The sequence below is a fragment of the Alicycliphilus sp. T452 genome (assembly GCF_054512775.1).
Map to the genome: position 1 here is coordinate 222,977 of NZ_JBTNEH010000003.1, position 54,687 is coordinate 277,663.

The window sequence follows — 54,687 nt, forward strand, 5'->3', positions numbered from 1 at the left end:
GCGCCCGCCTTGCTGGGCCGCGCGGTGCTGGCGTGGTTCGCGCTGTCGCTGGGCGTGGCGGTGGCCTCGCCGCTGGTGAATCCGCAGGGGCTGGAGCTGGTGTGCTCCGGCACGGGCGTGATGCAGGTGATCGCCAAGCAGGACGGCGGCGCGCCGGCCATGGGCGCGGCCCATCTCGACTGTCCCATGTGCATGCCGCTGGCGGCGCCACCGCCGCCCGCGCCGGCGGGCGCGCAGCCGCCGCCGGCCCCCCTGTCCCATGTGCTGCGGCCCATCGCCGCCGCGCGCCTGGCGGCCGCCACGGCCGCGCCGCTGCCCGCCCGCGGGCCGCCCCGCCTCTGAACCTGCCTTCCTGATGCCTTGCGGCTTGCCGGCCCGTGCGGTGGGCGCGCCGCATCGGCCCGTGCAAGTTCCTGGCGCCTGAGGGGCGCCGCAGAGGTCATCCATGAACAAGTCTTTCGTGCCGCTCGTGCTGGGCGGCGCCCTGGCCTGCGCGCAGGCCGGCACCGGCGCGGCCGGCGAGGCGCCGGAGCGCGCCAGGTCGCTCGGCGTCGTCACCGTGAGCGGGGGGCAGCCGAGCTCGCTGCCCACGCAGATCCCCACCACCATCGAGGGCGTGACGCGCGAGGAGATCGACGCGCGCATCAACGCCACCGACAGCGAGGACGCGCTCAAGTACCTGCCCAGCCTGCTGGTGCGCAAGCGCTACATCGGCGACTACAACCACGCCATCCTGTCCACGCGCGCCTCGGGCACGGGCAACAGCGCGCGCTCGGCCGTGTACGCCGACGGCATCCTGCTGTCCAACTACCTGGGCAACGGCATCGCCAACGGCACCAACTACGCGCCGCGCTGGGGCCTGGTGACGCCCGAGGAGATCGAGCGCGTGGACGTGATGTACGGCCCGTTCTCCGCGGCCTACCCGGGCAACTCGGCCGGCGCGGTGGTGGACTACGTGACGCGCATGCCCACCAAACTGGAAGCGCACGTGGGCGCGGGCTATTCGTCGCAGCCCAACGAGCTGTACGGCACCCACCGCACGTTCAGCAGCTGGCAGACCAGCGCATCGCTCGGCAGCAGGAGCGGCGACTGGTCGTGGTGGCTCAACGTGCACCGCACCGACAGCCAGGGCCAGCCGCAGACCTTCGCCACGGTGCCCGTGGCATCGGGCACGCCGGGCGCGGCGGGCACGCCCGTGTCGGGCGCCGTGCCGGGGCTGAGCACCACGAACACGCCGTGGTACATCCTCGGCACCGGCACGCAGTACCACACGGTGCAGGACCACGCCAAGCTCAAGCTCGCCTACGACCTCACGCCCACGCTGCGCGCGAGCTACACCCTGGGCTGGTGGAACAACCGCTCCGAGGGGCGCCCCGCGAGCTTCCTGGCCGGGCCGGACGGCCAGCCGGTCTACAGCGGCGCGGTGAACATCGGCGGGCGCGGCTACACCCTCGCGCCCACGGCGTTCCCGCTCACCAACGACGCGCAGACGCACACCATGCACGGCGTGTCGGTCAAGAGCCACACCGGCGACGTCTTCGACTGGGAGCTCGCGGCCAGCCTCTACGACTACGGCAGGGACCGCCAGCGCGCCCCCACCGTGGCCCTCCCGCAGGCCGCCGCGGGCGGGCCCGGCACGCTGCAGCGCCAGGACGGCACGGGCTGGAACACCCTGGCCGCCAAGGGCACCTGGCGCCCGCAGGGCGCGCAGGGGGCGCACATCGTGGACTTCGGCGCGGGGCGCGACGCGTACAGGCTCGGCATCGACAAGCTGAACGTGGCGGGCAGCTGGATGGACGGCGCCGCCAACCCCGCGTCGCCCGTGAGCCGCGTGGGCGGCCGCGCCGAAACGGCCTACCTGTGGGCGCAGGACGCGTGGCGCTTCGCGCCGCGCTGGACGGCCGTGCTGGGCCTGCGCTGGGAGGACTGGACGGCGCACGACGGCTTCACGGCCACGGCCAGCAGCCGCCAGGCCTACGACCGCCGCAGCGCGTCGCACTTCTCGCCCAAGGCGGCGCTGGCCTACCAGTGGCGCAGCGACACCGTGCTCAAGGCCTCGGTGGGGCGCGCGGTGCGCTTTCCCACGGTGGGCGAGCTGTATGGCGCCACGTCGGGCGGGGCGCTGTCGTTCATCAACGACCCGGGCCTGAAGCCCGAGAAGTCGTGGACCGGCGAGCTCTCCGCCGAGAAGGACCTGGGCAGCGGCCTGGCGCGCGCCACGCTGTTCCATGAAACCACCTCGGACGCGCTCTACAGCCAGCTGGTGCCGGGCACCACCACCTCGCGCGTGCAGAACGTGGACAAGATCCGCACGCTGGGCCTGGAGCTGGCCTACAGCGGCCAGCCGGAATGGATGCGCGGGCTGGACCTGGGCGCCAGCCTCACCTATGCCGACTCCCGGATCGTGGCCAACGCCGCCAATCCGGCGAGCGTGGACAAGTGGCAGCCGCGCGTGCCGCGCTGGCGCTCCACCGCCTACGCCACCTGGCAGCCCGGCGACCGCTGGGCCTTCACGGTGGCCGCGCGCTACAGCGGGCGCCAGTACTCCACGCTGGACAACAGCGACGTGAACGCCTTCGCCTACTTCGGCGCGAGCCGGTACTTCACCGTGGACCTGCGCGCACGCTACAGGCTCACGCGGCAGCTCTCGGCGGCGCTGGGCATCGACAACGCCAACAACTACCAGTACTGGAACTTCCACCCCTATCCGCAGCGCACCTACACGGCCTCGCTGCGCTGGGATCTGTGATGTCTTGCAAGGACCCTGCCATGAAACACCTCTCGCAACGCCTGGCCGCCACGGCCGCTTTCTGCGCCGCCACGGCGGCCTCCGGCCACGTCGTGCTGCCCCCGGGCGGCGCCACGGCGGGCAGCACCTATGACGCCGCCTTCTCCATCGGCCACGCCTGCCAGGGCGCGCAGGCCACCACGGCGCTGGCGGTGCAGCTGCCCGCGGGCTTTCGCTTCGCCGAAGCCCTGCCGCGCCCCGGCTGGACGCTGGCGGCCCCGCCTGCCGGTGCCCAGGGCGGCGAAGTGCGCTGGACGGCCGACTCCGCCGCCACCGCCCTGCGCGGCCACGACAAGGGCGAATTCATCGTGCGCGGCACGCTGCCCGCCACCCCGGGCGCGCTGTACTTCCCCGCGCGGCAGGTGTGCGACGTGGGCCAGGCCGACTGGACGCAGGTGCCCCAGCCGGGCGACGCCGCCAAGCTGCCCCGGCCCGCGGCCCGGCTGGACGTGCTGCCCGCCGGCGTGGCGCCCGTGGACGTGAAGAACGCCTGGGTGCGCGCCACCGTGGCGGGCCAGGGCGGCACCGGCGCGTTCATGACGCTGCAGGCCCCGTCGGGCGCGCGGCTCGTGGGCGTTTCCTCCCCCGTGGCCGGCGTGGCCGAAGTCCACGAAATGAAGATGGACGGCGGCACCATGCGCATGCGCGCCATCGCGGCGCTGGACCTGCCGCCGCGCCAGAGCGTGGCGCTGGCGCCCGGCGGCTACCACGTCATGCTGATGGACCTGAAGGAGCCCCTGGCCGCGGGCAGCGCCATCGCCCTGACCCTGCGCTTCGAGGACGCGGCCGGCACGCGCACGGAGCGCACGCTGCAGGCCGAGGTGCGGCAGGCGGCGCCGGGCGGGGCTGGCCCGGCCCACCGGCACGAGTGAGGCGCTGGGGATATGCCCGGAGGGCGGCTACCATCCGCAGCATGCCCCACCTCTCCCGCTTCTGGTCCGACCTGTCCACGCGCGACTTTTCCGAGGCCATGGCCTCGGGCCTGGCCGCGCAGACGGTGGCCGTGCTGCCCGTGGCCGCCATCGAGCAGCATGGGCCGCACCTGCCGCTGTCGGTGGATGCCACGCTGCTGCGGGGCGTGATCGACGCCGCGCTGCCGCTGCTGCCCGCCGAGCTGCCGGTGCTGTTCCTGCCACCCATGGCCGTGGGCCTGTCCACCGAGCATCTGTCCTACCCGGGCACGCTCACGCTCTCGCCCGCCACGCTGCTCGCGCTGTGGACCGAGGTGGGCGAGTGCGTGGCGCGCGCGGGCGTGAAGAAGCTGCTGCTGCTCAACGGCCATGGCGGCAACGTGGCGCCCATGGACATCGTGGCGCGCGAGCTGCGCCAGCGCTGCGGCCTGCTGGTCTACGGCAGCAGCTGGTTCAGCCTGCCGCTGCCCGACGAGGTGAGCGGCCTGTTCAGCGCCGAGGAGCACCGCTTCGGCATCCACGGCGGCGCGATCGAGACCTCGATGATGCTGCACCTGGCGCCCGACACCGTGCACATGGAGCATGCGCGCGACTGGCGCTCCACCTCGCAGGAGCGCGCCGCGCGGCATGCCATCCTGGGCAACGGCAAAAGCGCCAAGATGGGCTGGGCGATGGAGGACTACCAGAGCGCCGGCGCCGTGGGCAATGCCGCCGCGGCCAGCGCGGACAAGGGCCGCGCCGTGGTGCAGGCCGCGGGCCAGGCGCTGGCCCGGCTGTTGGCCGAGCTGCACGCGCTGCCGCTTTCCACGCTGGCGCCCAGGCCTGTTTAAACCGTCACGGGCGGCGCGGCCACGGGCTCCACGTGGATTTGCGCGCCACATGGATCGAGGCGCCAGCGCGTGCGGTGGAACTGCTGCACGCTGCACCGACACCAGGGCGCCGCGCCTGCGCACAGGCCGTTTTGCGCCACTTTGGCCGCCCTGGCCGAGGCGCAACTTAAACCCGGTGGTACAACCGCCTTCATTGGGGGAAAAAGCCGCATGCTTCAAATCAGGCCGCCTTTGCTGGCATCCACCACAAAGTACGCGCTGCAGTTGCGCCGGGGCTTCCGGTGGCTGCGCTTCGATGCACCGCTGGAGGCGGAATACCGTGCCTATTGCAGCAGCCACGAATATGTGCGCGTGCTGTGGTTCAGCGCCATTTGCCTGGTGTTGTGGGGCGGCTATGCGCTGCTCGACCTGTGGCGCATCGATGCCGCGCTGCTCGATGTGCGGCAGCAGCCGCTGCTCATGGCCTTGCGCGTGGTGCGCCTGGCCGTGGCGGCGGTGATCGTGCTGGCGCTGGCCTGCGCGCTATGGCGCGTGCCGATCCGCGTGCTGCACGCGGCGCTGGTGCTGCTGGGCGTGTGCGTGAGCTGCGGCACGGCCTTTGCCGTCTATGCCTACAAGGTGCTGGGCCTGCCGCACGAGGCGGCCATCCTGGTGATGGTCATACTGTGCGTGTTCACGCCCTCCGCCATGAGCCTGTGGGTGCATCTGCTGGTGGCGCTGCTGTATCTGGCCTGCGTGGAGGCGCTGGCCTGGGCCGCGCCGCTGCCCCAGGTGCGTGACGAAATGCTGCGCCTGGGCGTGGTGCTGGCGCTGTCGGCGCTGGTGTTCGGCTTTGCCGCCTACTGGCGCGAGCACCAGCGGCGCGAGCAATTCCTGTACCGCGGCGACGCGCACTGGCTGGCCATGCGCGATGCGCTGACGGGCCTGTACAACCGGCGCATGTTCAACCACCACCTGGAGCAGATCATGGCCCAGGCGCGGCGCGAGGGCCTGCCGCTGGCGCTGCTGCTGGTGGATGTGGACCATTTCAAGGCCTACAACGACACCCATGGCCACCTGCAGGGCGACGCCGTGCTGCAGCAGGTGGCGCAGGTGGTCCTGGCCTGCATTGGCCGGCCGCTGGACATGGCGGTGCGCGTGGGCGGCGAAGAGTTTGCCGTGCTGCTGTATGGCAGCAGCGCCGACCATGCCAAGGCGCTGGGGCAGAGCCTGGTGGCCGGCGTGCGCCAGCGCGCCCTGGCGCATGGCGCCTCGCCGGTGGCCGAGGTGGTCACGGTGAGCGTGGGTGGTGCCATGCTGCAGCCCGACGACCGGCCGCAGTCGCTGTACGCGCGCGCCGACCGCGCGCTCTACCAGGCCAAGAACAGCGGGCGCGACCGCTGCCGCTGGGAGGCGGCGCTTCAGGCGTGAGTGACCCAGCCCGCGTGCTCGGGCGCATCCAGGTGCGGCAGGGTGTTGAAGGTCTGCAGCATCAGGCGCTTGGGGGCCACGCTGAATTCTGTGACGGCGCTGTTGCGGATGCGCATGTTCAGCGCGATCGTCACCTCGGGCGGGGTGGACAGCACCTGGCCCACGGCCGTGGCGATCGGCCCGCCGCTGGAGACCAGCAGCACGTTGTGCCCCTGGTGCTGGCGGCGCACCCGCTCCAGCGCGGTGCGCACGCCGCCGGAAAACGCGTCCCAATCGGGCATGCCCGCGGGGCTGATGGTGCCGGCCATCCACTGCGCCAGCGCGTCGCACAGCAGGCGGAAGTGCTGCCTGAAGAGCTCGGGCGTGTCCGGGCGCGGCAGGGGCGCGGAATGTATGGCGCCTATCAGGGCCTGGCTGTCGTATTCGTCCAGGTGGGGCAGCAGGAGCGGCTCGGGCATTTCGCCCAGGCCCTGCCGTATGCCGGCCAGCGTCTGCGCGTGGCGGCGCAGCGTGCCGCACAGCACGGCGTCGAAGCGCAGGCCGCGTTCGCGCCAATAGGCGCCCAGGCGCTCGGACTGCAGCTGGCCGCGTTCGCTCAGCTGGTCGTAGTCATCCGCGCCAAACGAGGCCTGGCCGTGGCGCACGAGGTACAGGGTTCCCATGGGTGGAGATTGTGGCCAGATCGCGGTTTTGCGCTTGTCACGAGGGCGACCTAAGCTATCAAATTGAAAGCATTATGCCGCCATGCCGCCACCCGGGCGTGCCCGGGCGGACGGAGGCAGCAGGCGGCGCTCCTGGAGCCGGCCGAACCACTTGCGGAACATGTCCTCGGTGTCCATGCAGGCGTGGAAGCCCGCCTGCCGGATCTTCACCGAGCTCATGATGACCGGCGCCAGCGGCCCTTCGCGGCTGTGGTTCATCTGGAAGTCGGCATAGGCCGCGCCCTGGCCGATGAAGGCGGCCAGATCGCGCGGCGCGGCGAGCTGGTATGTGTCCACGATGCGTTCCCACGCCCGCTGCTGCATGGGCAGCAGCGCGGCCAGCGACTGCGGCTCGGGCGCGCCCGCGGGCATGCCCAGCGCGTCGGCGATGGCGGGCCAGACGTTCTGCCAGACGAACACGTCGCCGTTGTCCAGGTTGAAGGTCTCGCCCCGTGCGTTGGGCGATTCGGCGGCCCAGGCGCAGGCCTGGGCGATCAGGTCGGCGTCGATGGCCTGGTTCACGCGCGCCGGGCCGCCGGGGTAGGCCAGGGGCAGGCCGCGCTCGTGGCGCAGCCAGGCGTAGACGCCGATGGCGGGGATGGGGTTCATGTGGCTGCCCAGCGCGTCGCCGAAGACGATGCGCGGGCGCAGGATGGTGAAGTGCCACGCATCGCCGTTCTGGCCGCTCTGCGCCTGCCGCTCGCGTAGGAAGTCCTCCTGCAGCCAGTAGAAGTTCTCGTGCGCGTCGCGCGGCCAGCGCTCGCGCGCGGGCACGGCGATCTGCGGGTGGATGTGCACGCCGTAGGCCTTGCCGCCCTGCATGATGGTCACGTGGCGCAGCGTGCCGCCGGGGCGGTCCAGCGGCTCGACCACGTTGCGCAGCATCGCGAGGTTGATGCGCATCTGCTCCTGGTCGCGCCAGCCGCCCACCAGGCCGCCGGGCTGCTCGTAGACGGCGGCGTAGACCACGTGGGTGATGTCGTCGCGCGCGCCCAGCGCGGCGGCGCAGGCGGCGCCGTCCTGCAGGTCGAGCTGCAGGGCCTGCGCGCCGGGCGGAGGCGCGATGGCGCGGCGCGCCACGCCGATGGCGTTCCAGCCGGGCAGGCTGGCGAAGTGGCGCAGGCAGGCCTGGCCGACCACGCCCGTGGCGCCGACGATGAGGGCGGTGTTCGTCATTTCTTCACCAGCGGGCACTTGGACTGGGGCAGCGGCAGGAAGGCCTTGTCGCCCGGCACGGTGGCGACGAGCTTGTAGTAGTCCCATGGATACCTGGACTCGGCCTGGGATTTGACCTCGAACAGGTACATGTCGTGCACCATGCGCCCGTCCTCGCGGATGCGGCCGTTCCTGGCGAAGAAGTCGTTGATGGGCGTGGCCTTCATCTGGGCCATGACCTTGGCGGTGTCGTCGGTCTTGGCGGCCTGCACGGCCTTGAGGTAGTGCATGGTGGACGAGTAGGCGCCCGCCTGGCTCATGTTGGGCATCTTCTTCATCTTCTCGAAGTAGCGCTTGGACCAGGCGCGCGTGGCGTCGTTCATGTCCCAGTAGAACGCCTCGGTGAGCATCAGGCCCGCGGCGGTGCGCAGGCCGATGGCGTGCACGTCGTTGATGTACATGAGCAGGCCGGCCAGGGTCTGCTTGTTCCTGCCCTGGGTCAGGCCGAACTCGCGCGCGGCCTTGATGGTGTTGACCGTGTCGCCGCCCGCGTTGGCCAGGCCCACCACCTGGGCCTTGCTGTTTTGCGCGCTGATCAGGAAGGAGGCGAAGTCGGTCGCCCCGATCGGGTGCCGGGCCGCGCCCAGCACCTTGCCGCCGTGCGCCGCCACCACGGCGCCGGCCTGCTCCTGCAGGCTGTGGCCGAAGGCGTAGTCGGCGGTGACGAAGAACCAGTCCTTGCCGCCGCGCTCGGTGATGGCGCTGGCCGTCACGTTGGCCAGGGCGTAGGTGTCGTAGACGTAGTGCACGGTGCTGGGCATGCACAGGTCGCCCGTCAGGCGGTCCAGGCCCGGGCCGTTGAAGATGATCACCTTCTGCTTCTGCTTGGCGATCTCCAGCACCGCCAGCGCGGGGGCGGAGACGGCCACGTCCATGATCGCGTCCACCCGGCCGGTGTCGAACCATTCGCGCGCCTTGCTCGACGCGATGTCGGCCTTGTTCTGGTGGTCGGCCACGATCAGCTCGATCTTCCTGCCGAGCACCTGGCCGCCGAAGTCGTCGATGGCCATCTGGATCGCGGCGGCACTGCCGGGGCCGGTGATGTCGGCGAACGGGCCGTTCAGGTCGGTGAGGATGCCCAGGCGCACGACGTCGTCGGAAATCCGCGCGTCCTGCGCGCCGGCGGCCGTGGCCAGCAGGGCGAGGCCGGCGCACAGCGCGCGGCAGGCGCGGCGGATGGGGGAAGGCTGGTGCATGGTTGTCTCCTGATAGTGATGGTCAAAGCGTGGCGATGGGGGTGACGGGCGAGCCCACGGCGCCGGGCAGGCGCAGCGGCGGGGCGGTGAGCAAAAAGCGCGTGCGGCCGCTGGCGTGCAGCCGGTCGGCCAGCTCTTCGAGGTACCAGAGCTCCCCGAGCGGCAGCCCCAGCTTGAACAGGCAGTGCTCGTGCAGCGGCAGCACGGGGTAGGGCGAGCCGTCGGCGGGCACGCGCCGGGGCGGGTGGCGCTCCACGGCGTAGTTGTCGGCGATGAGGGCGGCGATGCCGCTGTCGGTGATCCATTGCAGCAGCTTCTCGTCGCCGCCGTCCAGCGCCGCGCAGCTGTGGTGCAGGCGGTGCGCGTCGGGCTGGCGCTGCATGGACAGCACCAGCCCGGCGAAGCCCGTGCGCAGCAGCAGCATGTCGCCGGGCTCCACGGTGGCGCCGCTGCGCTCCATGGCGCGCATGAGTTCGTCGTAGCCGATGTCGCGGAAGTCCATGCCATAGGCGCGTGCCAGGTCCATGAGCACGCCGCGCCCCTGCATGCCCTTGACGGCGAGGTGCTCCACGCCCAGCGCGCGGGCCACGCTCTCGTCGGGCGGGCGGCCCGCGCAGCACACGGGCTGGTAGCGCGCGGGCGCGCCGTCCTCGCCGCGCGCGGGCAGGCCGTGGTCCTGCGGGCCGAGGATGTGCTCGTGGCCGCGGTAGCCGTTGTAGTACACGGTGCGCAGGCGGCCGTCGCCCTCGGGGTCGAACAGCGCGCCCACGTGGGCCAGCGAGTCCCACTGCGTGGAGTACTGCAGCGACAGCAGCACCTGGTCGTCGCTGATCACGTCGGTGGCGCCGGCGTACACGTGGCCCAGCGGGAAGTTCACGTAGGGCACGTCGCCGCGCCGCGTGGGCCGCAGCACGGGCGGGTGGCGGCGCGGGTTCAGGCCGTTGCCGCCGGGGTAGTCCAGCGGCAGCGAGAGGCACAGGCTCACGCCCTCGCGCACCTCCTGCGCGCCCTTGCGCACCTGCTCGGGGCCGATCAGGTTGGCGCGGCCCAGCTGGTCGTCGGGCCCGAAGTCGCCCCAGTTCGAGCCTTCGGGGCGTTGTCTCCATCGCATGTGCATGTCTCCCGGGCCGCTCGTGCATGCGGCCTCGGGGGCAATGGTGTTGGGCGCGCGCGTGGCGCGTCAAACGCGGTGGCGAAAATTTCGAGGGCTGAAATCACGCGTCGGGAAAACCCTGGCGCGGCGGGCGCCCGGCACGCCCCGCCCTGCGTGGGCCGTGCGGCGCGGTGTTTCGCTGGCCGAAACCGGCTCAGCGCCCGGCGAGCACGCGCGCGAAGACCGCCGCGTCCACGTTGCCGCCCGTGAGCGCCAGGCCCACGCACTGGCCGCGCAATGCATCGCGCTCCTGCAGCGCGGCGGCGAGGGCCGCGGCGCCGGCGCCCTCGGCCACGTTGTGGGTGTCGGTGAACAGGGCGCGCATGGCGGCGGCCACCTCGTCGTCCGTGACCTGCACCAGGCGGTCCAGCGCGGGCAGGAGCACCGCCAGCGCCTCGGGGTCGGCCACGCGCACCGCCATGCCGTCGGCCAGCTGCGTGGCGACGGGCGATTCGACCACCCGGCCCGCGGCGAACGATTCGGCATAGGTGCGCGCGCCGCTGCTCACCACGCCCACCAGGCGCACGCGGTGGCCCAGGGCCTGTTTGGCCGCCACGGCGGCGCAGGCGCCCGAGCCCAGGCCTATGGGCACGTAGGCCACGTCCATGTGCGGCACGGCGCGCAGGAACTCCCACCAGTAGGTGGCCACGCCGCGCACCAGGCCCGGGTGGTAGCTGGGCACCATGTGGGCGCCGCGCCCGCCGGCCAGCTGCAGGGCGTGCTCGCGCGCGGCCTGGAAGTCGTCGCCATGCTCCACCAGGTTCACGCCCAGGGCGCGCATGGCGGCGTTCTTCTCCACCGAGTTGCCGTGCGGCACGACGATGGTGCAGGCCACGCCGTGCTGGCGCGCGGCCCAGCCGATGCTCTGGCCGTGGTTGCCGCGCGTGGCGCTGATGACCTCGCGCGGCAGCTGCCCGCTGCGCGCCAGCTGCTCGAAGTAGGTCAGGCCGCCGCGGATCTTGAACGCGCCCACGGGGTTGTGGTTCTCGTGCTTGAGCCAGCATTCCGTGCCCAGGCGCTCGGCGAGCAGGCCCCAGCGGTACTGGGGCGTGGGCTGGAACTGCTGGTAGACGATGCTGGCGGCGGCCTCGATGTCGGCCAGCGTGGGCAGGGAGGTGAGGGGCATGGGGGTGTCGATGTGGTGAGGGTGGAGAAGTGTCAGTCTGGCAGGTCCCAGTGGATGCGCTGCGGACCGCCGCGGGCCACCTGCGCGCGCAGGGCCGGGTCATCCATGTCGAACCAGCGTTTTGCGCCCATGGGGCGTGCGCTGGCAGCTCCTGGGTCGATAGCGATGATCTCCAGGTAGCTGCGCGGGTGCGCGGCGCTGAAGATGTCGAGCAGCCGGTTGTGCGTGCCCATGAGCGGGTGCTCGCCGCCCTGGGCCGGCTCCACGCCCAGCGTGCGGCGGCTCCCGTCGGCGCCTTCGCGCAGGCCGGCGGCCAGCACCACGAGGTGGTCGATGCCGGGACGGCAGGATGCATCGGTCACAGCCAGACCTCCCCGCGCACGCAGGTGGCCACATGGCCGCCGATCCAGACGGTGGCGCCCTCCTGCTCCACCTGCACCAGGCCTTCCATGCCCAGGGCCGCGCCCTGGCTGGCGCGGTAGGGCGCCTGGATGCGGCCTTCATGCAGCAGCCACTGCGCCAGGCTGGCGTTGAAGCTGCCGGTGATGGGGTCTTCGCGCATGGTGGCGCCGGTGCGGAAGAACACGCGCACCTCCAGGCCGGGCTGCGCCGGGGGCGGGCAAAGCGCGGCAAGGCCCACTTCCACCCCCAGGGCATGCAGCGCGGACAGGTCCGGCTGCACGGCGGGCAGGCGGTCCGGACCGGCGAGCAGCAGGGCCCAGAAGTTGGGGCCGTTGTCCAGCTGCTGGCAGGCCCGCACGTCGCCGCGCTCCAGGCCCAGGGCGCGCAGCACGGGTGCCAGTTGTGCCTCGGTGATGGGGCTGCGCAGGCTGGGGGGCGCGGCGAAGGCCAGCGCGCCCGCAGCGCCCACGCGCAGCGGCACCAGGCCCTTGGTGCATTCCTGCACCACGCGGCCCTGCCGCGGCTGGCCGCCCGCGGCCAGCCAGGCGTGGCAGCTGCCCAGCGTGGGGTGGCCGGCGAAGGGCAGTTCGCCGCCGGGCGTGAAGATGCGCACGCGGTAGTCCGCGCCGGGCTGCGTGGGCGGCAGCAGGAAGGTGGTTTCCGACAGGTTGGTCCAGCGCGCGAAGCGCTGCATCTCGGCGTCGGTGAGTTCTGCGCCGTCCAGCACCACGGCGAGCGGGTTGCCGAGGTAGGGCGTGGGCGAGAACACATCGACCTGCATGAAGGGGCGTTGGCGCATCTGGGACTCCTGCAAGAACCCGGGGGCGGGCGCGCATGCGGCGGCCGCCCCTGGGGCGGGGCGTGGGGTGGCGGGGCGGCCGTCAGGCGGCCGCTGCGCGGATGGCGGCGGCCAGAGCGGCGATGCCGGTGTCGATCTGCGCGGCGCTGGCCGTCACGAACGACAGGCGCAGCGTGCGCGTGTCGCCATGGTCGGCATAGAAGGCGGCGCCGGGCACGAAGGCCACGTTGCGCTCCACGGCCTTGGGCAGCAGTTCGATGGCGTTCACGCCTTCGGGCAGGCGCAGCCACAGGAACATGCCGCCGGCGGGGCTGTTCCAGGTCACGCCCAGGCCGGCCATCTCGCGTGCCAGCGCCGCCAGCATGGCGTCGCGCTGCTGCTTGTACAGCGCGCGTATCGTGGGCACGTGGCGCTCCAGGAAGCCGTCCTTGAGCACCTCGGCGACGATGCGCTGGTTGAAGCTGGGCGTGTGCAGGTCGGCCGCCTGCTTGGCCTGCAGCAGCTTGGGGTAGATGGCCTTGGGCGCGACCACGTAGCCCAGGCGCAGGCCCGGCGCCAGCACCTTGGAGAAGCTGCCCAGGTAGATGCAGCCCTCGGGGTTGCGCGCCGTCAGCGGCGGCGGGGGCGGCTGGTCGAACCACAGGTCGCCATAGGGGTTGTCTTCCACCAGCGGAATGCCCAGCTCGGCGGCCTTGGCCGACAGGGCGGCGCGGCGCGCCTCGCTCATGGTGCGGCCGGTGGGGTTCTGGAAGTTGGGCAGCAGGTACATGAAGCGCGCCAGGTCGGCGCCGCTGCCGGCCTGGGCGGCGAAGTCTTCCAGCAGCGGGCCATCGTCGTCGCTGGCCACGCTGACGATGTTCGGCTCCATGGGCGTGAAGGCCTGCAGCGCGCCCAGGTAGGTGGGGGTTTCCACCAGCACGCGGCTGCCCGTGTCCACCAGCACCTTGGCCACCAGGTCCAGGCCCTGTTGCGAGCCGGTGGTGATCAGCACCTGGGCCGGGTCCACGTCCCAGGGCAGCCAGCGGGCGACGGCCTCGCGCAGCGCGGGGTAGCCCTCGCTGGCGGCGTATTGCAGGGCCGATTGGCCGTCATGCGCGAGCACGGTGGCGCAGGCCTGCGCGAACTCCTGCACCGGGAAGGTCTTGGGCGACGGCAGGCCGCCCGCCAGGCTGATGATGCCGGGCTTCTCGGTCACCTTCAGGATCTCGCGGATCACCGAGGGGTTCATCTTTGCGGCACGTGCGGCCAGGGTCCAGTTCGTCATCGATTCATCTCCAAAAGGCGCGCGGGTATTGCGCCATCCATCACTTGAAAAATGCCGTTGTGCGGCGCGGTGCTGCCCTGCGGGTGGAGCAGCGCGCGCAGCATAACCGCAACCGTCAATTCCCCATCGGCATGCGCCTGCCGGCGGCCACGGTGGCCACCACCGCCGCGGCGAAGCCCAGCGTCACCAGGTCCAGCGGCTCGCCCAGCAGCGGGATCGCCGCCAGGATCGAGAAAAACGGCTGCAGCAGCTGCACCTGGCTCACGCGCAGCGCGCCGCCCAGGGCCAGCCCCCGGTACCAGGCGAAGAAGCCGGCCCACATCGAGAACACGCCCACGTACAGGAAGCCTCCCCAGGCCGAGGGCGCCACGGGCTGCGCGGGCCACAGCCACAGCGTGGCCGGCAGGGTGGCGGGCAGCGCCAGCAGGCACACCCAGCAGATCACGCGCTCGGCCCCCAGCGCCGGGGTGATGCGCGCGCCGTGGATGTAGCCGACCGAGGCCGCCACCACCGCGCCCACGAGTAGCGCGTCGGCGGCCTCCACACTGAAACCATGGCCCTGCTGCCAGCCGCGCAGCAGCGAGAACGCCACCACCAGCGCGCTGCCCAGCACCGCGCAGACCCAGAAACCCAGGCGTGCGCGCTGGTGCAGCACCAGCGCGGCCACGCCCGCCGTCACCAGCGGCAGCAGCGCCGTGACCACGGCGGCGTGGCTGGCCGTGACGCTGCGCAGCGCGTAGGCCAGCAGCAGCGGGTAGCCCAGGACGTTGCCCAGCACGGCCCAGCCCAGGTGCCTGAACTGGTGCGGCTGCGGACGCGGCGAGCGCGTGGCGAGCAGGAAGGCCGCCGACAGCAGGCCCGCCAGCGCGGCGCGGCCCAGCGTGACGAACCAGGGCGAGAGCTGGGGCTGCTCGGCCGTGCCGGTGGCCAGCCGCGTGGCGGGCAGGGTGACGGCGAAGATCGCCACGCCCAGCACGCCGAGCCACAGGCCCAGGGTCTCGGCCCGGTGCGCGGCGTGTGTGCCCCGGGCGGCGGCGGGGGCGGTCATGCAGCCACCATCCAGGCGGCCGTGAGCGCCAGCACCAGCGCCATGGCGCGGTTGAACCACAGCAGGCGCCGCCCCTGGGCGAGCCAGTGGCGCAGCAGCGCGCCCATGGCGGCGTAGGTGAAGTTGCTGGCGAAGGCGAAGGCCGTCATCACCGGCAGCACCACGGCCAGGCGCTGCAGGTGGTCCTCGCGTCCCACGACCCAGCCGGCCACGATGGTCAGCGCCAGCAGCCAGGCCTTGATGTTCACGAACTGCAGCAGCGCGCCCTGCCAGAAGCCCACCGACAGGCGCGCCGCGTCGGCCTCGGACAGCCGGCCCGACTGCGCCAGCCGGAGCGCCAGCCACAGCAGGTAGCCGATGCCCACGGCCTTGATGGCCCAGCGCAGCGCCGGCGCTGCCACCACGATGGCGCCCAGCCCCAGCGCGCACAGCAGCAGGAGCGCGCACCAGCCCACGGGCACCGACGCCACGAAGCGCATGGCCGCGGGCAGGCCGCGGTTGGCGGCCAGGGCCGTGGACAGCGTGGTGTTGGGGCCGGGCGTGAAGCTCATGGCGGTGGCCAGTACCAGCAGGGCGGTGAATTCAACCGGGGGCATGGGGCGCAGGGTCGCGGAGGGCAAAGGCTGCACTGTAGGGCGATGTTCCATTACAGTGCCGGTACAGATGGCCTTACACATGCACGAACTGTACAGGCCTGTCCACTGACACAGCCATGCTCACCCGCACCCCCGACCGCACCCTGACCGAACAACTCGCCGAGCGTTTCGCCGAGCGCATACGTGCGCGGCTGCTGCCCGCCGGCGCGCGCCTGCCCTCGGTGCGCGAATGCGCGCGCCAGCAGGGCGTGAGCCCCTACACCGTGGTGGCGGCCTACGACAAGCTGCTGGCCCTGGGGCTGGTGGAGGCGCGGCGCCAGCGCGGCTTCTATGTGCGCGACATCGTGCAAAAAACGCCTCCAGCGCAGGATGGAAAAGCGCCAGCAGCTATTTCTTCAGGAGCAAAGGCGGCCTCGCCGCTGGGCACCATCGGCGTGCGCCTGTCGGGCTCGCGCATCAACGCCACGGCGCTGATCCGCGGCATGTTCCACCAGGCGTCGAGCAAGCCCCAGCCCGGCTCGGGCGTGCTGCCCGTGGGCTGGCTGGAAGAGGCGCGCTTCCTGCCCGCCGCCGTGCGCAAGATCACCGCCGGCCCGGCGCTGCAGGGCGGCTCGCTGAGCTACGGCGAGCCCATGGGCGACGCCGGCCTGCGCCAGGCGCTGGCACGGCGCATGGCGGACATCGACATCTCCGCGCGGCCCGAGCAGATCATGACCACCGTGGGCGCCACGCACGCGCTGGACATCGTGAGCCGCACGCTGCTCAAGGCGGGCGATCCGGTGATGGTGGAGGAGCCGGGCTGGAGCGTGGAGTTCGCGCGGCTGGACGCGCTGGGCATGCGCGTGCTGCCCGTGCCGCGCGGCCCCGAGGGGCCCGACCTGGCCGTGATGGCGCGCTACTGCGAGCTGCACGCGCCCAAGCTGTTCGTGAGCGTGAGCGTGCTGCACAACCCCACGGGCTACAGCCTGTCGCCGGCCAGCGCGCACCAGGTGCTGCAGCTGGCCGAGCGGCACGGCTTCTACATCGTCGAGGACGACACCTACGGGCACATCGCGCCCGATCACGCCACGCGCCTGTCCGTGCTCGACGGGCTGCGCCGCACCATCTACGCGAGCGGCTTCGCCAAGATCCTGGCGCCCAACTGGCGCATTGGCTACCTGGCCGCGCCGCCCGCGCTGGTCGAGCGCATGCTGGACACCAAGCTGCTGTCCACGCTGACCACGCCCTCCATCCTGGAGAAGGCGCTGGCGCTGTGCATCGACCAGGGCCAGCTGCGCCGCCACGCCGAGCGCATCCGCCAGCGCCTGGCACAGGCGCGCGCGCGCAGCGTGCAGCTCGCGCTGGAGGCGGGCTGCAGCTTCGCGGCCGAGCCCGCGGGCATGTTCGGCTGGGTGGAGACCGGCGTGGACACCGACATGCTGGCCCAGCGCATGCTCGACGAGGGCTACCTGATCGCCCCCGGCGCGCTGTTCCACGCCACGCGCCAGCCCTGCACGCTCATGCGCATCAACTTCGCCAACACGCAGGAGCCGGCGTTCTGGCGCACCTGGAAAGAAGTGGTCAAATCAGGCTGAAACGCCCGTCCATCAAGCGTTTACAGCTATTTTTCGTATAGCTTTCACTGCGCGAGCTGCGCCGCCGCCTCGGCCGCGATGCGGCGCACGCAGTCGGCGGCGGGCTCCACGCCGGCGATGCGGTCCACGCCGCGGCCGGCATAGAGGGCCATGGCCTCGAAGTCGCCGGTCATGGAGCGCAGCGGCGAGTCGGTGCTGAACAGGTGGATGGGGCGGCCCTCCTCCTCGCCGATCACCGCGGGGCCGGTGGCGGGCGCGGGGCCGAACGGATCGCCGCGCTCGCCGCAGGTGACGCTGTTCCTGAGCACGCGCACGGCGGCATGGGGTGGCCAGTTGACGTGGAAGTCCTCGGTCAGCAGCGTGTCGCTGGCGCGCGCGGCCACCAGGCGGCGCTTGTGGTAGTCGTGGGCGAAGGATTCGTGCGTGGCGATCAGGGCCGTGCCCAGCACGGCGGCCTGCGCCCCGGCCGCCAGCACGCGCGCCACGTCGCGCCCGTCGGCCAGGCCCCCGGCGGCGGCCACGGGGACGCGGGCCGCGGCCAGCACGCCGGCCAGCAGCCCGGCCAGCGGCTGGCGCCCGCGCACGTGGCCGCCGGCCTCCACGCCCTGGGCGATGAGGGCCTGCGCGCCGGCCTCCTGCGCATCCAGCGCGTCCTGCACCGATCCCACCTGGTGCACCACGGTGATGCCGGCGCCGCGCAGCCGCGCGATGATGGCCCGGTCCACGTCCCAGAACAGCCCGACCACGGGCACGCGCAGCGCGATGCACAGCTCCACCTGCTCGTGCAGCAGCGGCGCCGGTGTGCCGGCGGGGATCAGGTTCACGCCGAAGGGCTGGCCGGTGCGCGCGCGCAGCCGGGCCACCTCGCGCTCGATCAGCGCCAGCGGCTCGCGCACCATGCCCAGGAAGCCGAAGCCGCCGGCCTCGGTGACGGCCGCCACCAGCTCGTGGCGCGACACGCCGCCCATGCCGGCGAGCAGCAGCGGCAGGCGGCAGCCCAGCAGGTGGCACAAGGGGGTGGGGCTGAGGGTGGCGGGCATGGCGGTTCCTGTTCGCTATCGGCTGGCTGGCCATGATGCGGCGCCGCCCCGGCACGCGCAAGCCGCCGCGGCATGGCCGGCAAGGTCTTTGCTGCCGAAAAAGATGGCTGCCAGCGCCTGCCCGGCGCGCCCTGCAGGCTCTAATGTGCTGCGGGCCGCTCCACGATCACTTCGGAGAGCACGCGCAGCAGGCTGCGGTTGACGTATTCGAGCTCCAGCGCGTGCGTCTCGCACAGCTGGCGGATGGCGCCCGCGTCGTCGCCTTCGAGGGCGCAGGCCAGCTCCAGGCTGGGGGCGTAGGGGCCGGTGCGCAGCACGGCGGCGTTGTACACGCGCTCGGACAGCGGCAGGCGGCGCAGTATGGTGCCCAGGGGTTCGTGCAGCAGCTCGTCGAGCTGCGAGAACAGGCCGCTCAGGTAGACCTCGCAGCGCAGGTCCTTGCCCGCGCCGGATTCGAGCAGCTGCTCGGTCAGGCGCGCGCGCAGCACCATGGCGGTGCGTATGGGGCGCAGGTCGGGCTCGGTGCTCGCGTGCGGCAGCTGCTCGGCCAGCCAGCGCCCGAGCGAGCCGTAGCCCATCATCACCAGGCCGCGGCGCAGCGAATCCACGCCTGTGCGCAGGCCCAGGGCCGCGGAGTTGGTGTAGGTCATGAAGCGGTAGGCCAGCAGCGGGTCCTCGCCCAGGATCTGCTCGAAGCGGTCGATGGACTGGTCCTCGTCGATGGCCTTGAGCAGCCTCTGCACCACCTCGTGCGCGGGCTGGGGCGGCTGGTGGCGCAGGGCGTGGAGCACGTCCTCCAGGGGCCAGCCGGCCACGGCCAGGGCGCTGCCCTGGCCCAGGCAGTGCGCCAGCAGCGCGCGGCTGGCCACGTTGTCGTACATCTGGCCGGCGATCAGCGGGCTGCGCTGCGCGGCCGCGTCCGCCTGCAGCGCGCGCACGGCGTCGCCGCTGGACAGGTGCAGCAGGCTGTTGTCGAACAGCCGCGCGGTCTCGGTGTCGGGCAGGTGGTCGAGGGCGCCGCCCCATACCAGGCGCAGGCCCCGGGCGTGGGCCTGTTGGGTGCGCTCGCGCACCGCGGGCAGGGCCATCCAGTCGCCCGGCACCTCAATCCAGGGCGCGCCGCGCGGCGCATGCGCCAGCAGGTCCATGAGCAGCGGCTGCGAGCGCGGCGACAGCAGCAGCGGAGGCGAGCCGGCGCTCCACAGCTCCTGGATGGTGCGCAGCAGGTGCGGCGCGTCCACCATCGCCGTGCCCTGGCCGTGCACGTAGAGCTGTACGCCGGCCAGCTTGCGCGCGGCATTCCACAAGGGGCGGTAGCCCAGGACGAGGCTGCCAAGAACGGATTGGACCATGAGGGGTGGACAAGAATGAGAGGCAACCGCCATTGTCGGGCCGGGCGCGGCCCCGCAGGCGGCGAGAAAACCCGCGTCAGCTCATGAAGTTGAACAGCGACAGCTTCTGCACCATGGCGTAGGACTGGAGCGCCGCCTGGTAGCCCACCTGGGCGTTCTGGAAGTCCGAGATGCCCTTGACCATGTCCAGGTCCTCGGCGCGCGAGCGGTCGGCTTCGAGCTGGATGGATCGGTTGTCCTGGTCGCCCGTGATGCGGTCGGCGCGGTTGAGCAGTTCGCCCGCGTAGCCGCGCATGTTGTGGATGCGCTCCAGGCCGGCGTCGATGTTGGCCAGGGCCTGGCCCACGGCCTGGGCGGCGGCGTTGTTGTTGGCCGCGCCGCCGATGCCCTTGATGGCGCTGTCCAGCGTGCTGAGCATGCTGGCGCTGGCCGACAGCGTGACCGTGTCGCCCGGCGCGGGCGAGAGCACCGTGGCCCCGCTGACGGGGTCCTTGGTGGCCAGGGCGCTGATGCTGAAGCCCAGCGTGGCGCCGCCAGGGTCGGTGATGCTCACGGGAATGCTGGAGGCCTTGCCCGGCGTGAGGTTGGACACCGTCTGCGGGCCCGGCGAGGTGTAGGCCGGGTTGGTGCTGGTGATGTCGTAGGTGGCGTTGAAGGTGCCGTCGGGGTTGGTGGTCACGCCCGAGAAGGTCACGCTGTAGGTGTAGGGCGCGGCGGGCGGCGCGGGCTCCTGCAGCTGCTGCGGGTTGGTCACCGTCACCGCGCTGGTGGTGAACTGGCGGCCGTTCAAAGGGTAGGCCGGATTGGCGTTGGAGATGGCTGCCTCGAACACGCCGTCGCGCTGCGGGTCGAACATGAAGGCCGCGTGCCCGTCCAGCGTGGAGGCGATCGACGTGCCCGTGCTGGCGTTCTGCCCCGGCTGGCCGTTGAACAGATAGTCCGGGCCGCCCGAGAGCGGGCCGAGGAAGGCGGTGAGCTGGCTGCCCAGCGCCCCCAGCAACGGCACGCCGTTGGTGTCCTTGCGGTTGACGATGTCGGTGAGCTGCTCGCGCAGGCTTTGCAGCTGGTTGGCGATGGTCGTGCGGTCCTCGGGCTTGAGGGTGCCGCCGCCCGCGTTCACGACGAGCTCGCGCATGGACTGCACCACGCCCACCGCGTCGCCCAGCGTCGATTCCGCCTGGGCGATGGCGTTGCGCTGCGTGTCGAGCGCGCGCTGCTCGGCCTGGATGCGGCTGATGCGCGTGAGCGCGCGCTCGGCCTGCGCGGCGGCCACGGGGTCGTCGCTGGCGCGCACCACGCGCTTGCCCGAGGTGAGGTTCTCCTGCAGGTTCGTCAGCGTGCCCTGGCGCGCGCCGAGGTTGCGGATGGTGCTGTCGTACATGTTGGCCGTGGCCGTGCGCTGGATGGTGTTGCTGCTCATGTCGGACTCCGTGGCGGGGCTCAGCGGCCCATGGTCTGGATCAGGGTGTCGAAGATGCTCTGCGCGATCTGGAGCATCTTGGCCGAGGCCTGGTAGGCCTGCTGGTACTGGATCAGCTTGGCGGCCTCTTCGTCCAGGTTCACGCCCGAGACCGCCGTGCGGTCGCTCTCCAGGTTGTTGGCGATGGTGGCGGACAGGTCGGCCGCGTACTGCGCGCTCTGCACGCGCGTGCCCACCTGGGCCATGGCGCCGGCCCAGCCGTCCTGCATGGTGGCGTTGTCGAACATCCGCACGTCGCGCAGGTTCATCAGCGCCTGGGCGTTGCCGGCGTTGCGCGTGTAGGCATCGCCGTACTGCGGGTCGAGCGCGTTGCCGACGGTGACCGTGTCGCCGGTCTTGGGCGAGCCCTGCAGCGTGATCTGCCAGCCGTCGATGTCGATGGGCTGGCCCGATGTGTAGTTCAGGGTGGTGCCCGAGGGCGGGGAGACCGTGGAGCCGGTCACGGTGTAGGTGGCCGGCGGGCCCGCGTTGAAGCTCAGCGTCACCGGGGTGTTCGGTGGAATGGGCGGGTTGGGCGGTGCCGTGGCCTTGAGGCTTGCCAGCTGCATGGTGCCGCCATTGGCGGTGCCCATGGAGGCGTTGACCGGGTTCGCCGCCGCCAGGTCGCGCGGCGAATAGACCAGCGACTGGATGTTGGCCGCCGCGCTGGAGAAAGGCTTGAACAGGATGCTCTCGCCCGCCGCGCCCGTCGCCGTGAGGTTGAAGCCGAGCCCGTCGATGTTCTGCAGCGCCGGGTCCGCGAGGCTGGTGAACGCGGTGCTCTTGCCGTCGGACAGGCGCACCACCTGGCCCGCGTTGGGCCCGGTGAAGCGGACCTCGTAGTCCGAGGCGGCGAACTGCGTCGCATCGGCGTAGGTTACGGTGCCCGCCGCGGTGGCGCTGCTGGTGTAGCCGGCGGCGCTGGCGGGCACCGAGAACAGGTTGCCGCCCGGGTTGCCGTCGAGCGTCAGGCCCAGCTGGTTCTGGGCGTTCATCGTCATGCCGATGGCCTGGGCCATGCGCCCGAGCAGGTTGCGCGCCTCGGCCAGGTCGCTGTTGGAAAAGCGCATCAGGCCCGCGACCTCGCCGCCGCCGAGCATGTCTGCGTTCAGTTCCAACGGCGTGGTTCCGGGGCGGTTGAAGAACAGCGCCAGCTGGCCGCTGCCCGGGTACTGCTTGCTCTCGTCGATGGACAGAGAGGTCGCCGTGGTGCCCAGCACCAGCGGCTGGCTGCCCGCCACGAACAGGCCCACGGTGCCGTCGTCGGCGGGCACCTGGGTGGTCTGGATGTACTGGTTCAGCTCGCGGATGAGCTGGTCGCGCTGGTCCAGCAGATCGTTGGGCGTCTGCCCGTTGCCGCGCGCGCGCGCGATCTGCTCGTTCACGCCCGCGATGTTCGTGGCCAGGCTGTTGATCTTGACCATGTCGTTCTTGAGCTGCTCGCTGACAGTGGTCTGCAGGTCCTCGATCTGCTGCGCCGCCGAGCGCATGCGGCCGGCCGTCTCGTTCATGCGCGTGAGCGCCACGGTGCGGGCCGTGAGGTCGGTGGGCGAGCCCACCACGTCCGACAGCGAGTTCATCATGTCGGTGATGGCCGCGCCCAGGCCGCTCGTGCCGCCGCTGAAGACGTCCTGCAGCTGGTTGAGCTTGTCCGAGCGCGCCTGGTCGGCCGCCTGCGTGGAGCCGGCCATGGCCGCCTGGCGCGTGAGCAGCTCGTTGTGGTTGCGCAGGATGGTCTGCACCGCCACGCCCTGGCCGATGTAGCCGCCGCCCGTGTACTGGCCCTGCACGGTGACGAGCTGCGCGCTCTGGCGCGAATAGCCCGGCGTGCTGACGTTGGCGATGTTGTGCCCCGTGGTCTGCAGGGCCACCTGGTTGGCGAGGAGGGCGCGTGCGCCGACGTTGAGGAGGCTCATGGTTCAGTGCTTCAGGCTTGGGTGCCGGGCGCCTGGGCCACGACAGGGTTGCGCGCCACGGACTGCGTGCTCTGGATGGCGCGCGCGAGCTTGGTGGCGTACTGCGGGTCGGTGGCGTAGCCGGCCTTCTGCAGCTCGGCCGCGTAGGCCTGGGCCGAGTGGGTCTTGGCGCGCGCCTTCTCGTAGCGCGGGTTGTCGTTGATCAGGCGGGCGTAGTCGCGGAACGACTCCTCGTAGGAGCCGTAGGCCCGAAAGCGCGCCGTGACCTTGCGCGGCTGGCCGTTCACGTATTCGGTGGTGGTCACCTCGGCCACCTTGCCGGTCCAGCCCTTGCCGGCCTTGATGCCGAACAGGTTGAAGGCGTTGCTGCCATCCTTGTTGCGGATCTCGCTTTTGCCCCAGCCGGTCTCGTGCCCGGCCTGGCCCAGCATGAAGCTGGCCGGGATGCCGCTGTCCTGCGCCACGCGCTCGGCCGCGGCGCGGTGGTGCTGCACGAAGTTCTCGCGTCCCTTGGGCGCGCCCGCGCGCGGGTTGTCGGCGGGCGCGGCCTTGCGCAGCGTGGCGTCCAGGCTCAGCGTGGAGCCGGCGTCGATGGTGGTCTGGCCGTCGCCGCCGAGCTGGCGCGAGAGCTGGCGCTGTATGGCATCGGCCAGCCCGCCGGGCCGGCCCGACATCTGCACCGACAGCTGCTGGTCGAACAGGTCGTTCGCCAGGTTGCCCTCGGCGCCGTCGAGCAGGCCGGACTTGGCGGTCGCCTCGCGCATGCTCTTGATGAGCTCGCGCATGAACAGCGATTCGAGCTGCCTGGCGGCCTCCCGCGTGGCGTCCCTGGTGGCCTGCGCATCGCCCTGGCCGGCCTGCAGCTTCAGGGCGTTGAGCGAGCGGCCGTCCACGGCCAATGCCTGGCGGGCGGCCGCGCTGCCCGCGCCGGAGAGGCTGGAGAAGGCCATCAGATCACCTCCAGCTCCGCGTTGAGCGCGCCCGATGCCTTGATGGCCTGCAGTATCGCCAGCAGGTCCTGCGGCGTGGCGCCCAGGGTGTTGAGCGCGCGCACCACGTCGGCCAGCTGCGGCGACGCGGGCACCTGGATCACCTTGCCGCCGTCCTGCTTGAGCTGGATGTCGCTCTTTTGCGCCACCACGGTCTGGCCCTGCGACAGCGGCGCGGGCTGGCTGATGACGGGCGTGCTGCTGATGGTGATCGACAGGTTGCCGTGGGCGATGGCGCAGGGCCCCAGCGTCACGGCCTGGTTGAGCACGATGGAGCCGGTGCGCGCGTTGATCACCACCTTGGCGGCGGGGGTGGAATCGGGCAGCGGCAGCTCCTCCAGCTCGGCGATGAAGTTCACGCGCGCGCCGGGATCTTGCGGCGCCTGCACCTGCACCGTGCGGCCGTCCAGCGCCGTGGCCGTGCCGCCGCCCAGCCGCTCGTTGATGACGCGCGCCACCTTGCGCGCGGTCTGGAAGTCCGAGGCGTTCAGCCCCAGGGTGATGGTCTCGCCATCGTGCAGCGGCGTGGGCACCGAGCGCTCGACCTGCGCGCCGCCCGGGATGCGGCCCGCGCTCAGGTGGTTGATCTGCACCTTGCTGCCGCCGGCCGATGCGCCCGCGCCGCCGACCACCATGTTGCCCTGGGCCAGCGCGTAGATCTCGCCGTCGGCGCCGCGCAGCGGCGTGGCGATGAGCGTGCCGCCCTTGAGCGACTTGGCGTTGCCCATGGAGGCCACGCTCACGTCGATCGCCTGGCCCGGCTGGGCGAACGGGGGCAGCTCGGCGGTCACGATCACCGTGGCCACGTTCTTGAGCTGCGGCGCCGTGGTGCCCGCCGGCAGGCTGATACCCGCCTGCTGCAGGTAGTTCTGCATGGCCTGCGTGGTGATCGGCATCTGCGTGGTCTGGTCGCCCGTGCCGTCCAGCCCCACCACCAGGCCGTAGCCCGTGAGCTGGTTGCTGCGCACGCCCTGCACGGCGGCCACTTCCTTGATGCGCAGCGCATGCGCCGGCAGCGCCGCGGCGAGCGCCAGCACCCCGAACGCGGCCAGCCGCCGCAGCGCGCGGGCGCCGGCCGAAGATGGGAACAGGGGGACGGTGATCATGGCGATGATTGTGGGCCGCCGTGCGCGTCCCGAATCGCCGAAAAGACGGCCCAAATCCCCTCAATTGCGGGACATGGGGTTTTAAGGGAAAAAGTGCCTCCAGCGCTTGCCCATCAAGCGCTGATCGCTATCAATTTTGACTGAGCGTGTGTGTGCGGGGGCCTGGAGGCCCTAGAACGGCGCTACCGAGTTGAACGCCCGCGACAGCCAGCCCATGGCCTGGGCCTCGCTCTGCGCGCCGCGCCCGCGCGACTGCAGGCGCGCGTTGGCCACCTGGGTGGATGCGACCACGCTGCCCGGCTGCAGCGAGCGCGGGTCCACCGTGCCCGAGAAGCGCAGCACGTCCACGTTCTCGTTCACGCCGATCTGCTTCTCGCCCGCCACCACCAGGTGGCCGTTGGGCAGCACCTCGATGACGGTGGCGGTGATGGTGCCGGTGAAGGTGTTGCTGCTCTCCGTGCCGCCCTTGCCCGAGAACTGGTTGGCGCTCTTGGCGCCCAGGTCCAGCTTGCCCAGCTTGCCCGCCCCGATGAACGGGAAGGCCGAGATGCCGGCCGAGGTGTTGGCGCTGCGGTCGATGCTGGAGGTGGAGTTCTGCTTGGCCGTCACCTGCTCCACGATCTGGATGGTGACGATGTCGCCCACCAGGCGCGCGCGCCGGTCCTCGAACGCGGGGCGGTAGCTCGCGGCATGGAACAGGCTGCCCGTGGCCGGCCCCGTGGGGCGCGGCGTGGCGGCCACGGGCGGCGGCGTGGTGGGCAGCAGGTCCACGGGCGGCGGCGGGTTCAGGGTGGCGCAGCCGGCGGCCAGCAGGGCCAGGGCGGCGGGCGCGATCAGGCGCAGGGGGGCGGTCATGGCGCGGCCTCCCATCACAGCTGCGACAGCTTGGCCAGCATCTGGTCGCTGGTCTGTATGGCCTTGGAGTTCATCTCGTAGGCGCGCTGGGTCTGGATCATGGTGACGAGCTCCTCCACCACGTTGACGTTGGAGGTCTCCAGGAAGCCCTGCTTGATGACGCCCAGGCCGTTCGTGCCCGGCTGGCCCTGCTGCGGCGGGCCCGAGGCGGCCGACTCCTTGTACATGTTCTGCCCCACGGGCTGCAGCCCCGCGGCGTTGATGAAGCTGGACATGGCCAGCTGGCCCAGCTGCTGGGGCTGGGGGTTGCCGGCGATGGTGGCGCTGACCACGCCGGTCTCGCTGATGCTGATGCTGGTGGCGCCCTGCGGCACGGTGATGCCGTTGGCCACGGGCAGGCCGCCGGAGGTGACCATGCGCCCCTGCGCGTCGAGCTGGAACGAGCCGTCGCGCGTGTAGCCGATGGTGCCGTCGGGCAGCTGCACCTCGAAGAAGCCGTTGCCGTTGATGGCCACGTCCAGGCTGTTGCTCGACTGCTGCAGGCTGCCCTGCGTGAAGTTGCGGCTGGTGGCCACGGTGCGCACGCCCAGGCCCAGGTGCAGGCCCGTGGGCAGCTGGTTCTCCTCGGTGGTCTGCGCGCCCACCTGGCGCAGGTTCTGGTAGATCAGGTCCTCGAACACCGCGCTGTTGCGCTTGAAGCCGGTGGTGGAGACGTTGGCGAGGTTGTGCGAGATCACGTCCAGCTGGGTCTGCTGGGCGCTCATGCCGGTCTTGGCGATCCACAGGGAATTGATCATGGCGTTTCCTTCTTAGCCGTTGATGCTGAGCAACTGGCCGGCGCTCTTGTCGTCGTTCTCGGCGGTCTGCAGCAGGCGCATTTGTTGTTCGAACTGGCGCGCGGCGGCGATCATGCCGACCATGCACTCCACGGGGTTCACGTTCGAGCCCTCCAGCGCGCCGGCCAGCAGCCGCGCCGTGGTGTCGCTGGCCATGGGCTCGCCCGAGGCGGTGCGGAACAGCCCGTCGTCGCCGCGCTTGAGCGGGTCGTCCTGCGCGGGCGTGGCGAGTTTCAGGCGTCCAAGGGTCTGGGGCTGCTGGCCGGGCACGCGCGCGGTGACGGTGCCGTCCGCGCCCAGGGTCAGCTCGGCGCCCTGCGGCGCCGTGATGGGCGCGCCGCCGTCCGAGAGCACGGGCAGGCCGGTGGGCGTGACCAGCTGGCCCTCGGTCGTGGTCTCGAAGCTGCCGGCGCGTGTATAGGCCTCGGTGCCGTCCAGGCCCTGCACGGCGAACCAGGCGTTGCCCGCGGCCATGGCGTCCAGGTTGCGGCCCGTGTGCTGCACCGGGCCGGGGGTCTCCACGTGGCCCGATGTCGCCTCCAGCGCGAACACGCGCGTGGTCGATCCGCTGCCCTGCAGCGGCACCGAGCGGAAGTTGGACATCTCGGCGCGGAAACCGTGGGTGGAGACGTTGGCCAGGTTGTTGGACAGCACCGCCTGCCGGTGCGCGGCGGCGCTGGCGCCGGTCATGGAGGTGTAGATGAGGCGGTCCATGGCGTGGTCTCCCGTTCAGGCGTCAGCGCAGGTTCACCAGGGTGGACATGATCTGGTCCTGCGTCTTGATCGTCTGCGCGTTGGCCTGGTAGGCGCGCTGGGCGGTCATCATGTTCACGAGCTCGGCCGTCAGGTCCACGTTGGAGTCCTCCAGCGCGCCCGAGCGCAGCGAGCCGAAGGCGCCGTCCGTGGGCGCTCCCATGGTGGGCTGGCCCGACGCGGAGGTCTCGACCCAGAGGTTGTTGCCGATGTCGGCCAGGCCCTGCGTGTTGCGGAAGCTCGCGAGCGCGATCTGTCCCTCGGCGCGGGTCACGCCGTTGGAGTAGCCCGTCATGATCGTGCCGTCGTTGCCGATGTTGATGCCCGTGAGCTGGCCGGCGGTGTAGCCGTCCTGCGTGAGCTCCGACACCGCGAACTTCGTGCCGAACTGGGTCACGCCGCCGAGGTCGATCTGCATGGTGTAGGCGGGCAGGTTGTTGGGGTTCGGCGTGGGCGGCGTGATGGTCACGGGCATCTGGAAGCCCGTGGCCGGCGGCGTGGCCGCGGGGCCGACGATCTTGCCGTTGTTGTCGAACGTGATCTGGCCGATCGGCGTGGCCACCACGGGCGGCGAGGCCGTGGGGTCGTCGAGCTGGGTGTACACGTCCCAGGTGTTGGCCGTCCCGGTCTTCTGGAAATACAGATTCACGGTGGTGGCCACGCCCTGGCTGTCGTACACGTTGATCGACGTGCCGTAGGTCGAGCGCGGCGTGGCGGCCACGGGAGGCGTGGCGGAGGGGTTGCCGGCCGCGTCGGGCGCGCGCGCGTCGAGGTTGAACGAGGCCTTGATGGTCGTGGTCTGCTTGGCCGGTATCGGCGCGCCCGTCGGGAATACCAGGGGCTGCGGCGTGCTGGAGGTGCGCAGGCCCGTGTCGGGATCGACGGGGTAGCCCAGCACCTTGCCGTTGTTGTTGGTGACGACGTTGCCCTGGTTGTCGAGCTTGAAGTTGCCCGCGCGCGTGTAGGCGTAGCTGCCGTCGGGCTGCTGGATCTTGAAGAAGCCGTTGCCGTTGATGGCCACGTCCATGTTGTTGCCGGTGACGGTGATGTTGCCCTGCGTGAACTGCTGGGCGATGTCGTCCACCTGCACGCCGATGCCCGCGTTGCCGGTGCTGGCCGTGCCGATGGCGGTGGCCACCATCTCGGCGAATTCGGTGCGCGACGCCTTGAAGCCCACGGTGCTCGAGTTCGCGATGTTGTGGCCGATCACGTCCAGGTTCTTGCTGGCGGCGTTCAGGCCCGAGAGGCCCTGCTGGAAAGCCATGGTTTTCTCCTTGTCGGTGGATGGGGGCGGCGCCGTTCAGAGCACGGCGCTGATGCTGGAGTACTTGACGGTGCTGCCGTTGTCGAGCGTGAGCGTGAGCGCGCCCGCATCCGTGCCCGTGCCCGTCACCTTGGACTGCATGAGGGTGGTGCTGGCGACGGCGCCGTCCTTGTTCGTGGCGGCGACGCGGAACGTCAGGTCGCTCTTGTTGCCGGTGTACTGGCTCGCGTCCCAGGTGAAGTTCTGGCGGCCCTTGTCCAGCGCGCCCATGTCCACGGTGTCCACCACCTGGCCGCCGGGCGTGACCACCTCCACCTTGACCGAGGTGGCGGCACCCGCCAGGTCGAACGCGCCCGTGGCCGTGCCGTCGTCGCCGTAGGCCAGCTTGTTGCCCTGGGCCAGCACCGAGCGGCCGATCATCTGCGTGCCCTGCAGCGTCTGCATGGCGGAGAACTGCTCGGCCATGGTCTGCATGGTGAGGTTGAGCTGCTGGATGCCCGTCACCGTGTTGATCTGCGCCATCTGCGTCGTCATCTGCGCGTTGTCCATGGGGTTCATGGGATCCTGGTTGTTGAGCTGCGCGACGAGCAGCTTGAGGAAGCGGTCCTGCATCGCGCCCGGATCGGTGGACGAATCGCGGGTCTTGGACGTGGTGGTGGCGCCCGCGTCGAGCGCGCTGGTGTCGATGGCGGTGATGGACATGGCGGAAAACTCCTTTATTGCCCCATCTGCAGGGTCTTGAGCAGCAGCGTCTTGGCCGTGTTCATGACCTCGACGTTGTTCTGGTACGAGCGCGAGGCGGAGATCATGTTGACCATCTCCTCCACCGCGTTCACGTTGGAATGGGTGACGTAGCCCTCGGCATCGGCCATCGGGTTGGACGGGTCGTGCACGCGCCGGCCGGGCACGTCGCTTTCCTGGATGGTCGAGACGCGCACGCCGGCCGAGCTGTCCGCGCCCATGGGCGTGGTCTGGAACACCACCTGGCGCGCCTTGTAGGCCTGGCCGTCGGGGCCGGCCACGGCGTCCACGTTGGCCAGGTTGCTGGCCACGACGTTCAGCCGCTGCGACTGCGCGCTGATGGCGCTGCCCGAGACGTTGAAGATCGAGAACATCGACATGGGCGTTGGCTCCTTACTGTCCCTGGATGGCGCTGAGCATGGTCTTGGCGCCGCTGTTGATGAAGCGCAGCGTGGCCTCGTAGCGCACGGCGTTGTCCACGAAGGCGGCGCGCTCGCGGTCCATGTCCACGCTGTTGTTGTCCAGGCTGGGCTGGGTCTGCAGCGCATAGCCCAGCGCGCCGCCCGACTGGCCGGTGCCGGCGGCCGGCAGCGGGATGTGGCGCGGGTCGCTCACGCCCTGCTGGCGCATGGCGCCGGGCGCCTGGGCTTCGGTGGCGGCGCGCATGGCGTCGGCGAACTGGAAGTCGCGCGCCACGTAGCCGGGCGTGTCGGCGTTGGCGATGTTGCTCGCGATGGTGCGCTGGCGCTCGGAACGCAGCAGCAGCGCGTTGCCGTGAAAGTCCAGCCGCTGGGTCATCTTGTCGAGCATGGTTCCTCGGGGGTGAAGTGGTCGGGGGCCGCGGCGCGGAGGCTTTGCGGCGTGCGTCGATTATGGAAACCGCCCGCTTTTGCGAAAGCGCGAAGAGCGCGGGCATTGGCCCGCTGTTCGGCGCTTCCGGCGGGGGGGCGGCGGCCTACAGTGCCTGTTCATGCAAGCCGGAGCCGAAGCCATGCCGCATTCCCCGTCCCGCCCATCCCGTGCCGCCCGCGCGCGCCGCCTGCTCTGGGCGGCGCTGGCGCTCGCCGCCGCCCTGGCGCCCGCGGCGCGCGCGCAGGACGCGGCCGGGCAGGAACTCTCCGCCATCGGCCAGCGCTGGCTGGGCGACGCGCTGGCGCAGGCCCAGGGCGGCGCGCTGCCGCTGCGCATGGAGGTGAGCGTGGGCCAGCTCGATCCGCGCCTGCGGCTTGCCGCCTGCGCCCGCGTCGAGCCCTACCTGCCCGCGGGCGCGCGCCTGTGGGGCCGCACGCGCCTGGGCCTGCGCTGCGTGGACGGGCCCACGCGCTGGAACGTGTTCCTGCCCATCACCGTCAAGGCCTTCGGGCCCGCCTGGGTGCTGGCGGGCAACGTGGCCAGCGGCGCGGTGCTGAGCGAGGCCGACGCGGTCGAGGCCGAGGTGGACTGGGCGGCGGAGCCCGCCGCCATCGTGGCCAACCCCCAGGCCTGGGTGGGGCTGGTCGCCACGCGGCCGCTGGCCGCGGGGCAGGCGCTGCGCCAGAACATGGTGCGCGCGCCCGACCTGTTCAAGGCGGGCTCCCCCGTGCGCGTGGTGGTGCAGGGGCCGGGCTATGCGGTGACATCGTCGGGCCAGGCCATGAGCGCCGGTGCACAGGGGCAGAATGTGCGCGTCCGCATGGCTAATGGGCGTATCGTTGCTGGTATTGTGCTTGAGGATGGGACAGTGGAGGCTGCTTTGTGAAAGCTTTGGCCCCATAAAGCGCTAAAGTCTGCTCCCTGCCGGCCGAAAACATGGCTACTGGCCCCACATCTCACAGGGGTGGTGGAGAGTGCGATGAAGATTGGAAACAACCCGGATATTGCGAGCACCTTGTCGCAGGCCGCTGCCGCCCGGCAGCAGGCCAAGGCGGCTGCGCCCGCGCCCGCCGCCGAGGCAGCGAGCCAGAGCGCATCGCGCGCCGCCGCGGGCGTGCCCGTCACGCTGTCCGCCACGGCGCGCGGCGTGGAGGCCGGCCGCAGCACGGCCGACTTCGACGCGGGCAAGGTCAAGGCCATCAAGACGGCCATCGACAACGGCAGCTTCGAGGTCGATGCCGAGGCCGTGGCCGACAAGCTGCTGGCCAACGCCTACGAAACCCTGTCCCGTTCCCGCGGCTGACTGCCGTCCGGGGCGGACGTCCATAGATTCGCCCCATGCCGCTCGACGACACCCTCTCCTCCATCGAAGCGCAGCTGCAGGACATGCAGGCTGCGCTGCTGTCCTCCGATCCTCACACCCTCGAACAAACCGCCGCGCAGCTGCGCCAGGCGGCAGCCACCCTCGCGCAGGCCCTGGGCCCGAGCGTGCAGCAGGGCGCGGCGGAACGCGTGCAGGCCATCGCCCGGCGGCTGACCCTGGTGCGTGACCAGCTGGCGCGCGTGCTGGCGCTGACCGAGCAGCAGGCGGCGTCCCTGCTGCCGCCGGCGCAGGGGGTGACCTATGGGCCTTCCATGGCGCCGCAGGGCGCGGCGCGGATCTACCGGGCGCTGGGGTAAGGTTCAAAAAAGATAGCTACCCCCGCAAGACCACAGGGCGCCGGGGGCAGAAAAGACTCAATGTCCCCGCATCTTGGTCCGCAGCCGCGCGATCGCCTGGCTGTGCAGCTGGCACACGCGCGACTCGGTCACGCCCAGCACGGCGGCGATTTCCTTCAGGTTCATGTCGTGCTCGTAGTACATGCCCATGATGTGCTGCTCGCGCTCGGGTAGCTGCTTGATGGCCGCCACCAGCGAGGTGCGCAGGCGCTGGTCGCGCAGCACGGCCATGGGGTCGGCGCCCTCGTCGGCCACGTGGCGGTCCAGGAAGCCTTCCTCGCCCTCGTCGCTGCCGCTCATGTCCTCCAGGTACACCAGCTGCGTGCCGCGCACCTTGCCCAGCAGGGTCTGGTAGTCCGCCAGGTCCATGCCCAGCTCGGCGGCGATCTCGGACTCCATGGGGCTGCGGCCCAGGCGCTGCTCCACGCGGCGCAGGGCCTGCTCGATCTCCTTCTGGCTCTTGCGCGCGCCGCGGCTCATCCAGTCGCCCTCGCGCAGCTCGTCGAGCATGGCGCCGCGGATGCGCTGGCTGGCGAAGGTCTCGAACTGCACGCCCTGGGCCGCCTCGTAGCGCGAGAGTGCGTCGGTCAGGCCGATCATGCCGACCTGGATCAGGTCATCGAGCTCCACGTTGGGCGGGAGCTTGGCGATCATGTGGTGCGCGATGCGCCGCACCAGGGGCAGGTGCTGGTGAAACAGCGCGTCCCGGTCGAGCTGGCCTTTCGCTGTGTACATAGGGGTCAGTGGCTCCGGTCCAGGGGGGAATGGATGGCGCAGCCTTGCGTGGGTAGCAGGGGCAGGGCGGCGTCCAGGGTGCCGGCATTTTCCAACAGTTGCAGGGCCAGGCGCTGGATGTCCTGTGCGCGCGCTGCGGTCACCGTGGTGGTGTGGATGGGCAGGCCCAGGTGCTTGTGGGCGCTGCGCTGCAGGGTCGCAAGGGTCTGGGCGGTCTGCTGCTGCTGCGGGGCGACGCCCGGCGGCACGATGGCGGCCACGGTGCAGCGCACGCCCGCGTGCAGCGCCATGTGCTTGAGCTGGCGGTAGCAGCGCACCATGCCCTGCGTGCCGGGGCCGGTCATGATCAGCGGCATGCTGGCGCTGCCGTGCAGGAGCGGCGCGAGCCGCTCGGGCGGCGCATGCAGCACCACGAGCGCATAGGCGCGGAACAGGGGGTGCAGGCGCCGCAGCGCGGCCGTGCCTTCGCTCCGGGCCTGGCCCGCCAGCCATGCCAGGCCGTGGGCGGCAGGCAGCACGGCCAGCGAGGTGCCGGCGGCCGCCGTGTCCAGCGCCTCGGCGCCGGGCCAGGGCGCGGGGCTCAGCAGCTGCGCGAGCCCGGGGGCGTGCGGCTCTTCTCGCGCGGTGCCGTCCAGCACCACCACGGGGTAGCCCAGGCGCTGCAGGTGCGCGCACAGCTGCCACAGCATCTCCAGCCAGGGGCCGCCGTCGGGCTGGCTCAGCACGGCCAGCAGGCGCAGGTCGCTCTGCGGGGTGAGGCTGTGCAGGCCCGTGGCCTGGTGCAGGGCGGTGTCAAGCAACATCGGCCAGTCCTTGTTCGTGGGCTGCCTCGGTGGCCGGCGAGAAGAAGAAGTTGAGTTCGCTGACCTTGGGGTCGAAGGCCGACTTCACGTTGGTGCGCATGGAGGTGCGCACGAGCTTGTGCGCATCGGCGGCCTCCCAGTCCTCGGGCACGCGCTGGCCGTTGGTCACGCCGCGCAGCACCAGCTGGTGGCGGATCAGCGCGTCCAGGGCCGGGCCGAGCTTCACGGCCTCGTCCACCTTGGACAGGATGGCCTGCTGCGAGCCGCCGGTCTTGAAGCCGGTGAGCACGTCGTCCAGCGTGTCGCCGTGGCTGCTGGCGTTGAGCACCAGCAGGCGGTGCACGCCGGGCAGGTCGAGCACGTCGAGCAGCTCGCGCCTGCGCGGGTCGCGCGGGGCCACGCCCGTGGTGTCGATGAGCACCATCTTCTTGCCTGCCAGCAGGCCCAGCAGGTCCTGCAGGGCCGCGCGGTCGTGCGCCAGGTGCGCCACCACGCCCAGCATGCGGCCGTAGGAGCGCAACTGCTCGTGCGCGCCCACGCGGTAGGTGTCCAGCGTGATCAGGCCCACGCTGGCCGGGCCGTGGATGCGCGCGCACAGCGCGGCCAGCTTGGCCGTGGTGGTGGTCTTGCCCACGCCGGTGGCGCCCACCATGGCGTAGATGCCGCCTTCCTCGTACAGCGGCAGCGCCTGCGCGTCGGTGTGCAGGTTGCGTTCGAGCACGTCCATGAGCCAGCGCACCGCATCCTGCGCGCCCAGCTGCTCGGGCAGGTGCTCCAGCACGGCGCGCGAGAGCGCCGGCGAGTAGCCCGCGCGGATGAGCTTGAGCATCAGGTTGGACTGGATCGGGTTCTGGCGCGCCTGGCCCAGCCAGGCCAGGGTGTTGAAGCGGTCCTCGATCAGGTCCTTCATGGACTGCAGCTCCTTCATCAGGCTCTGCTGTCCCAGTCCCGCGGCCAGCGTGGGAGCGGCGCTGGCCGCAGGGGCGGGCGCCTCGCCGCGGCGCGGCGTGAGCTGCTCGGCCCCCAGGGCGGCGTGCATCGTGCGCAGCGGGTTGTGGCGCGCCACGGGGGGGCTCGCGGGCGGCTGCGCGGGCAGTTCCGGTGCTGCATGGCGTTCCAGGGCCGCGCGCTCGCTCGATGGCGCCAAGGGCGCGGCGCCCGCGCCGTGCAGGGCCTCGTGGCGGCGGCGCAGCATGCGCTCGCGCACATAGTCCTGGAACGACAGCGTGCTCATGGCCAGCTGCTCCGTGTCCTTGGCGACCGTGCTGCGGGCCTCCGTGCCGGGCTGCGCCGCACCGGGCGCGGGGCGGGGCAGGTCCTTCTGCGCGCGCATGGGCTGGCTCGCGGCCAGGTCGTCGGCGCGCTCCTGCAGGCGGCTGGGCGCGGGCTCCGCGCCGCCATGCAGGCTGCTCGACAGGCTCTCCTCGGCCGTGGCCATCACCTCCACGCCATCGGCCGTGGGGCGGTTGGACAGGATCAGCGTGCCCTCGCCGAAGGCCATGCGCGCCTTGGCCAGGGCCTCGCGGGCTGTGGGGGCGGTAAAGCGTTTGATGTTCATGACGATGCGCCTTGGAGGATGGGGCCGATGCGGATGGTGTGGGTTTCAGGGATCTCGCTGTGCGCCAGAACCTGCAGGCGCGGCGCCACGCGGCGCACCAGGCGCGCGATGGCGCCGCGGATGGCGTCGGGCACCAGCAGGCAGGCGGGCATGCCCAGCTCCTCCTGCTTGAGCGCCACCTCGGCGGCCTTGCGCGTGAGCAGGTCGGCCACGCCGGGGTCCAGCGCCGGGCCATTGGCGTTGGAGAGGGCCTGCACCAGCAGGCGCTCCAGGCCGGGCTCGATGGCGATGACGCTGAGCTCGCGCGTGGGGCCGTAGATCTGCTGCACGATGGCCGGCGAGAGCGCGATGCGCACGCGCCGCGCCAGCTCGGCCGGGTCCTGCGTGCTGCCGGCGTGCTCGGCCAGCGTCTCGATGATGGTGCGGATGTCGCGGATGTGCACGGACTCCTCCAGCAGCAGCTGCAGCACCTTCTGGAATGTGGTGATGGAGACCATCTTGGGTACGACTTCCTCGATCAGTTTGGGTGCCAGCCGGCTCACATGCTCGACGAGCTGTTGCGTCTCGGAGCGGGAGAGGAGCTTGGCGGCGTGCACTTGCATCAAGTGTGACAAATGGGTCGCCATCACGGTTTCCGAATCAACCACGGTAAAGCCCGCCATTTGTGCCGCTTCCTTCTGGCCCGCGTCGATCCAGTGCGCGGGCAGGCCGAAGGCCGGGTCGGTCGTCGGCGTGCCGATCAGCGGGGTGGAGATGCCGCCGGGGTTGATGGCCAGGAACATGCCGGGATGCGCCTCGCCCTCGCCCACCACCACGCCGCGCAGCAGCACGCGGTAGCTGCTCGGCTTGAGCTCCAGGTTGTCGCGCACGTGCACGGCCGGCGGAAGGAAGCCCACCTCCTGCGCGAACTTGCGGCGCACGCCCTTGATGCGCGTGAGCAGGTCGCCCTGGCGGTTCTTGTCCACCAGCGCGATCAGGCGGTAGCCCAGCTCCAGGCCCAGCAGGTCCACGGGCTGCAGGTCGTCCCAGCTGGCCTCGCCATCGCCCACGGGGGCGGGCGGCGCCTCGGGCTCCACGGCCGCCTGCCTCTGGCGCTGCAGCAGCAGCCAGGCGGCCCAGCCCAGGCTGCTGCCCATGACCAGGAACACCGCGTGCGGCATGCCCGGTATCAGGCCCAGCAGCACCAAAATGGCGCCCGCCATGCCCAGCACGCGCGGCGACATGAACAGCTGCTGCACGATCTGGCGCCCCATGTCCGAGTCCTTGCCCACGCGCGAGATCACCATGGCCGCGGCCACCGAGATCAAGAGGCCCGGGATCTGCGCCACGAGGGCGTCGCCCACGGCCAGCAGGATGTAGCTGTTGGCCGCGTCGCCGGCCGACAGGCCGTGCGACAGCATGCCGATGGCGAAGCCGCCCACGATGTTGATGATCAGGATCAGGATGCCGGCGATGGCGTCGCCGCGCACGAACTTGCTCGCGCCGTCCATGGAGCCGAAGAAGTTGGCCTCCTCCTGCACCTCGGCGCGGCGGCGCTTGGCCTCCTTCTCGTCGATCAGTCCGGCGTTCAGGTCCGCGTCCACGGCCATCTGCTTGCCGGGCATGGCGTCCAGCGTGAAGCGCGCCGACACCTCGGCGATGCGCTCGGCGCCCTTGGTCACCACCACGAAGTTGATGACCACCAGAATGGCGAACACGATCAGGCCCACGGCGAAGTTGCCGCCGATCAGGAAGTGGCCGAAGGCCTCGATCACCGCGCCCGCCGCGCCCGGGCCGGTGTGCCCTTCCAGCAGCACCACGCGCGTGGAGGCCACGTTGAGCGACAGGCGCATCAAGGTGGTGAGCAGCAGCACCGAGGGGAAGGCCGCGAAATCGAGCGGCCTGACCATGTAGGCGGCCACCATCATCACCATCAGCGCCACGGCGATGTTGAGCGTGAAGAACGTGTCGAGCAGCCAGGCGGGGATGGGCAGCACCATCAGTCCCAGGATGGCCACCACCAGCAGCGGGGCCGACAGCCCCTGCAGGGCAGAGCCATGGGCGCCGGCCCATTGCCTCATGGCATGGAGTGAAGAGGGCGTGGTCATTCGTTAGCTGTGGCAGTGGCAGCGGCCGGCTTGTGGTGCGGGTCGAGTTCGGGGGGGATGTGCGCGTCGGGCACGGGCTGGGCATCGGGCATGCGGCCCTCCCCGCGCAGCGCGGCCTTCAGGCGGTACACATAGGCCAGCACCTGGGCCACCGCGGTGTAGAGCTGGGCGGGGATGGGCTGCTCCAGTTCGGCGTGGGCATACAGCGCGCGCGCCAGCATGGGCGATTGCAGCACCGGCACGCCGTGCTGCTGGGCCAGTTCCCGGATCCTGAAGGCCAGCAGGTCCGTGCCCTTGGAGATCACCTGGGGGGCGCCCATGCTGGCCTCGTCGTACTTCAGGGCCACGGCGTAGTGGGTGGGGTTCATGACCACGAAGTCGGCCTTCGGGACCGCGGCGATGCTGGCGCCGTCGGCGATCTCGCGCGCGCGCTGGCGCTGGCGGCCCTTGATCTGCGGGTTGCCGTCCGACTCCTTGTGCTCCTGCTTGACTTCCTCGTGGCTCATCTTCAGGCGCGACTTGAAGAAGAACGCCTGCAGCGGCACGTCGATCACGGCGAACAGGAAGACCACCAGCAGCAGCAGGCTCATGCCCGAGACGATCCACTGCCCCGCGTGGCGCAGCGACAGAGGCGATGGCTGCAGCACCAGCACGGCCATCTGCTCGACGCTGCGGCCCATGAAGTTCCAGGCCACCGCCGTGAGGATGCCCGTCATCAGCACCATCTTGGCCACGTTGGCCAGCTGCTGCTTCGAAAACAGGTTGGCCAAGCCCGACAGCGGGTTGAGCCGGTTGAACTGCGGCGTGATGGGCTTGAAGCTGAAGATCCAGCCGCCCGCGCCGATGGCGCTCAGCAGCGCGGCCCCGCCCGTCAGCAGCGCGAACGAGGCGCTGGCCAGCAGGCCCACGCCGGCCATGGTCCGCAGGCGCGCCAGCATCTCGCCGGGCATCTGTACGGTGGCGGCGTTGAACACCAGCTGCTGGCGCAGTGCGCGCTGCAGGTATTCCATGAACCAGGGCGTCAGCACCAGCAGCGCCAGCGCCCCCGTTCCCAGGATGGCCAGGTGCGACAAATCCCGCGAGCGCGCGGCCTGGCCGTCGCTGCGGGCCTTCTGCAGCTTGCGCTCGGTGGCGGGGAGGTTTTTGTCTTGGCTCGAACTCATGGCGGCATGACGTCAGGGTCAGGCCATTGTCGGGAGCCGGCGGAAAAGCGAAAGCCCGAATAAAGGGGCTGGGGCGGCGCTATTCGGAGCGGGGGAGCAAGCCCTTCATCCCCCCTCTCCCCGGGAAGGGCAGGGACGAGGGGGCCACGGCTTTCAGAAACCCAGGCTGGCCAGCAGGTCGTCCACCTGCGACTGGCTGGTCACCACGTCGGGCGTCGATTCCGGGTTGACCACGGGTCCCTGCAGGTGCTCGCGGCGCGGCGCGGCAGGCGGCTGCGGGGCCGCCTGCTGCGGCGCGGTCTGTATCAGCAGCTGCACGAGCTGCTGCTCGATGGTGGAGGCCAGGTTCACCACGCGCGCGATCACCTGGCCGGTGAGGTCGTGGAAGTCCTGCGCCATCATGATCTCGGTCAGGTGCGTGTCGGCCTCCCGGGTCACGCGCTCCACGTCGCCCAGGAAGTTGTAGATCTCGCCCTTGGCCACGGCGGCCACCGGGTCCGCCACCAGGGAGTTGACCATGCGGCGCGTCTCGCTGGCAATGTAATCGTGCTGGGCCTTGGCCTGCTCCACGCGTGAGAGCACCTTCTCGGCCGCCTCGCCCGTCAGCCGCGCGATGTAGGACAGGCGGCTTTGCGCGTCGGGCAGCTCGCCCATGCTGCCGCGCAGCTGGTCGGCGTAGCCCAGCTCGGTGAGTGCGTTGTGCAGCTGGCGCGTGAGCTGGCCGATCTGGTTGTGAATAGGGCCCGCCGCGCCGGGCGCGACCGCATCCTGGTCCTCTGCCTGCATGCTCACAGCCCCATTTTTTTCAGGATCAACGACACCTTCTCCTCAAGCGTGGCCTTGGTGAAGGGCTTGACGATGTAGCCGGCCGCGCCGCCCTGGGCCGCGGCCACGATGTCTTCTTTGCGCGCCTCGGCCGTCACCATGAGTACCGGCAGGTGCTTGAGGGTGTCGTCCTTCTTGATCTCGGTCAGCAGCTGAAAGCCGTTCATGTTGGGCATGTTGATGTCCGAGACCACGAAGTCGAACTTGCCGTTGCGCAGCTTGTTCAGCGCCACCACGCCATCCTCGGCCTCGTCGGCCTCGGTGTAGCCGCTTTCCTTGAGCAGGTTGCGGACGATGCGCCGCATGGTGGAGAAGTCGTCAACGATCAGAAAGCGAAGGGCGGAGGACACGAAGGACCCTTTCGGTGCAAGTGGGGAAGGCTATGGTTGGAAAATTGCCAGCAATGCGACACATTGTTACTTATTTTTTGGGGGCGGCGTCGGATTGTCCTGTTTTTCGGCCTCGGCCGGGGGCAAGGGGAATGCAATATTCCTCTTTCCCATGAGCCGTTCCTCGGCCTCGTGCGTCAGTACGGTGATGGTGATGCGGCGGTTCACCGGCGCGCGCGGGTTGTCCGGCTCCAGCAGATCGCTTGCCGCCAGGCCCACCACGCGGCCCAGCCTGGCGTCGGGCATGCCGGCGGCCACCAGCTCGCGGCGCGATGCGTTCGCGCGGTCGGCCGACAGCTCCCAGTTGCTGTAGCCGCGGTCGCCATTGCCGTAGGGCGCGGCGTCGGTGTGGCCCGCCAGGCTGATGCGGTTCTCCACGCCCCCCAGGGCCGCGCCGATCTCGCGCAGGATGTCGCGCATGTAGGGTTTGACCAGCGCGCTGCCGCTGTCGAACATGGGGCGGTTCTGGTCGTCCACGATCTGTATCTGCAGCCCGTCGGGCGTCACGTCGATGCGGATCTGCGAGCGGTACTCGTTCAGGCGCGGGTTCTCGGTGATCATGGCGTCGATCTTGGACTGCAGCGCCTTGATGCGCTGCGCGTCCAGGCGCGCGCGCTCGGCGCGCACCGTGTCGATGCTGCGCGGATTGGTGTTGCTCTCGGAGTCGGAGCGGCGCACCTGGCCATGCACCTTGGACAGATCGTTGCCGCCGCCTGGAATCACGCTGGAGCTGTTGCCCGAGCCGTCGCCCCCCTGCATCGCGACCTTCAGCGGCGAGGCGAAATACGCCGCAATGCCCTGCAGCTCGCCCTTGGCCGTGGAGCCCAGCAGCCACATCAGCAGGAAGAAGGCCATCATGGCCGTCACGAAGTCGGCGTAGGCGATCTTCCAGGCGCCGCCATGGGCCGCGTGGCCGCCCTTCTTGATGCGCTTGATGATGATCGGCTGGAGCTTCTTCTCGGCCATGGTCGCCTGCCCGGGCTGTTACTTCTTGCCCTTGACGTGGCTTTCGAGCTCGGAAAAGCTCGGCCGGTCGCCCGAGAACAAGACCTTGCGGCCGAATTCGATGGCCGTGGACGGGTTGTATCCCTGCATGCTGGCCAGCAGCGTGGACTTGATGCAGGCGAACTCCTTGCCCGCATCCTCGGCCTTCTGCTCCAGCAGGCCGGCCAGCGGCTCCACCAAGCCATAGGCCAGCAAGATGCCCAGGAAGGTGCCCACCAGGGCCGAGGCGATCATGCCCCCCAGCACCGCCGGCGGCTGCCCCACCGAGCCCATGGTGTTCACCACCCCCAGCACCGCCGCCACGATACCGAAGGCCGGCAGCGCGCCGGCCAGCCGCGTGAGGGCCGCCACGGGGGCGTGAGCCTCCTGATGGTGGGTGTCGATCTCGCTGTCCATCAGCGCCTCGATCTCGTGGGCGTTCAGGTTGCCCGAGACCATCATGCGCAGGTAGTCGGTGGTGAACTCCAGCACATGGTGGTCCGTGCCCACGGTGGGGAATTTCTTGAAGATCTCCGAGTCCTGGGGCGACTCCACGTCCGCCTCGATGGCCATCAGGCCCTCCTTGCGCGCCTTCTGCAGGATCTCGTAGAGCATGGCCAGCAGCTCCATGTAGCGCGCCTTGGTGTATTTGTTGCCCTTGAGCACCTGCGGCAGCATGGCCATGGTGGCCTTGAGCACCTTGGGCTGGTTGTTCACCACGAAGGCGCCCGCGGCGGCGCCGCCGATGGTGATCATTTCAAAGGGCAGCGCCTCCAGCACCACCTTGATGTTGCCGCCATGGGCGATGAACACGCCGAAGACGCATCCGAAGGTGACGAGGTAGCCGAGGATGACGAACATGCTGGGGAATTCTGGGAGCAAGGGGAGCGGTGCAGGCACCGCGTGCGGGTGGGAAGCCTAGAGTTTGTATCGGATTGTCGCGGCAAAAATGAAATGGGGCCCCGTGGGCGGCAGCTTTCGGCGACGCGGCGGGGTTCGTATCGAAAAGCGCCTGGCCAGGCGCCTGCCCAGGGGCGCAACTCAACCCTTGAGCAGCGACAGCACGCCCTGCGGAATCTGGTTGGCCTGGGCCACCATGGCGGTGCCGGCCTGCTGCAGGATCTGGGTGCGCGACAGGTTGGCGGTCTCGGCCGCGAAGTCCGCGTCCTGGATGCGGCTGCGCGAGGCGGACATGTTCTCCGAGGAGGTGTTCAGGTTCGCGATGGTGGTCTCGAAGCGTGCCTGCAGGGCGCCGAAGCTGGCGCGCTGGCCGTTCACGGCGGCCAGGGCCGAATCGATGATCTTCAGCGCCTTGGTGGCGCCGTCCGCGGTGGATACGTCGATGGTGTTGACGGAGTTGAGCGTGGAGGGCGTGGCCGTGACCGGAGGGGTGCCCGTGATGTTGCCGATGGAGAACCCCTTGTCGGAATTCATTTCCAGGTAGCCGCGCGCCGTGGCATAGCCCCCGGCGGGGGCGGCTGCCACGCCAACCACGAAGGTCGGGGTGCCTGAGGTGGCGGACACCGCTGCATCGTAGGCGCCCAAGGAAATGGTGTTGCCTGCCGCGGAATTGTTCTGGATCTGGATGTCGGCGCCTGATTCATTGATCAGGATCACGCCATCTCCGTTGGCATTGAGCTTGGCGGTGATGCCCGTCTGGGACGAAACGTCATTGAACGCCTTGATGCTTTCCGCAAGGCCCGCTGCGGTGGCGCCAGCGGCGCTTACGCTGAAGGTCACGTTGGCGGCGGTGGTGTTGTCCCCCTTGACGGCCAGGGAGTAGGAGCCGCTGGCCGCGAAGTTGTTCAGCTGGACCTGGTTGCGCGCGCTGGCGGTGACGCCCGTGGCTTCCGACAGCGCATTGATTTTGGCGGTGGCGGTCGCCATGGTGTCCGTGGGCGTCAAGGTCACGGTTTTGGACTGCAGTCCGGCCACGTCGAACGTGCCCGTGAGTGCGGTGGGCGCCGCCGTGGCGGTGACCGTCACCGGTGCCGATTGCTTGAGCTGAGCACCATAGGTAGCGGTGCGGAAGTTGCCCGTGGTGGCCGTGATGGTCTGGTTGGCATTGGCGCCCACCTGGAAGGTGGCCGAGCCAAAGGAGCCATCGAGCAGCTTCTGGCCGTTGAACTCGGTGGTCACAGCCAAGCGGTCCAGCTCCGACAGCAGCTGGCCCACCTCGGCCTGGATGGCCTTGCGGTCGCTGGCCGAGTTGGTGGCATTGGCCGACTGCACCGAGAGTTCGCGCACGCGCTGCAGGATGTTACCCGCGCCCGCCAAGGCGCTTTCCGCCACCTGCGACAGCGAAATGCCGTCGTTGGCATTGCGTGCCGCCTGGTTCAGGCCGCGGATCTGGCTGGTGAAGCGTTCGGAGATGGCCAGGCCCGCGGCGTCGTCCTTGGCGCTGTTGATGCGCAGGCCCGAAGACAGGCGCTGGATGGAGGTGTTGAGCGACCCCTGGCTCACGCCCAGGTTGCGCTGGGCGGTCAGCGAGGCGACGTTGGTATTGATGGTGGATGCCATGGCGGAACTCCTGCGTGGCTGGGTACAAAGATTCGTGCCGGCTCAAGCGTTGCCCCCTGCGGCCGACGGTGCGGGAACGATGAGCAGATTGTGGTGAGCCGCCATCGGCCTGTTGGCTGGATAAGTGGCGCAAAAACCAGCCAATCTGCGGATTTGTGCCTCAAGGCCCCTAAAGTTTTCCAGCCACAACCCGAAAACACATTCAACGGGCCGTTTGAAACAAGAAGTGACGGACCGCTGTTCAACAGGCCGCCCGGTCGGGCACTGTGAACCCTGAGGCCAGATGGTTCTGGGCCCAGTTGGCGGCAACGCCATATACATGACAGTTCCTTCAGGAGAGTAGCAATGGCATCCACCATCAATACCAACGTCGCCTCGCTGACCGCCCAGCGCAACCTGGGCGTGAGCCAGGGGTCGCTCAACACCTCCATCCAGCGCCTGTCTTCGGGCCTGCGCATCAACAGCGCCAAGGACGACGCCGCGGGCCTGGCCATCTCCGAACGCTTCACCAGCCAGATCCGCGGCCTGAACCAGGCGGTGCGCAATGCCAACGACGGCATCTCGATGGCGCAGACGGCCGAAGGCGCGCTCAAGGCCTCGGGCGACATCCTGCAGCGCGTGCGCGAACTCTCGGTGCAGTCGGCCAATGCCACCAACTCGGCCAGCGACCGCAAGGCCATCCAGGCCGAGGTGGGCCAGCTGCTGTCGGAGCTGGACCGCATCTCCGTGACCACCGAGTTCAACGGCCAGAAGCTGCTCGATGGCTCCTTTGGCTCGGCCACCTTCCAGGTGGGCGCCAATGCCAACCAGACCATCACGGCCACCACGGGCAACTTCCGCACCACCACCTATGGTGCGCAGATCAACAACAGCAAGCTGGTGGAGGCTGCGGCGACAGCTACTGCCTTGACGGGCACGGTGGTGATCGCAGGCCTGCAGACCAAGACGGCGACGCTGAGCGCCACCGATACTGCAGCTACCGCTGCTGCCGCTATCAATGCGCTGTCCGATGCCACCGGTGTGACTGCATCTGCGCGCAACGTGTCGGAACTCAAGTTTGCCGCCACAGGTGCCGTGTCTCTGGCCGTGAAAGGAGACAACTCCACTGCTGCGAACGTCACGTTCAACGTGTCTGGCAACACGGCTGCCGGCCTGGCCGAAGCGGTCAAGGCGTTCAACGATGCGTCTTCGCAGACGGGGGTCACCGCTAAGCTCAATGCAGCAGCGGATGGCATCGTCCTCACCAACGAGGCTGGCGCCGACATCAACCTGACGAACAACAGCGCTACGGTCGGTATCACGCTTGCGGCACAAAATGCTGAAGCAACGACCACGCCGACTTTTGGCGCTGCATTCGCTGCCGCAGCGGCTGGGGGCGCCGCAGTTTCTCGCGGTACGCTGGAGTTCGCGTCCGACAAGGGCTACGCCATCACCGGTGCGTCGGTTTTGGCTTCCACCACTGCAGCATCGTCTCTCAAGGCGGTGAACACCATCGACGTATCCACTGCGGACGGCGCCACCAAGGCGCTGAAGATCATCGACTCGGCCCTCGCGGCGGTGAACGGCCAGCGCGCCAGCTTCGGTGCCCTGCAGTCGCGCTTCGAGACCGCGGTGAACAACCTGCAGACCTCGTCCGAGAACATGTCCGCCTCGCGCAGCCGCATCCAGGATGCCGACTTCGCGTCCGAGACCGCCAACCTGTCGCGCACCCAGATCCTGCAGCAGGCCGGCACCGCCATGGTGGCCCAGGCCAACCAGCTGCCCCAGGGCGTGCTGTCGCTGCTGCGCTGATGCAGCGCCAGGGGTCGCGCCGCAAGGCGTGGTTCCTGCGAAGGCCCCGGACGCGCGGCGGCGAGTTGTCTCGCCGCCGCGTCGTGCCTTGCAGCAAACGCAGCGCCGGCATCGGCGATGACGCGGGAGATTGGAGGCTTTCTCCCCTATTTATCGGCGCGATGCCATGGCCCTGCGAAGTCGATAATTTCTGGCGTCACGGAATTGGCCGGCGCGCATACGGAGGTAAGGCATGGCAAGTTTTTCATCGATCGGCATCGGCCTGGGGGGCAACGTCGATGTCAATGCGCTCATCAAGGCCTCGGTCGATGCGGTGAAGCTCCCCATCACCAAGACCGGCGGCCTGCAGCAGCAGGCGGCCGTGACCAATGCCAAGGTGTCGGCCTTCGGGCAGTTCAAGTCGCTGGTGTCGGCGCTGGCCGATGCGGCGGGCAAGCTCAACAGCGTCACGGGCTGGAATGGGGTGAAGGCGTCGTCCTCCAACACCGACGCCGTTTCCGTCAGCGCCGTGGGCGGTGCGGCCGCAACCTCCTTCAGCGTGCAGGTGCAGAACCTGGCCACCGCGCAATCCTCCATTTCGGCGGCGCTGCAGCCGACCAAGCAGCCCGTGGGCGAGGGAACACTGACCGTGGAGATCGGCTCCTGGGCGGGCGATCCCAAGGCGTTCACCGCGGGCGATGCCACCGCCGTGAGCATCGACGTGAGTGCCACCGACACCCTGGCCGACGTGGCCAGCAAGATCAACGGCGCCAAGGCCGGCGTGACAGCGACGGTGCTCAACGACGGCGCGGGCGAGCGCCTGCTGCTGCGCAGCAATGCCACGGGCGAGGCCGCGGGCTACCGCCTGAGTGTGGCCGACGCTGACGGCGGCAATGACGATGGCGCCGGCCTGTCGCGCCTGGTGGCGGGCGCCACGACGGAGTACGCCAGGAACGCCAACGCCACGGTCAACGGCATTGCCGTGAGCTCGCCGACCAATGCCTTTGCCGATACGGTGGCGGGCGTGACCTTCACGGCCGCCAAGGTGACGACCGAGCCGGTGACGATCACCGTGGAGAAGGACAGCTCGGCCGTCAAGAAGAACATCGAGGCCTTCGTCGCGGCCTACAACGCCGTCAACAGTGCCCTCAATGAATCGACGAAGTACGACAAGGAGACCCAGACGTCCGCGCTGCTGCAGGGCGACTCCACCGTCATGACCCTGCAGAACACCTTGCGCATGGCGCTGCAGTCGGTCAACGGCTCGGGAGTGCTCAGGAACCTGTCGGCCGTGGGCGTGGTGTCGGCGGGCGGCCTGGGGGCGGGGAATTTGTCCCCGGATGGATCCCTGGAGCTCGACGCCACCAAGTTCGGCAAGGCCATGGAAGATCCGGACGCGGTCAAGGCGTTCTTCCGCGGGCCCGATGGCGGCGATGGAACGGAAGGTTTTGCCGGGAAATTCAAGGCCGTGACGGACAAGCTGATGGCCAGCGACGGCTTCTTCGCCACCAAGACCAAGACCTATGAGAGTGCGCTCAAGCTCAACGCCAAGGAGGTCGAGCGCATCACGGACCGGGCCGACCGGCTGGAGAAGAGCCTCACGCAGCGCTACACGGCGCTGGATACGAAAATGGCGTCCCTGAACGCGCTCAACACTTACATTGCCCAGCAGGTGACCACCTGGAACAAGTCTTCGTGAAATCCTTCAGTTTGGCGGCGGATTGCCGATGAATTGAATAGCAGCAAGTTCTAGGATCACCGCCATGTTCACCGCCATGAATCCCCGCGCCGCCTCCGCATACCAGCGCATCAATGTCGAGACCAGCATGCACACCATCGACCAGCACCAACTGGTCAGCCTGCTGTACGAGGGCGTGCTGAACGCCATCGCCACCGCCCGTGGCGCGCTGGCGCGCGGCGACGTGCCGACCAAGTGCAATAGCATCGCCAAGGCGGTGCGCATTCTGGAGGAGGGCTTGATGACGGCGCTGGACAGGAAGGGCGGCGGCGCCCTGGCCGAGAATCTGGGCGCCGTGTACGACTACAGCCTGGGCCGCCTGATCCAGGCCAATGTACGCAACGACGATGCCCTGCTGCAGGAGGTGGCGCGCCTCATAGCGCCCATTGCCCAGGGCTGGAACGAGATGAAGAAAAGCAACGACGCGGCCAATGACGTGGCGCAATCCGCGCTGATGGAAGCCTGAGACATGCCCGAAATGCTGATTGATTACTACAAGGCCATCGAGAACAGCAGCGCCAGGATGCTGGAGGCCGCCCGCCTCAAGGACTGGGACGAGGTGGTGCGCTGCGAGGGCGCCTGCGCCGTGCTGATAGAGCAACTGCGCTACCGCGCACAAAACGAGGAACTCGCGCCCGAGCAGCGCAAGGAAAAGACGCGCATCATGCAGCGCATATTGCGCAACGACGCGCAGATCCGCGTCCTGGCCGAACCCTGGCTGACGCAGTTCGAGCATTTGTTTGAGGGCCAGCCGCAGGTGATGCACTGATGCGTGCCGCGGCGTGGTGGCGCCGCGTTGGACGAGTCCAAGGCTGGAGAGCCGGCGCCGCGAGGTGGCCGGCTCTTTTTATTCCTGGCGATGCCAGGCGGCCGCCTCGCCCCGCTGTCTTCCTCCGGGAGGGGCAGGGGCGAAGGAATCTAAGCGAAAGTGGCCGTAGCGCCGATGTATGAAGCGCTGGCAGCTATTGAATCAGGAGTTTCCTGGGTAGGATTCACACCTGCATGTTCATGATGTCGGTATAGGCCTGCACCATGCGGTTGCGCACGTGCAGCGTGGCCTGGAAGCCGATCTGCGCCTTTTGCATGGCGACCATGGTTTCCTCGATGCTGACCTTGGGGTTTTCCAGCTGCACCTCGCGCTGCAGGTCGCCGGCGCGGTCCTGGGCGGCGCTCACCGATTGCAGGGCGTTCTTGAAGGCGGAGGAAAACCCCACTTCCTGCGTGCCCTCCTGCGGCGCGGCGACGCGGCGCGCCACCTGGGTGCCGGTGAGGGGGAACTGGGTGCTGGTGATGCGCAGGTCCATGGCGGGTGGGGACGGGGGTTGGGAGATGGTGCGATCGTAGGCGTACGGGGCCGCGCCGGAGTGGGGAAATGATGGACAAAGGCGCGCCTTATCCGGCGAACGGCGGGCCGGGGGCTTTTGATAATCGCTGCACTGCCGGAGTCCCGCCCGGCGCCCGCCCTCTTGTGGAAAGCACGATGTCTGCTGTTGCCGAAGTCCCCGTTACCCCGCCCTCCGCCGCCAGCGCCGGCTGGCAGCAGCGGCTGACATCGCTCGACCGCGGCGCGCGCATGCGCCTGGGGGCCGCGGCCGCGCTGCTGCTGGCGGTCCTGGTGGCCGTGTTCTTCTACGGCCGCCAGCCCGAGTACCGGGTGCTGTTCTCGGGCCTGAACGACAAGGACGGCGGCGCCATCGTGGCACAGCTGGCCACGATGAACGTGCCCTACAAGTACACCGAGGGCGGCGGCGCCATCATGGTGCCGGCCGAGCGCGTGCACGACGTGCGCCTGCGCCTGGCCACGCAGGGCCTGCCCAAGGGCTCGGTGACGGGCTTCGAGCTCATGGAGACGAACCGCTTCGGCGTGACCCAGTTCCAGGAGCGGCTCAATTTCCAGCGCGGGCTGGAGGGTGAGCTCACGCGCTCCATCCAGGCGCTGGCCTCGGTGCAGAGCGCGCGCGTGCACCTGGCGCTGCCCAACCAGAACGGGTTCTTCCGCGAGCAGCAGAAGCCCTCGGCCTCGGTGCTGCTCACCCTGTACCCGGGGCGCATCCTGGACAGGACGCAGATCGCGGGCATCGTGCACCTGGTGGCCTCCAGCGTGCCCGAGCTCGCGCCCTCGGCCGTGAGCGTGCTGGACGACACGGGCAAGCTGTTGTCGCAGTCGCCCGACGGGGGGGGCGGCAACGGCGTGGACGCGCAGCAGCTGGCCTACGTGCAGCAGATCGAGCAGCAGTACACGCGCCGCATCCTGGACCTGCTTGAACCCGTGGTGGGCAAGAACAACGTCAAGGCCCAGGTGACGGCCGAGGTGGATTTCAGCCAGACCGAGTCCACCTCCGAGCAGCACCGCCCCAACCTGTCGCCCGACGCGAGCGCCGTGCGCAGCCAGCAGATCGTGGAGAGCGGCGCCGCGCCGGCGGCGCAGCCGCCCACGGGCGTGCCCGGCGCTGTGAGCAACCAGCCGCCGCAGGGCTCCACCGCGCCCATCAACGGCGCCAACCCGCCGCCCACGGCCGCCAACGCGCAGCAGGCGGGCCAGCAGGCCGGCGCGCAGGGCAAGCGCGAATCCATCACCAACTACGAGGTGGACAAGACCACGCGCGTGACGCGCGCGGGGGCCGGAGCCATCAAGCGCGTGAACGCGGCCGTGGTGGTCAACTACCAGAGCGTGAGCGAGGCCCCGGGCAAGCCGGCGGTGAACAAGGCGCTTTCGCCCGAGCAGATCGAGCAGATGACGGCCCTGGTGCGCGAGACCATAGGCTTCAACAAGGAGCGCGGCGACTCGGTGAACCTGATGAACGCCCCCTTCCTGGTCGAGGACACGCCCAGCGTCGATCTGCCGCTGTGGAAGCAGCCCGAGGTGGTGGAGCTGGCCAGGAACCTGGGCTGGCCCGTGGGCATCTCGCTGGCCGTGGCCCTGCTGCTGCTGGGCCTGGTGCGGCCGCTGCTCAAGGCACGCCCGCGGGTCGCGCCGGCCACAGGGCCGCAGGAGGGCGGGCAGCTCAGCGCCATCGCCGCCGAAGAGCTGCAGCGCCCCGCGCTGCCCGCGCCGGTGCAGCCGCAGGATCTGCAGCCCACGGCCGAGCAGCTGCGCCTGGAGGATGCGCGCCGGCTGGCGCGCGACAACCCCGTGGCCGTGGCCAACATCCTCAAAACCTGGGTCAGCGGCGAATGACGCCGGCCCGTATCTGACGACGAGACCGACATGGACGAACAGGGTCTGAACGACGCGGCCATCATGCTGATGTCGCTGGGCGAGGAAGAGGCCGCCGAGGTCTTCAAGCACCTGTCGCCCAAGGAGGTGCAAAAGCTCGGCGAGACCATTGCGCGCATGCGCACCGTGTCCAAGGAAAAGGTGGACGAGGTGCTGAACCGGTTCACCAACGCGGCGGCGGCGCAAAGCCTGCTGGTGTCCGACACCAGCAACTACGTTCGCGCCGTGCTCAAGCGCGCGCTGGGCGACGACAAGGCCGCGCTGCTGATCGACCGCATCCTGCAGGGCGGCGACGTCTCGGGCATCGAGAGCCTGAAGTGGATGGACCCGCTGTCGGTGGCCGAGCTGCTGCGCAACGAGCACCCGCAGATCGTGGCCGCCATCCTGGTGCACCTGGACCCGGAGCAGTCCTCCGAGATCCTGGCGCAGCTCACCGAGCGCCAGCGCGGCGAGATCATGCTGCGCATCGCTACGCTGGAGGGCATACAGCCCACGGCGCTCAAGGACCTCAACGAGGTGCTGTACAAGGTGCTGGCCGGCGGGGACAAGGTGCGCAAGAGCTCGCTGGGCGGCGTCAAGACCGCGGCCGAGATCATCAACCTGCTGGGCTCGGGCATGGACGCTACCGTGCTCGACGCCATCCGCACCCACGACATCGACCTGGCGCAGAAGATCATGGACAAGATGTTCGTCTTCGACGACCTTGCCAAGCTCGACGGCCGCGCCATACAGACGGTGCTGCGCGAGGTGGCCTCGGAGACGCTGGTGGTGGCCCTCAAGGGCGCGCAGCCCGAGGTGCGCGAGAAGATCCTGGCCAACATGTCCACGCGCGCCGCCGACGCCATGCGCGAGGACCTGGAGTCGCGCGGGCCCATGCGCCTGTCCGAGGTCGAGGCGCAGCAGAAGGAAATCCTCAAGACCGTGCGCCGCCTGGCCGACGAGGGCCAGATCGCGCTCAGCGGCGGCGGCGACGATGCCTTCGTTTGACGGCTCCGGCAAGATAGACCCATGACACGAGCCAACCGCCACTACGCCCGCTTCATCCCGCGTGAGGAGGTGGGCGACGTCAGGCACTGGGATTTCGGCGACGTGCATGGCGCCGAGGCGCTGCGCCCCCTGGCGGAGCCGGTGGATGTGCACGAGCCCGAACCGCTGCCCGCCATGGACGAGGCGGAGCATCAGGCCCTGGTGCGGCAGGCGCATGACGAGGGCCATGCGCGCGGCCTGGCCGAAGGGCGCGAGCAGGCGCGGCTGGAGTGGCAGCAGCGCATGGACGAGTACGTGGCCGGCCAGGGGCGCGAGGCCGCCGAGCGCCTGGCGCGTCTCGCGCAGGCCATGGAGGACAGCCTTGCCGGCATGCAGCAGGCCATGGCCCGCGAGGTGCTGCAGCTCGCGTGCGACATCGCCCGCCAGGTGGTGCGCCAGGAGGTCGGCGCCAACCCCCAGGCCATGCTGCCCGTGGTGCGCGAGGCGCTGGCCATGCTGGTCGGCGAGGGGCGTGCGGCCGCGGTGCGTCTGAACCCCGCCGACTGGGCGGCGCTGCAGCAGCCGCTGCGCGAAGAGTTCGGCGCGGGCGGCATCCAGTGGCTGGCGGACGCCGCCGTGGCGCCCGGCGACTGCCTGGTGGAATCCGCCGGCATGGTGGTCGACGGCACGCTGGACAAGCGCTGGCGCCGCGCCATCGCGGCCCTGGGCCTGACGGGCGGCTGGCGGGAGGACACCGATGCCGATTGAGCCGGCTGGCGCCTGGGGCGGCCTCATGGGCCAGGCGCGTGCGCGCATGGCGCAGGAACTGCCGCTGGAGACGCGTGGCACCCTCACGCGCCTGACCGGCCTGGTGCTGGAGGCAGCGGGCCTGCGCGTGCCCGTGGGCGCGCAGTGCCAGGTGCGCATGGCCGGGCAGGAGCCCGTGCTGGCCGAGGTGGTGGGCTTTGCCGGCGACAAGGCCTTCCTGATGCCCGCGGGCGACATCCACGGCCTGTCCAGCGGCGCCAGCGTCACGCCGGCCGCGGCCTACGTGCCCGTGCCGCGGCTGGGCGGGGCGGGGCATGACCCCGAGGCGGCCGGCGCGGGCGTGCTGCGCCTGCCCATGGGCGACGGCCTGCTCGGGCGCGTGGTGGACTCGCAGGGCCAGCCCCTGGACCATGGCGGGCCGCTGGACCGCGTGGCCGCCCTGCCCATGGACCGCAGCCCCATCAACGCCATGGAGCGCGATCCAGTGCGCGAGCCGCTCGACACCGGCGTGCGCGCCATCAACGCGCTGCTCACCGTGGGCCGGGGCCAGCGCCTGGGCCTGTTCGCGGGCTCGGGCGTGGGCAAGAGCGTGCTGCTGGGCATGATGGCGCGCTATACCCGGGCCGACGTGATCGTGGTGGGCCTCATCGGCGAGCGCGGGCGCGAGGTCAAGGAGTTCGTCGAGGACATCCTGGGCGAGAGCGACCGCGGCCGCGCCGTGGTGGTGGCCGCGCCGGCCGATGCGCCGCCGCTCCTGCGCATGCAGGGCGCGGCCTATGCCACGGCCATCGCCGAACACTTCCGCGACCAGGGCCGGCACGTGCTGCTGCTCATGGACTCGCTCACGCGCTACGCCATGGCGCAGCGCGAGATCGCCCTGGCCATCGGCGAGCCGCCCGCCACCAAGGGCTACCCGCCGAGCTGCTTCGCCAAGCTGCCCGCGCTGGTCGAGCGCAGCGGCAACGGCCTGAACGGCGTGGGCTCGATCACGGCCTTCTACACCGTGCTGTCCGAGGGCGACGACCAGCAGGACCCGATCGCCGACGCGGCGCGCGCCATCCTGGACGGCCACATCGTGCTCTCGCGCGCCCTGGCCGAGAGCGGGCATTACCCGGCCATCGACATCGAGCAATCGGCCTCGCGCGTGATGCACAACGTGGTCTCGCGCAGCCATTTCGACATGGCGCGGGGCTTCCGCGCCATTTACTCGCGCTACCAGAAGAGCCGCGACCTGATCCAGGTCGGCGCCTACATGAGCGGCTCCGACCCCCTGCTGGACGAGGCCATACGCCTGCAGCCGGGCATGGCGGCCTTCCTGCAGCAGGACATGTTCGAGGCCGCCTCCATGGACGACTGCCTCGCGGCCATGGGGCAGGTGCTCGAAGGCGCATGAGATGACGCACCTTCTTTCACGCGCAGCGTCTGAAGCGGAAAGGACCGCCGCATGTCGTCGCTGAAAGCCTTCCAGGTGGCAGCGGAGCTGGCCGAGCGCCAGCGCGACGCGGCGCGCCAGGCGCTCAGGGACGTGCAGGACGCGCGCCAGGCGGCGCAGGCGCAGCTGGACCAGCTCACGGGCTATGCGGGCGAGACCCTGGGCCGCTGGGGCATGAAGGCGGGCGCCGCGGTGCAGCCCGAGGTGATGCGCCACCACTACCAGTTCATGGGCCGGCTGGACGACGCCATTGCGCAGCAGACGGGTACCGTGGCCACCCAGGACGCCCGCGTGGAGCAGGCCCGCCAGGCGCTGCTGGCCGCCGAGCTGCGCCTGGCCAGCCTGCGCAAGGTCCTGGAGCGCCGCCGCGCCGAGATGGCGCTGCTGCAGCAGCGCCGGGAACAGAAACAGACCGACGAGCGCGCCGCGCTGCGCGCCGCCCGCGCACAGGGCGGCGCGCCGGACCAGGAGCATTGACCATGGAAAAGACACGCATCTCCTCCGCAGCCCCGCAGGGCACGCACGAGGCGCGCGGCGCCCGCGGCGCCGCGGGCAAGGCGGGCGCGGCGCAGGCGCATGACCAGGCCGACGCGCAGGGCGCGGGCTTTGCGCTGCTGCTGGCGTCCCTGGATGGCGGCGAGGGCATTGACGCACCCACGGCCTTGGGAAGCGGCGACGACGGTGCCGGGGATGTGCCGGTGGATCCGGCGGGTGATGCGGCCCAGCCCCCGGCCGGGCTTCCGGACGCCGCCGCGCTGGCGGCATGGATGGCCGGGCTGCAACCCGGCGCAGCGCTGGCCAAGGCGGTGGACGGTGTCACTGGCGGCGCGACGGGTGGCATGACGGGCAGCGTGGTGGGCGGCGTGACCAGCAACGTGACCAGCAGCGCGATGGGCGGCGAGGCCGATGCCTTCATGAGCCGCGTCGGCCTGGGCCTGCTGCGCCAGGGCCAGGACAGCCTGGTGGGCCAGACGGCATTGCTCGATGGCGCGGCCGAGGCGGCCGCCCTCAACGGCGTGCCGCAGGGGCCGGCCGGCCGCGCGGGCGCGGCGCGTGCCTTGCCCGCGGGGCAGGCCATGGCGGCGCAGGACGCCGCCGGCGCGGGCGGTGGCCACCGGGCGCTGCGTGCCGGGGCGGCGCCCGCGCAGCCGGCCATGGAGCCGCTGGCGGCGCAGGCCATGCCTGCGGCCCAGGCCGCAAGCACCGCGCCGGCCGAGCGGCGGGATGCCCTGCAGGCCCTGGCGCGGCCCGAGGCCGATCCGGCGGCGCCCGCCATGGCGCCCGGCGCCATGGTGGAGGCGGCAGCGGGCACGGCGCCGGCCGCGCCGCGCGAGGGCGAATCCCGGGTCGCGGAAGCGGGCGGCACGCAGGGCGAGCAGCCGCATGCGCCCGAGGCGGCGGATACCGCGCAGGCCCCGGCCGATGCCGCGCAGTCCGGCATGGGCAGCGCCGAGGATCAGCTGGCCGAGCAGGTGGCCTACTGGGTGCACCACAAGACCCAGAACGCCGCGCTGACGCTCGACGGCGACGGCCGGCCCGTGGAGGTGAAGGTGGCGCTGACGGGCGACGAGGCCCATGTCACCTTCCGCAGCGACCAGGCCGAGGCGCGCCAACTGCTGGACGGCGGCTCCGCCGAGCTGCGCGGGATGCTGCAGCGCGAGGGGCTGCACCTGGCCGGCGTGACGGTGGGCACGTCCGGGGACGGCGGCGCGCCGGCGCGCCAGGGCGCGCGCGAAGGCGGGCGCCAGGACGCGCGCCAGGCCACGGTGCAGGCCGCGGCCCCGGCGGGCGGCGGCGACGCGGCCCGCGCTCGCGGCGCGGGAGCACGGTCGGTGGA

At 70.5% G+C, this 54,687-nt stretch carries 53 protein-coding genes and 1 pseudogene (2 of these 54 only partly in view); 19 read left to right on the forward strand and 35 right to left on the reverse strand.

What is annotated here, in order from left to right; genetic code table 11:
- From ACX12L_RS04115 to ACX12L_RS04135, 5 genes are all read left to right on the forward strand, one after another.
- Positions 1–342, forward strand: partial view of a hypothetical protein gene (locus ACX12L_RS04115; RefSeq protein WP_459261413.1) — the 3' portion only. It extends 30 nt beyond the left edge of the window; the window shows 342 of its 372 coding nt (coding positions 31–372); its start codon lies off the left edge, out of view; it ends in the stop codon at positions 340–342.
- Between the two features lie 103 nt (positions 343–445).
- Positions 446–2,749, forward strand: a complete 2,304-nt coding sequence (locus ACX12L_RS04120; RefSeq protein WP_459261415.1) for a TonB-dependent receptor — start codon at positions 446–448, stop codon at positions 2,747–2,749.
- Between the two features lie 20 nt (positions 2,750–2,769).
- Positions 2,770–3,660, forward strand: a complete 891-nt coding sequence (locus ACX12L_RS04125; protein ID WP_459261416.1) for a copper chaperone PCu(A)C — start codon at positions 2,770–2,772, stop codon at positions 3,658–3,660.
- Between the two features lie 41 nt (positions 3,661–3,701).
- A complete protein-coding gene (locus ACX12L_RS04130) occupies positions 3,702–4,529 on the forward strand; it encodes a creatininase family protein (protein ID WP_459261417.1) in 828 nt (275 codons plus the stop codon).
- Positions 4,530–4,760: 231 nt separating this feature from the next.
- A complete protein-coding gene (locus ACX12L_RS04135; protein WP_459261418.1) occupies positions 4,761–5,939 on the forward strand; it encodes a GGDEF domain-containing protein in 1,179 nt (392 codons plus the stop codon).
- Here the strand turns inward: ACX12L_RS04135 and ACX12L_RS04140 are convergent.
- From ACX12L_RS04140 to ACX12L_RS04185, 10 genes are all read right to left on the reverse strand, one after another.
- Positions 5,930–6,601 carry a histidine phosphatase family protein gene (locus tag ACX12L_RS04140; protein ID WP_459261419.1) on the reverse strand — a complete coding sequence of 224 codons (672 nt, stop codon included), beginning with the start codon at positions 6,599–6,601 and terminating at the stop codon, positions 5,930–5,932. The two genes, ACX12L_RS04135 and ACX12L_RS04140, sit on opposite strands and share 10 nt — an antisense overlap.
- A gap of 72 nt (positions 6,602–6,673) precedes the next feature.
- Positions 6,674–7,816: an SDR family oxidoreductase gene (locus tag ACX12L_RS04145; RefSeq protein WP_459261420.1), complete on the reverse strand. Its 1,143-nt coding sequence runs from the start codon at positions 7,814–7,816 to the stop codon at positions 6,674–6,676.
- Positions 7,813–9,051 (reverse strand): ABC transporter substrate-binding protein, encoded by a 1,239-nt coding sequence (locus ACX12L_RS04150; protein ID WP_459261421.1) that lies wholly within the window; start codon positions 9,049–9,051, stop codon positions 7,813–7,815. The genes ACX12L_RS04145 and ACX12L_RS04150 overlap by 4 nt, the downstream gene beginning before the upstream one ends.
- 22 nt (positions 9,052–9,073) lie before the next feature.
- The gene (locus ACX12L_RS04155; protein ID WP_459261422.1) at positions 9,074–10,162 is read right to left on the reverse strand and encodes a cyclase family protein; all 1,089 of its coding nucleotides are present in this window, start codon (positions 10,160–10,162) and stop codon (positions 9,074–9,076) included.
- A 196-nt stretch (positions 10,163–10,358) separates the two neighbouring features.
- Complete coding sequence (locus ACX12L_RS04160) at positions 10,359–11,330, reverse strand: threonine dehydratase (RefSeq protein WP_459261423.1); 972 nt, start codon at positions 11,328–11,330, stop codon at positions 10,359–10,361.
- 32 nt (positions 11,331–11,362) lie between these two features.
- The gene (locus tag ACX12L_RS04165) at positions 11,363–11,692 is read right to left on the reverse strand and encodes a VOC family protein (RefSeq protein WP_459261424.1); all 330 of its coding nucleotides are present in this window, start codon (positions 11,690–11,692) and stop codon (positions 11,363–11,365) included.
- Positions 11,689–12,531: a PhzF family phenazine biosynthesis protein gene (locus ACX12L_RS04170; protein WP_459261425.1), complete on the reverse strand. Its 843-nt coding sequence runs from the start codon at positions 12,529–12,531 to the stop codon at positions 11,689–11,691. Before ACX12L_RS04170 ends, ACX12L_RS04165 begins: the two co-directional genes overlap by 4 nt.
- A gap of 82 nt (positions 12,532–12,613) precedes the next feature.
- Entirely contained in the window at positions 12,614–13,795 is a 1,182-nt protein-coding gene (locus tag ACX12L_RS04175) for an aminotransferase-like domain-containing protein (protein WP_459261426.1), read from the reverse strand.
- Positions 13,796–13,910: 115 nt separating this feature from the next.
- Positions 13,911–14,843: a DMT family transporter gene (locus ACX12L_RS04180; RefSeq protein ID WP_459261427.1), complete on the reverse strand. Its 933-nt coding sequence runs from the start codon at positions 14,841–14,843 to the stop codon at positions 13,911–13,913.
- Positions 14,840–15,439 carry a LysE family translocator gene (locus ACX12L_RS04185; protein ID WP_459261428.1) on the reverse strand — a complete coding sequence of 200 codons (600 nt, stop codon included), beginning with the start codon at positions 15,437–15,439 and terminating at the stop codon, positions 14,840–14,842. The genes ACX12L_RS04180 and ACX12L_RS04185 overlap by 4 nt, the downstream gene beginning before the upstream one ends.
- 116 nt (positions 15,440–15,555) lie before the next feature.
- Here ACX12L_RS04185 and ACX12L_RS04190 point away from each other — a divergent pair, with 116 nt between their 5' ends.
- Positions 15,556–17,013 carry an aminotransferase-like domain-containing protein gene (locus ACX12L_RS04190; RefSeq protein WP_459261430.1) on the forward strand — a complete coding sequence of 486 codons (1,458 nt, stop codon included), beginning with the start codon at positions 15,556–15,558 and terminating at the stop codon, positions 17,011–17,013.
- 53 nt (positions 17,014–17,066) lie between these two features.
- Here ACX12L_RS04190 and ACX12L_RS04195 read toward each other — a convergent pair.
- The 13 genes and pseudogenes from ACX12L_RS04195 to flgB all read right to left on the reverse strand — a co-directional run.
- Positions 17,067–18,053: pseudogene (locus ACX12L_RS04195) on the reverse strand (NAD(P)H-dependent flavin oxidoreductase); the annotation flags it as partial.
- Positions 18,054–18,193: 140 nt separating this feature from the next.
- Complete coding sequence (locus tag ACX12L_RS04200) at positions 18,194–19,405, reverse strand: HDOD domain-containing protein (protein WP_459261431.1); 1,212 nt, start codon at positions 19,403–19,405, stop codon at positions 18,194–18,196.
- A 76-nt stretch (positions 19,406–19,481) separates the two neighbouring features.
- A complete protein-coding gene (gene flgL / locus ACX12L_RS04205) occupies positions 19,482–20,825 on the reverse strand; it encodes a flagellar hook-associated protein FlgL (RefSeq protein ID WP_459261432.1) in 1,344 nt (447 codons plus the stop codon).
- Positions 20,826–20,845: 20 nt separating this feature from the next.
- A complete protein-coding gene (gene flgK, locus ACX12L_RS04210) occupies positions 20,846–22,780 on the reverse strand; it encodes a flagellar hook-associated protein FlgK (RefSeq protein ID WP_459261433.1) in 1,935 nt (644 codons plus the stop codon).
- Between the two features lie 11 nt (positions 22,781–22,791).
- Complete coding sequence (flgJ, locus tag ACX12L_RS04215) at positions 22,792–23,730, reverse strand: flagellar assembly peptidoglycan hydrolase FlgJ (RefSeq protein WP_459261434.1); 939 nt, start codon at positions 23,728–23,730, stop codon at positions 22,792–22,794.
- The gene (locus ACX12L_RS04220) at positions 23,730–24,875 is read right to left on the reverse strand and encodes a flagellar basal body P-ring protein FlgI (RefSeq protein ID WP_459261435.1); all 1,146 of its coding nucleotides are present in this window, start codon (positions 24,873–24,875) and stop codon (positions 23,730–23,732) included. Before ACX12L_RS04220 ends, flgJ begins: the two co-directional genes overlap by 1 nt.
- Before the next feature lie 171 nt (positions 24,876–25,046).
- Positions 25,047–25,730, reverse strand: a complete 684-nt coding sequence (locus tag ACX12L_RS04225; RefSeq protein WP_459261437.1) for a flagellar basal body L-ring protein FlgH — start codon at positions 25,728–25,730, stop codon at positions 25,047–25,049.
- A 14-nt stretch (positions 25,731–25,744) separates the two neighbouring features.
- Complete coding sequence (flgG, locus tag ACX12L_RS04230; RefSeq protein WP_094438842.1) at positions 25,745–26,527, reverse strand: flagellar basal-body rod protein FlgG; 783 nt, start codon at positions 26,525–26,527, stop codon at positions 25,745–25,747.
- A 12-nt stretch (positions 26,528–26,539) separates the two neighbouring features.
- Complete coding sequence (gene flgF, locus ACX12L_RS04235; RefSeq protein ID WP_459261438.1) at positions 26,540–27,280, reverse strand: flagellar basal-body rod protein FlgF; 741 nt, start codon at positions 27,278–27,280, stop codon at positions 26,540–26,542.
- A 22-nt stretch (positions 27,281–27,302) separates the two neighbouring features.
- Positions 27,303–28,583 (reverse strand): flagellar hook protein FlgE, encoded by a 1,281-nt coding sequence (gene flgE / locus ACX12L_RS04240; protein WP_459261439.1) that lies wholly within the window; start codon positions 28,581–28,583, stop codon positions 27,303–27,305.
- Positions 28,584–28,619: 36 nt separating this feature from the next.
- Positions 28,620–29,285, reverse strand: a complete 666-nt coding sequence (locus tag ACX12L_RS04245; RefSeq protein ID WP_459261441.1) for a flagellar hook assembly protein FlgD — start codon at positions 29,283–29,285, stop codon at positions 28,620–28,622.
- 14 nt (positions 29,286–29,299) lie between these two features.
- The gene (flgC, locus tag ACX12L_RS04250; protein WP_459261442.1) at positions 29,300–29,704 is read right to left on the reverse strand and encodes a flagellar basal body rod protein FlgC; all 405 of its coding nucleotides are present in this window, start codon (positions 29,702–29,704) and stop codon (positions 29,300–29,302) included.
- Positions 29,705–29,717: 13 nt separating this feature from the next.
- On the reverse strand, positions 29,718–30,134 hold the full coding sequence (flgB, locus tag ACX12L_RS04255) for a flagellar basal body rod protein FlgB (RefSeq protein ID WP_459261443.1): 417 nt from the start codon (positions 30,132–30,134) through the stop codon (positions 29,718–29,720).
- A gap of 181 nt (positions 30,135–30,315) precedes the next feature.
- On the opposite strand from flgB, the gene flgA reads away from it, so the two are divergent.
- The 3 genes from flgA (at position 30,316) to ACX12L_RS04270 (ending at position 31,856) form a co-directional block, all read left to right on the forward strand.
- Positions 30,316–31,062, forward strand: coding sequence for a flagellar basal body P-ring formation chaperone FlgA (gene flgA, locus ACX12L_RS04260; RefSeq protein ID WP_459261444.1), 747 nt, complete (start codon positions 30,316–30,318; stop codon positions 31,060–31,062).
- 93 nt (positions 31,063–31,155) lie between these two features.
- A complete protein-coding gene (gene flgM / locus ACX12L_RS04265) occupies positions 31,156–31,479 on the forward strand; it encodes a flagellar biosynthesis anti-sigma factor FlgM (RefSeq protein ID WP_459261445.1) in 324 nt (107 codons plus the stop codon).
- Between the two features lie 35 nt (positions 31,480–31,514).
- The gene (locus tag ACX12L_RS04270) at positions 31,515–31,856 is read left to right on the forward strand and encodes a hypothetical protein (RefSeq protein ID WP_459261446.1); all 342 of its coding nucleotides are present in this window, start codon (positions 31,515–31,517) and stop codon (positions 31,854–31,856) included.
- Positions 31,857–31,913: 57 nt separating this feature from the next.
- Here the strand turns inward: ACX12L_RS04270 and ACX12L_RS04275 are convergent, their stop codons facing one another.
- The 10 genes from ACX12L_RS04275 to ACX12L_RS04320 all read right to left on the reverse strand — a co-directional run bounded on the left by ACX12L_RS04275 (position 31,914) and on the right by ACX12L_RS04320 (position 42,959).
- The gene (locus ACX12L_RS04275; protein WP_459261448.1) at positions 31,914–32,630 is read right to left on the reverse strand and encodes an RNA polymerase sigma factor FliA; all 717 of its coding nucleotides are present in this window, start codon (positions 32,628–32,630) and stop codon (positions 31,914–31,916) included.
- Between the two features lie 5 nt (positions 32,631–32,635).
- A complete protein-coding gene (locus ACX12L_RS04280) occupies positions 32,636–33,433 on the reverse strand; it encodes a hypothetical protein (RefSeq protein ID WP_459261449.1) in 798 nt (265 codons plus the stop codon).
- Complete coding sequence (flhF, locus tag ACX12L_RS04285; RefSeq protein WP_459261451.1) at positions 33,423–34,991, reverse strand: flagellar biosynthesis protein FlhF; 1,569 nt, start codon at positions 34,989–34,991, stop codon at positions 33,423–33,425. The genes ACX12L_RS04280 and flhF overlap by 11 nt, the downstream gene beginning before the upstream one ends.
- Positions 34,988–37,078, reverse strand: coding sequence for a flagellar biosynthesis protein FlhA (gene flhA, locus ACX12L_RS04290; RefSeq protein WP_459261452.1), 2,091 nt, complete (start codon positions 37,076–37,078; stop codon positions 34,988–34,990). The genes flhF and flhA overlap by 4 nt, the downstream gene beginning before the upstream one ends.
- Positions 37,075–38,241, reverse strand: a complete 1,167-nt coding sequence (locus ACX12L_RS04295; RefSeq protein ID WP_459261453.1) for an EscU/YscU/HrcU family type III secretion system export apparatus switch protein — start codon at positions 38,239–38,241, stop codon at positions 37,075–37,077. Before ACX12L_RS04295 ends, flhA begins: the two co-directional genes overlap by 4 nt.
- 153 nt (positions 38,242–38,394) lie before the next feature.
- The gene (locus tag ACX12L_RS04300) at positions 38,395–39,027 is read right to left on the reverse strand and encodes a protein phosphatase CheZ (RefSeq protein WP_459261454.1); all 633 of its coding nucleotides are present in this window, start codon (positions 39,025–39,027) and stop codon (positions 38,395–38,397) included.
- 2 nt (positions 39,028–39,029) lie between these two features.
- A complete protein-coding gene (cheY, locus tag ACX12L_RS04305; RefSeq protein WP_459261455.1) occupies positions 39,030–39,416 on the reverse strand; it encodes a chemotaxis response regulator CheY in 387 nt (128 codons plus the stop codon).
- 66 nt (positions 39,417–39,482) lie between these two features.
- Positions 39,483–40,421, reverse strand: coding sequence for a flagellar motor protein MotB (motB, locus tag ACX12L_RS04310; RefSeq protein ID WP_459261456.1), 939 nt, complete (start codon positions 40,419–40,421; stop codon positions 39,483–39,485).
- Between the two features lie 18 nt (positions 40,422–40,439).
- Entirely contained in the window at positions 40,440–41,300 is an 861-nt protein-coding gene (gene motA, locus ACX12L_RS04315) for a flagellar motor stator protein MotA (RefSeq protein WP_013520644.1), read from the reverse strand.
- Positions 41,301–41,480: 180 nt separating this feature from the next.
- Positions 41,481–42,959, reverse strand: a complete 1,479-nt coding sequence (locus ACX12L_RS04320) for a flagellin N-terminal helical domain-containing protein (protein ID WP_459261458.1) — start codon at positions 42,957–42,959, stop codon at positions 41,481–41,483.
- Positions 42,960–43,304: 345 nt separating this feature from the next.
- On the opposite strand from ACX12L_RS04320, the gene ACX12L_RS04325 reads away from it, so the two are divergent.
- Both ACX12L_RS04325 and fliD read left to right on the forward strand, forming a co-directional pair.
- A complete protein-coding gene (locus ACX12L_RS04325; protein ID WP_459261459.1) occupies positions 43,305–44,750 on the forward strand; it encodes a flagellin N-terminal helical domain-containing protein in 1,446 nt (481 codons plus the stop codon).
- 232 nt (positions 44,751–44,982) lie between these two features.
- The gene (fliD, locus tag ACX12L_RS04330; RefSeq protein WP_459261460.1) at positions 44,983–46,428 is read left to right on the forward strand and encodes a flagellar filament capping protein FliD; all 1,446 of its coding nucleotides are present in this window, start codon (positions 44,983–44,985) and stop codon (positions 46,426–46,428) included.
- A 6-nt stretch (positions 46,429–46,434) separates the two neighbouring features.
- On the opposite strand, the gene ACX12L_RS04335 is transcribed toward fliD, so the two are convergent.
- Entirely contained in the window at positions 46,435–46,557 is a 123-nt protein-coding gene (locus tag ACX12L_RS04335; protein WP_459261493.1) for a hypothetical protein, read from the reverse strand.
- Here ACX12L_RS04335 and fliS point away from each other — a divergent pair.
- Together fliS and ACX12L_RS04345 are read left to right on the forward strand one after the other, a co-directional pair.
- Positions 46,505–46,933, forward strand: coding sequence for a flagellar export chaperone FliS (fliS, locus tag ACX12L_RS04340; RefSeq protein WP_459261492.1), 429 nt, complete (start codon positions 46,505–46,507; stop codon positions 46,931–46,933). The genes ACX12L_RS04335 and fliS overlap by 53 nt on opposite strands.
- A gap of 3 nt (positions 46,934–46,936) precedes the next feature.
- Positions 46,937–47,236: a flagellar protein FliT gene (locus ACX12L_RS04345; protein ID WP_459261461.1), complete on the forward strand. Its 300-nt coding sequence runs from the start codon at positions 46,937–46,939 to the stop codon at positions 47,234–47,236.
- A gap of 223 nt (positions 47,237–47,459) precedes the next feature.
- On the opposite strand, the gene fliE is transcribed toward ACX12L_RS04345, so the two are convergent.
- Positions 47,460–47,771: a flagellar hook-basal body complex protein FliE gene (gene fliE / locus ACX12L_RS04350; protein WP_459261462.1), complete on the reverse strand. Its 312-nt coding sequence runs from the start codon at positions 47,769–47,771 to the stop codon at positions 47,460–47,462.
- Between the two features lie 176 nt (positions 47,772–47,947).
- Between fliE and fliF the strand changes: the two genes are divergently transcribed.
- The 6 genes in view from fliF to fliK are tightly spaced (at most 51 nt apart) and all read left to right on the forward strand, a layout consistent with a single transcriptional unit that may run on beyond the window.
- Positions 47,948–49,645, forward strand: a complete 1,698-nt coding sequence (gene fliF / locus ACX12L_RS04355) for a flagellar basal-body MS-ring/collar protein FliF (protein WP_459261463.1) — start codon at positions 47,948–47,950, stop codon at positions 49,643–49,645.
- A 30-nt stretch (positions 49,646–49,675) separates the two neighbouring features.
- A complete protein-coding gene (fliG, locus tag ACX12L_RS04360) occupies positions 49,676–50,671 on the forward strand; it encodes a flagellar motor switch protein FliG (RefSeq protein ID WP_459261464.1) in 996 nt (331 codons plus the stop codon).
- Between the two features lie 21 nt (positions 50,672–50,692).
- Positions 50,693–51,418: a FliH/SctL family protein gene (locus ACX12L_RS04365; protein WP_459261465.1), complete on the forward strand. Its 726-nt coding sequence runs from the start codon at positions 50,693–50,695 to the stop codon at positions 51,416–51,418.
- On the forward strand, positions 51,408–52,811 hold the full coding sequence (gene fliI / locus ACX12L_RS04370; RefSeq protein WP_459261466.1) for a flagellar protein export ATPase FliI: 1,404 nt from the start codon (positions 51,408–51,410) through the stop codon (positions 52,809–52,811). The genes ACX12L_RS04365 and fliI overlap by 11 nt, the downstream gene beginning before the upstream one ends.
- A 51-nt stretch (positions 52,812–52,862) precedes the next feature.
- Positions 52,863–53,327 carry a flagellar export protein FliJ gene (gene fliJ / locus ACX12L_RS04375; protein ID WP_459261467.1) on the forward strand — a complete coding sequence of 155 codons (465 nt, stop codon included), beginning with the start codon at positions 52,863–52,865 and terminating at the stop codon, positions 53,325–53,327.
- A 2-nt stretch (positions 53,328–53,329) separates the two neighbouring features.
- Positions 53,330–54,687, forward strand: the 5' portion of a protein-coding gene (fliK, locus tag ACX12L_RS04380) for a flagellar hook-length control protein FliK (protein ID WP_459261468.1). 13 nt of this gene lie beyond the right edge of the window; 1,358 of the gene's 1,371 nt are visible here — the first part of the coding sequence; its start codon is at positions 53,330–53,332; its stop codon lies beyond the right edge, outside the window.

What these genes read in the sequence shown, in the direction of transcription:
- ACX12L_RS04120 (WP_459261415.1), top strand. Translation starts at nt 446, where the DNA reads ATGAACAAGTCTTTCGTGCCGCTCGTGCTGGGCGGCGCCCTGGCCTGC.
- ACX12L_RS04125 (WP_459261416.1), top strand. Translation starts at nt 2,770, where the DNA reads ATGAAACACCTCTCGCAACGCCTGGCCGCCACGGCCGCTTTCTGCGCC.
- ACX12L_RS04130 (WP_459261417.1), top strand. Translation starts at nt 3,702, where the DNA reads ATGCCCCACCTCTCCCGCTTCTGGTCCGACCTGTCCACGCGCGACTTT.
- ACX12L_RS04140 (WP_459261419.1), bottom strand. Translation starts at nt 6,601, where the DNA reads ATGGGAACCCTGTACCTCGTGCGCCACGGCCAGGCCTCGTTTGGCGCG.
- ACX12L_RS04145 (WP_459261420.1), bottom strand. Translation starts at nt 7,816, where the DNA reads ATGACGAACACCGCCCTCATCGTCGGCGCCACGGGCGTGGTCGGCCAG.
- ACX12L_RS04150 (WP_459261421.1), bottom strand. Translation starts at nt 9,051, where the DNA reads ATGCACCAGCCTTCCCCCATCCGCCGCGCCTGCCGCGCGCTGTGCGCC.
- ACX12L_RS04155 (WP_459261422.1), bottom strand. Translation starts at nt 10,162, where the DNA reads ATGCGATGGAGACAACGCCCCGAAGGCTCGAACTGGGGCGACTTCGGG.
- ACX12L_RS04160 (WP_459261423.1), bottom strand. Translation starts at nt 11,330, where the DNA reads ATGCCCCTCACCTCCCTGCCCACGCTGGCCGACATCGAGGCCGCCGCC.
- ACX12L_RS04170 (WP_459261425.1), bottom strand. Translation starts at nt 12,531, where the DNA reads ATGCGCCAACGCCCCTTCATGCAGGTCGATGTGTTCTCGCCCACGCCC.
- ACX12L_RS04175 (WP_459261426.1), bottom strand. Translation starts at nt 13,795, where the DNA reads ATGACGAACTGGACCCTGGCCGCACGTGCCGCAAAGATGAACCCCTCG.
- ACX12L_RS04180 (WP_459261427.1), bottom strand. Translation starts at nt 14,843, where the DNA reads ATGACCGCCCCCGCCGCCGCCCGGGGCACACACGCCGCGCACCGGGCC.
- ACX12L_RS04185 (WP_459261428.1), bottom strand. Translation starts at nt 15,439, where the DNA reads ATGCCCCCGGTTGAATTCACCGCCCTGCTGGTACTGGCCACCGCCATG.
- ACX12L_RS04190 (WP_459261430.1), top strand. Translation starts at nt 15,556, where the DNA reads ATGCTCACCCGCACCCCCGACCGCACCCTGACCGAACAACTCGCCGAG.
- ACX12L_RS04200 (WP_459261431.1), bottom strand. Translation starts at nt 19,405, where the DNA reads ATGGTCCAATCCGTTCTTGGCAGCCTCGTCCTGGGCTACCGCCCCTTG.
- flgL (WP_459261432.1), bottom strand. Translation starts at nt 20,825, where the DNA reads ATGAGCAGCAACACCATCCAGCGCACGGCCACGGCCAACATGTACGAC.
- flgK (WP_459261433.1), bottom strand. Translation starts at nt 22,780, where the DNA reads ATGAGCCTCCTCAACGTCGGCGCACGCGCCCTCCTCGCCAACCAGGTG.
- flgJ (WP_459261434.1), bottom strand. Translation starts at nt 23,730, where the DNA reads ATGGCCTTCTCCAGCCTCTCCGGCGCGGGCAGCGCGGCCGCCCGCCAG.
- ACX12L_RS04220 (WP_459261435.1), bottom strand. Translation starts at nt 24,875, where the DNA reads ATGATCACCGTCCCCCTGTTCCCATCTTCGGCCGGCGCCCGCGCGCTG.
- ACX12L_RS04225 (WP_459261437.1), bottom strand. Translation starts at nt 25,730, where the DNA reads ATGACCGCCCCCCTGCGCCTGATCGCGCCCGCCGCCCTGGCCCTGCTG.
- flgG (WP_094438842.1), bottom strand. Translation starts at nt 26,527, where the DNA reads ATGATCAATTCCCTGTGGATCGCCAAGACCGGCATGAGCGCCCAGCAG.
- flgF (WP_459261438.1), bottom strand. Translation starts at nt 27,280, where the DNA reads ATGGACCGCCTCATCTACACCTCCATGACCGGCGCCAGCGCCGCCGCG.
- flgE (WP_459261439.1), bottom strand. Translation starts at nt 28,583, where the DNA reads ATGGCTTTCCAGCAGGGCCTCTCGGGCCTGAACGCCGCCAGCAAGAAC.
- ACX12L_RS04245 (WP_459261441.1), bottom strand. Translation starts at nt 29,285, where the DNA reads ATGTCCATCACCGCCATCGACACCAGCGCGCTCGACGCGGGCGCCACC.
- flgC (WP_459261442.1), bottom strand. Translation starts at nt 29,704, where the DNA reads ATGTCGATGTTCTCGATCTTCAACGTCTCGGGCAGCGCCATCAGCGCG.
- flgB (WP_459261443.1), bottom strand. Translation starts at nt 30,134, where the DNA reads ATGCTCGACAAGATGACCCAGCGGCTGGACTTTCACGGCAACGCGCTG.
- flgA (WP_459261444.1), top strand. Translation starts at nt 30,316, where the DNA reads ATGCCGCATTCCCCGTCCCGCCCATCCCGTGCCGCCCGCGCGCGCCGC.
- flgM (WP_459261445.1), top strand. Translation starts at nt 31,156, where the DNA reads ATGAAGATTGGAAACAACCCGGATATTGCGAGCACCTTGTCGCAGGCC.
- ACX12L_RS04270 (WP_459261446.1), top strand. Translation starts at nt 31,515, where the DNA reads ATGCCGCTCGACGACACCCTCTCCTCCATCGAAGCGCAGCTGCAGGAC.
- ACX12L_RS04275 (WP_459261448.1), bottom strand. Translation starts at nt 32,630, where the DNA reads ATGTACACAGCGAAAGGCCAGCTCGACCGGGACGCGCTGTTTCACCAG.
- ACX12L_RS04280 (WP_459261449.1), bottom strand. Translation starts at nt 33,433, where the DNA reads ATGTTGCTTGACACCGCCCTGCACCAGGCCACGGGCCTGCACAGCCTC.
- flhF (WP_459261451.1), bottom strand. Translation starts at nt 34,991, where the DNA reads ATGAACATCAAACGCTTTACCGCCCCCACAGCCCGCGAGGCCCTGGCC.
- flhA (WP_459261452.1), bottom strand. Translation starts at nt 37,078, where the DNA reads ATGACCACGCCCTCTTCACTCCATGCCATGAGGCAATGGGCCGGCGCC.
- ACX12L_RS04295 (WP_459261453.1), bottom strand. Translation starts at nt 38,241, where the DNA reads ATGAGTTCGAGCCAAGACAAAAACCTCCCCGCCACCGAGCGCAAGCTG.
- ACX12L_RS04300 (WP_459261454.1), bottom strand. Translation starts at nt 39,027, where the DNA reads ATGCAGGCAGAGGACCAGGATGCGGTCGCGCCCGGCGCGGCGGGCCCT.
- motB (WP_459261456.1), bottom strand. Translation starts at nt 40,421, where the DNA reads ATGGCCGAGAAGAAGCTCCAGCCGATCATCATCAAGCGCATCAAGAAG.
- motA (WP_013520644.1), bottom strand. Translation starts at nt 41,300, where the DNA reads ATGTTCGTCATCCTCGGCTACCTCGTCACCTTCGGATGCGTCTTCGGC.
- ACX12L_RS04320 (WP_459261458.1), bottom strand. Translation starts at nt 42,959, where the DNA reads ATGGCATCCACCATCAATACCAACGTCGCCTCGCTGACCGCCCAGCGC.
- ACX12L_RS04325 (WP_459261459.1), top strand. Translation starts at nt 43,305, where the DNA reads ATGGCATCCACCATCAATACCAACGTCGCCTCGCTGACCGCCCAGCGC.
- fliD (WP_459261460.1), top strand. Translation starts at nt 44,983, where the DNA reads ATGGCAAGTTTTTCATCGATCGGCATCGGCCTGGGGGGCAACGTCGAT.
- fliS (WP_459261492.1), top strand. Translation starts at nt 46,505, where the DNA reads ATGAATCCCCGCGCCGCCTCCGCATACCAGCGCATCAATGTCGAGACC.
- ACX12L_RS04335 (WP_459261493.1), bottom strand. Translation starts at nt 46,557, where the DNA reads ATGCTGGTCTCGACATTGATGCGCTGGTATGCGGAGGCGGCGCGGGGA.
- ACX12L_RS04345 (WP_459261461.1), top strand. Translation starts at nt 46,937, where the DNA reads ATGCCCGAAATGCTGATTGATTACTACAAGGCCATCGAGAACAGCAGC.
- fliE (WP_459261462.1), bottom strand. Translation starts at nt 47,771, where the DNA reads ATGGACCTGCGCATCACCAGCACCCAGTTCCCCCTCACCGGCACCCAG.
- fliF (WP_459261463.1), top strand. Translation starts at nt 47,948, where the DNA reads ATGTCTGCTGTTGCCGAAGTCCCCGTTACCCCGCCCTCCGCCGCCAGC.
- fliG (WP_459261464.1), top strand. Translation starts at nt 49,676, where the DNA reads ATGGACGAACAGGGTCTGAACGACGCGGCCATCATGCTGATGTCGCTG.
- ACX12L_RS04365 (WP_459261465.1), top strand. Translation starts at nt 50,693, where the DNA reads ATGACACGAGCCAACCGCCACTACGCCCGCTTCATCCCGCGTGAGGAG.
- fliI (WP_459261466.1), top strand. Translation starts at nt 51,408, where the DNA reads ATGCCGATTGAGCCGGCTGGCGCCTGGGGCGGCCTCATGGGCCAGGCG.
- fliJ (WP_459261467.1), top strand. Translation starts at nt 52,863, where the DNA reads ATGTCGTCGCTGAAAGCCTTCCAGGTGGCAGCGGAGCTGGCCGAGCGC.